At 73.8% G+C, this 57,671-nt stretch carries 3 protein-coding genes and 3 pseudogenes (2 of these 6 cut by a window edge); all 6 read left to right on the top strand.

Features of this window, described 5'->3' with window-relative positions:
• Nucleotides 1-5,933, top strand: partial view of a type I polyketide synthase gene (locus tag ABD371_RS19185; protein ID WP_344478580.1) — the final stretch only. The gene continues 10,330 nt to the left of window position 1, outside the view; only the last 5,933 of its 16,263 coding nucleotides appear in the window; its start codon lies off the left edge, out of view; its stop codon occupies nucleotides 5,931-5,933.
• A gap of 20 nt (nucleotides 5,934-5,953) precedes the next feature.
• The gene (locus ABD371_RS19180; RefSeq protein WP_344478578.1) at nucleotides 5,954-10,678 is read left to right on the top strand and encodes a type I polyketide synthase; all 4,725 of its coding nucleotides are present in this window, start codon (nucleotides 5,954-5,956) and stop codon (nucleotides 10,676-10,678) included.
• A gap of 107 nt (nucleotides 10,679-10,785) precedes the next feature.
• Nucleotides 10,786-21,345, top strand: a pseudogene (locus ABD371_RS19175) (SDR family NAD(P)-dependent oxidoreductase); the annotation flags it as partial.
• Between the two features lie 422 nt (nucleotides 21,346-21,767).
• The gene (locus ABD371_RS19165) at nucleotides 21,768-31,283 is read left to right on the top strand and encodes a type I polyketide synthase (protein WP_425575816.1); all 9,516 of its coding nucleotides are present in this window, start codon (nucleotides 21,768-21,770) and stop codon (nucleotides 31,281-31,283) included.
• Between the two features lie 77 nt (nucleotides 31,284-31,360).
• A pseudogene (locus ABD371_RS19160) lies at nucleotides 31,361-41,992 on the top strand (type I polyketide synthase); the annotation flags it as partial.
• A 34-nt stretch (nucleotides 41,993-42,026) separates the two neighbouring features.
• A pseudogene (locus ABD371_RS19155) lies at nucleotides 42,027-57,671 on the top strand (type I polyketide synthase); its annotated part runs 3,342 nt beyond the window's last position; the annotation flags it as partial.

Genomic DNA, 57,671 nt, shown 5'->3' with positions numbered 1-57,671 from the left:
GCTACACGGCGGCCCGCACCCGCCCGCTGATCATGGACATCCCCGAGGCCCGGGCCGCGCTCGAAACCTCCGACACCCCGCCCGGCCACCCCGGCGAGACCGACGAACTGTACGACCGGCTCGTCGAGCTGACCGGCCCGCAGCGGACCCAGCACCTGCTCGACCTCGTACGGGAGCACGCCGCCGCCACGCTCGGCTACGCCGACTCCACCGCGATCGAGGCCGGCCGTGCCTTCCGGGACCTGGGCTTCGACTCGCTGATGGCCGTCGACATGCGCAACCGCCTCCAGACCGCCACGGGCCGCAAACTGCCGCCCACCCTGGTGTTCGACCACCCCACCCCCGCCGATCTGGCGGACCACCTCCTCGCCGAGATCCTCGGCGAGCAGGACCCGGCCCAGGGCACTGCGGCCCGGGCCGCGGGCACCGCCGCGGACGAGCCGCTGGCCGTGATCGGCATGAGCTGCCGGTACGCCGGCGGTGTGGACTCGCCCGAGGACCTGTGGCGGCTCGTGCTGGAGGGCACCGACGCCATGGGCCCCTTCCCGCAGGACCGCGGCTGGGACACGGACAACCTCTACGACCCCGACCCCGACCACCCCGGCACCTCCTACGTCAAGGAGGGCGCGTTCCTCAGGGACGCCTCCCACTTCGACGCGTCCCTCTTCGGCATCAGCCCCCGCGAGGCGGTGGCCACCGACCCGCAGCAGCGGCTGCTGCTGGAGGCGACCTGGGAGGCCATGGAACGGGCCACGATCGACCCGTCGTCCCTGCGGGGCACCCAGACGGGCGTCTTCGTCGGCACCTCGTTCGTCGGCTACGGCATCGGGGCCCAGCAGCCGGGCAACGAGGCCGAAGGCTTCTTCCTCGCCGGCACCGGCACCGCGGCCGCGTCCGGCCGCATCTCCTACACCTTCGGCCTCGAAGGGCCCGCCGCCACCGTCGACACGGCCTGCTCGTCCTCCGCCGTCGCCATCCACCTCGCCTGCCAGGCGCTGCGGAACAACGAATGCGACCTGGCGGTCGCGGGCGGCGCCGCCGTCCTGGCCACCCCCGCCTCCTTCACCGAGTTCAGCCGACAGCGCGGCCTCGCCGCCGACGGCCGGTGCAAACCGTTCGCCGCGGCGGCCGACGGCACCGGCTGGGGCGAGGGGGTCGGCATGATCCTGGTGGAGCGCCTCTCGGACGCGCTGCGCAACGGACACCCGGTCCTCGCGCTGATCCGCGGCACCGCCGTCAACCAGGACGGCGCGTCCAACGGCCTCACGGCACCGAACGGCCGCGCCCAGCAGAAAGTCATCCGCCAGGCGCTGGCCAACTCCGGTCTGGAGGCCGCCGACGTCGACACCGTCGAGGCGCACGGCACGGGCACCACCCTCGGCGACCCCATCGAGGCACAGTCGATCCTGGCGACGTACGGCCAGAACCGCGCCGAGGACCGGCCGCTGTGGCTCGGCTCGGTGAAGTCCAACATCGGTCACACCCAGTCGGCGGCCGGCGTCGGCGGCGTCATCAAGACGGTCATGGCGCTGCGCGAGGGGGTCCTGCCCCGGACCCTGCACATCGACGCACCGACCCCGCACGTCGACTGGTCGACGGGCGCGGTCAAGCTGCTGACGGAGACCACCCCCTGGCCCGACACCGACGGGCGCCCCCGGCGGGCCGGCGTGTCCTCCTTCGGCGGCAGCGGCACCAACGCCCACCTGGTGCTGGAGCAGTACGTGGAACAGCCCGCGCCCGTCCAGGACCCCGAGCGCGCCCCCGAGGCCGACCGTACCCCCGAGCCCGAGCCCGACCGGTCTCCCGAACTCGCCGGCGTGGTGGCCCCCTGGACGCTGTCCGCCCGCGGCGCGGAAGCGCTCCGGGGCCAAGCCCTGCGGCTCCTCGAACACCTGGACACCGCACCCGCCGCCCACCCCGCCGACCTCGCCCACTCGCTGACCGCCACCCGTGCCCTGCTCGGACACCGCGCCGCCGTGGTCGCCGCCACCGACGACGACCGCCGGGCCGCCCTCCTCGCCCTCGCCCGCGGCGAGGCCGCACCACACCTGGTCCAGGGCGTCGAGCGACCCGGAAAGATCGCCTTCGTCTTCCCCGGGCAGGGCGGCCAGTGGGAAGGCATGGCCGTCGAACTGCTGGCGACCTCCGAAGTCTTCGCCGCCGAGCTGTACGCGTGCGGCGAGGAGTTCGCCCACCACCTGGACTGGTCGCCGATCGACGTGCTGCGCGGCACCGACGGCGCGCCGCCACTGGACCGGGTCGACGTGGCACCGGTCGTGCTGTTCGCCGTGACCGCGGCACTCGTCGCACTCTGGCGCGAGCACGGCGTCGAACCCGACATGGTCCTCGGCCACTCGCAGGGCGAGATCGCCGCCGCCTACGTCTCCGGCGCGCTCTCGCGCGCCGAGGCGGCCCGGGTCGTCGCCCTGCGCGGCAAGGCGCTCCTCCCGCTGGCCGGCATCGGCGGCATGGCATCCGTCGCCCTGCCGGCCGAGAAGACCCGCGAGCTGCTGAAGCCCTGGGACACCCGGCTCTCCCTGGCCGGGATCAACAGCCCGGCGTGGACCGTCGTCGCCGGGGAACGCGAGGCACTGGGCGAGTTCCTCGTTACCTGCGAGGAGGACGGCGTCCGCGCGAAACGCATCCGGGTGGACTTCTCCTCCCACTGTGCCCAGGTCGAGCCCGCGGCCCGGGAACTGGCGGAACTGCTCACCGGCCTCAGCCCCAGGACGGGCGGCATCCCGTTCCACTCCACGGTCACCGGAGAGCGGACGGACGGCGGACTCCTCGACGCCGCCTACTGGCAGCGAAACCTCTGCACCCCCGTCGACCTGGACCGGGGCGTGCGGGGACTGATCGAACAGGGGGCCCGGTTCCTGGTGGAGATCGGTCCGCACCCCGTCCTCGCGCCCTCGCTCGGCGAGATCCTCGACGACATCCCCGACCTCAGCCCGGGAGAGGTCACCGTGCTCGGCACGCTCCGCCGCGACCACGGAGGCATGGAACGCTTCCTCCTCTCCGTCGCCGAACTCCACACCCACGGGGGCGCGGCCGATCTCACCACGCCCCTCGCCGGGCTGCCGGTGCGGACCGTCCCGCTGCCGGTGTACGCCTTCCAGCGAGAGCGGTACTGGCTCGACACCGCGTCGCCGGGCGTCGGCGACCTCGGCGCGGCAGGCCTGAGCAGCACCGGGCACCCGCTGCTGACCGCCACACTGACGCTCGCCGACGGCGCGAGCACCGTCTTCACCGGGCGGCTGTCCCTGCGCACCCACCCCTGGTTGGCCGACCACGCCGTGCTCGGCACCGTCCTGCTGCCGGGCACCGCCTTCGCGGAGATGGCCCTGCACGCCGGGGCCCGGGTGGACGCCCCGCTGCTGGAGGAACTCGCCCTGGGCGCACCACTGGTGCTGGGCGAGAACCACGCCGTGGAGGTACAGCTCACGGTCGGCGCTCCCGGCGAGACAGGCCGCCGGGAGGTGTCCGTCCACGCCCGCGACGCCGACCTCGGGGACGCCCCCTGGGTCCGGCACGCCACCGGCACCCTCGCGCCCGCCCCCGCCGTGTCCGCCGCCCACTCGCTCACCGCCTGGCCACCGCCCGGTGCCGAACCGGTCGAACTCACCGGCTTCTACGAGGCCATCGCCGACGCGGGCTACAGCTACGGCCCCGCCTTCCGGGCCCTCACCGGAGCCTGGCACCGCGGTGACGAACTCTTCGCCGAGGTGCGCCTGCCCGACGAGGCGTCCGACAAGGGCTTCCTCCTGCACCCGGCGCTGTTCGACGCGGCTCTGCACGGCATCGGCCTGCTGCGCCGTCTGCGCGACGGTGCCGAAGCCGACGCGGGCCGTACCGCCGACCTCCCCTTCATGTGGCGGGAGGTGACACTGTCCGCCACCGGGGCCGTGACACTGCGCGTACGGCTCACCGAGTCCGGCGACGGCGTCGGCCTCGAACTCTTCGACGACACCGGAACCCCGGCCGGCGGAGTGGGAGCCCTGGTGGCACGGCCGGCGGGTGCCGAGCTGGCCGCTGTCCGCCATGGTCTGGCCGACACGCTCCTGCACGTGGACTGGGGGACCGAGGTACCGATCCCCGCCGCCGCTTCCGGCCGGCTCGCGCTGCTCGGGGACGGCACCTGGCTGGGCGGGGCGTTCGGGGACACGGAGCCCGAGGAGGCCGACATCGTCCTCGCGCCGTTCGTCGACCCAGGCACCGGCACCGGATCCGACACGGCCGACGCCGTGGAGAAGGCCGTCACCCGCGCTCTCGGCCTGATCCGTGACCGGATCGCCGACGAGCAGCACACCGCGCAGACCCTGGCAGTGGTCACCCGAGGCGCGGTCGCCACGGCCGACGACGACCTGACGGACCTGGTCAACGCGCCCGTACGCGGCCTGATGCGCTCCGGGCAGGCCGAGCACCCCGGCCGGTTCCTGCTGGTCGACCTCGACCCGGCGGCCGAGCCGGACCCCGCGCTGCTGCACCGGGCCGTCACCGCCGCACTGGAGGCGGGGGAGACCGAGGTCGCCGTACGCGGCGGGCTGGTCCTCGCGCCCCGGCTGGTCCGGATGCCCGTACCCGGAGGACGCGCCGACGCACCGGAACCGGCACCGCACACCGGCCTGGAGACCGCCGACGGCACCGTACTCGTCACCGGTGCCACCGGCACCCTCGGCAGCGCCCTCGCCCGGCACCTGGTGCGACACCACGGGGTGCGGCACCTGCTGCTGATCAGCCGCAGCGGCCCGGCCGCCCCCGGCGCCGACGAACTGGTCGCGGAACTGGCCGGCCTCGGAGCCCGGGCGACCGTGGCGGCCTGCGACGTCGCCGACCGCGAGGCACTCGCCGACACCCTGGCCCGGATCCCCGCGCGGCACCCGCTGACCGCCGTGGTGCACACCGCCGCCGTCCTGGACGACGGCGTACTCACCCACATGACGGACGAGAGCGTCGCGCGGGTACTCGGGCCCAAGGTACGAGGGGCGGTCAACCTGCACGAGCTGACCCGGGACGCGGAACTCACGGCGTTCGCGCTGTTCTCCTCCGCGGCCGGTGTCCTCGGCGGAGCGGGGCAGGCCAACTACGCGGCGGCCAACGTGTTCCTGGACGCCTTCGCCGCGCACCGCCGCCGGCTGGGGCTGCCCGCCGTGTCGCTCGCCTGGGGCCCCTGGGCCGAACGCACCGGACTGACCGGGACACTCACCGAGGCCGACGTACGCCGGGTGACACGCTCCGGCATGAGCACGCTCACCACGGAGGACGGCATGGCCGCCTTCTCGGCGGCCTGTGCCGCCGACCGGCCGCTGGTGGTCCCGATGGCGTTCCGGCCGGCGGCCCTGCGGGGGCGCGACCTGGTGCCCCCGCTGTTCAGGACGCTCGTTCCCCGTCCGAAGCGGCGGACGGAGGCCGGCTCGGCGGACCCCGCGGTCTTGCGGGCCGCGCTCTCCGGAGTGCCCGAGGCCGACCAGCGGCGCGTCGTGCTCGACCTGGTCCGCGGCCAGGTGGCCGCCGCCCTCGGCTTCGCCACCGCCGGGGCGATCGACATCGACCGGGGCTTCCTGGAACTCGGCCTTGACTCCCTGACCGGCGTCGAACTGCGCAACCGGCTGGCCGCGTCCACCGGACTGCGACTGCCTGCCACGCTGGTGTTCGACCACCCCAACTGCACCGAACTCGCCCGCTATCTCCGCGGCGAACTGGCTCCCGAACCGGTACGGGAGGTCGACAGACTGCTGGCCGAACTGGCCCGCCTGGAAGCCGGCCTGGCACGCATGGACGGCGACGAGGAGGGCCGGGCCCAAGTGGCGGCCCGGCTGCGGGCCCTGGCCGACCGATGCAAGAGCGAGCGGACCGGGCGGGAAGAGAACCTGGACTCCGCCTCGATCGATGAGGTCTTCGACCTGCTCGACACCGAGTTCGACACGCCGTGAGAGGACGCGAACAGCAGATCATGAGCGACACGGACCGGAACCAGCAGGACAAACTGGTCGCCTATCTGAAGCGAGCCACGACGGAACTGCGCGACGCCAACCGCCGCGTACGCGAACTGGAGGAGCAGCCGCGCGAACCCGTCGCGATCGTCGGCATGGCCTGCCGGTACCCCGGCGGCGTCCGCTCCCCGGAAGACCTGTGGAACCTGGTCGAGTCCGGCACCGACGCACTCGGCCCGCTGCCCGCGGACCGGGGCTGGGACCCGGCACGGACGTCAGCCGCGCCACGCGGCGGATTCGTCCACGACGTCGGCGACTTCGACGCCGGGCTGTTCGGCATCAGCCCGAGGGAAGCCGCCGCCACCGATCCGCAGCAGCGGCAGCTCCTCGAAGCGTCCTGGGAGGCGTTCGAACGGGCAGGCATCGACGTACGCACCCTGCGCGGCAGCCGCACCGGCGTCTTCGCCGGTGTGATGTACCACGACTATCCGTCGGTGGTCGATCCCCAAGCGCTCGACGGCTACCTGGGCACCGCCAACGCCGGCAGCGTCCTCTCCGGCCGTATCGCCTACACCTTCGGACTGCAGGGCCCGGCGGTCACCGTGGACACGGCCTGCTCCTCGTCCCTCGTGGCACTGCATCTCGCCGCCCGGTCGCTGCGCGACGGCGAGTGCGAACTCGCCCTGGTCGGCGGGGTCACGATCATGTCCGGGCCGATGATGTTCGCGGGATTCGGCCTGGAAGAGGGCAGTGCCGCCGACGGCCGCTGCAAGTCCTTCGCCGCCGCCGCCGACGGCACCGGCTGGGGCGAGGGCGTCGGGGTGCTCCTGGTGGAGCGGTTGTCGGACGCCCGGCGCAACGGGCATCGGGTGCTGGCCGTCGTGCGCGGCAGCGCGGTCAACTCCGACGGCGCGTCAAGCGGTCTCACCGCCCCCAACGGACCCGCCCAACAGCGGGTCATCCGCCAGGCTCTGGCGAGCGCGGCACTCGTACCCGCCGAGGTCGACGCGGTCGAGGCACACGGCACCGGTACGACCCTGGGTGATCCGATCGAGGCGCAGGCGCTGCTGGCCACCTACGGTCAGGAGCGTGCGGAACCCCTGTACCTGGGCTCGATCAAATCCAACATCGGCCACACCCAGGCCGCCGCCGGGGTGGCGGGTGTGATCAAGATGGTGGAGGCGATCCGCCGGGGCGTGCTCCCGGGGACGCTGCACATCGACGCGCCCACCCCTCAGGTGGACTGGTCGGCGGGTGCGGTGGAGCTGCTCACCGAGGCACGTCCCTGGCCGGAGACCGGCCGGCCCCGCCGGGCCGGGGTCTCCTCGTTCGGCGTCAGCGGCACCAACGCGCACGTTGTGCTGGAGGCGGTTCCGGCTGAGGTTTCCGAGGCCGGGGCTGGGGTCGGTGGGTTGGGTTGTTCGTCGTCTGTTGGGTTGTGGGTGCTTTCCGGTCGGGATGAGCGTTCTTTGCGTGCTCAGGCTGGGCGGTTGCGTGGGTTTCTTGTGGCGCGGCCGGGGTTGGTTCCGGTGGATGTGGGGTTGTCGCTGGCGACGACGCGGGCGGCGTTGGAGTGTCGTGCGGTGGTGGTGGGTTCTGGTCGTGACGAGTTGATCGCCGGGCTGGGGGCGCTGGCCGAGGGTGTGCCGGGTGTGGGTGTGGTGAGTGGGGAGGTTCGTCCGGGCGGGTCGGCGCTGTTGTTCTCGGGGCAGGGGTCGCAGCGGTTGGGGATGGGCCGGGAGTTGTACGGGGTGTTCCCGGTGTTCGCGGACGCGTTCGACGCGGTGTGTGCGCGGGTGGATCTCGGGCGTTCGCTGCGTGAGGTGGTGTTCGGGGACGATCCGGTGCTGTTGGGGCGGACGGTGTTCGCGCAGGCGGGGTTGTTCGCGTTGGAGGTGGCGCTGTTCCGGCTGGTGGAGTCGTGGGGTGTGGTCCCGGATGTGCTGGTGGGGCACTCCATTGGTGAGCTGGCGGCGGCGCATTGTGCGGGGGTGTTGTCGCTGGAGGACGCCTGCGTTCTGGTCTCGGCGCGCGGTCGGTTGATGGAGGCGCTGCCCGAGGGTGGCGCGATGCTGGCGGTGGAGGTGGCGGAGAAGGATCTGACACTGCCCGAGGGCGTGGACCTTGCCGCGGTGAATGGGCCTGCTTCGGTGACGGTGTCCGGTGGGGCGGAGGCGATCGCCGTACTGGAGGAGCGGTTGCGCGGCGAGGGTGTGCGGGTGAAGCGGCTGGCGGTTTCGCACGCGTTCCACTCGTTCCTGATGGAGCCGATGCTGCCCGAGTTCGCGGCGGTGGCGGAGTCGTTGACGTATCACGCTCCGCGGATCCCTGTACTGACGACCGCTCCGGGTGACATCGCCACCCCTGCCTACTGGGTGGGTCAGATCCGCGAGCCTGTCCGCTTTGCGGATGCGGTGCGCCGGGCTTTTGACGGTGGGGTGGGTCGGTTTGTGGAGCTGGGTCCGGACGGGGTGTTGTCGGCGCAGGTGGGGTTGTGTCTGGCTGGGCATTCCGAGGTGGTTGTTGTGCCTTTGCAGCGTTCGGGTGTTGATGGTGTGGGTGCTCTGTTCGCGGGGGTCGCGGGGGCGCATGTCGCCGGGGTGGGGTTCGACTGGGGCGAGGTCTTCGGCTGTCTCGGCGGTCAGGTCGTGGACCTGCCCACCTACGCCTTCCAGCACCAGAGGTACTGGCCACTGCCCGCGTCCGGCCCCGGCGGGGTCGACGGACAGGGCACCGATGACGCCTTCTGGGCCGCGGTGCGCGGCGGCGACGGGGACGCCGTCGCCGGACTGCTCGGTGTGGACCCCGGCGAGGACCGGGAGCGGCTCGACGACACGCTGTCGAAGCTCACGGGCTGGCACGACCTCTACTCCTCCCAAGGCCTGCGGTACCGGGAGGAGTGGCAGCCCGTCCCCGTCCCTGTGGACCCGGTCCTTGTCGGCGGCTGGCTGGTGCTGACACACCTCGAACACGAGGAGACCGCCGCCGAGTGCGCCGAGGCGATCCGCCGCAGCGGCGGAACCCCGCTCATCCAGGTGATCGACCAGGCCGACGCGGCGGCCGAACTCCGGCGACTGGTGGAGCGTTCCTCCTCCGACCGCCCCTGGGCGGGGGTGCTGTCACTGCTCGGCCTGGCCGAGGACACCGCCGTGGCCACCGGACTCGCCCTCGTCCAGACGCTGGCCGACACCGGCACACGCGTGTGGTGCGCCACCCGTGGTGCCGTGGCGCTACCGGGCGAGGAGCCCCCGGCGGCGGGTGCCCACGCCCTGTGGGCGCTGGGCCGGGTGGCCGCGCTGGAACATCCCTCGCTGTGGGGAGGGCTGATCGACCTGCCCATCACCGGGGTCGGCGACGCCCCACTGGTCGCGGTCCTCTCCGGGGTCACCGCCGAGGACCAGATCGCCCTCCGGGACGTACCCCTCGCACGGCGGCTGGTCAGCGCGCCTCCGGTCACCACCACGCCCTGGTGCCCCCGGGGCACGGTGCTGATCACCGGCGGAACGGGCGCGCTCGGCTCCCGTGTCGCCCGATGGGCGGCCCTCGGCGGTGCCACACGACTGGTGCTGGCCGGCCGGCGCGGTTCCGCCGCACCGGGTGCCGGCGAACTGGTCGCGGAGCTGACGGAGCTGGGGGCGGAGACCTCGGTGGTCTCCTGCGACTTCGCCGACCGGGACGCCGTCGCCGCGCTGCTGGCCCAGTACACGCCGAACGCCGTGGTGCACGCCGCGGGCGTCGGGGGCTTGGGAAGGCTGTCCGAACTCACCGAGGAGGACCTCGCGGCGGCTCAGTCGGGCAAGGCGGCCGGTGCCGAGAACCTGGACGAACTCTGCGGTGACCTGGACGCCTTCGTACTATTCGGGTCGGTCGCCGCCGTCTGGGGCGGTGCCGGACAGGCCGCCTACGCCGCCGCCAACGCCCGGCTGGAGAGCCTGGCCCTGCGGCGGGCGGCCCGTGGGGCACCCGCGACCTGCGTGGCCTTCGGCGCGTGGGCCGGAGAGGGCATGGCCGAGGGCGCGGACACCGAACTCGCCCGTCGGGGAGTCGGGGTGATGGATCCGGACCTGGCGCTTGCCGCCATGGCCGACGCGGTCGCGGACACGGCCCCCACGGTCACCGTCGCCGACGTCGACTGGCCGGTGTTCACGCAGACGTTCACCTCCTCCCGGCCCAGTTCCCTGCTGGCCCGGCTGGCGGGCGGCGCGGCCCCCGACGGGGCGGATGCGACCGGAGCCCCCGGCGACCTGCGCGCCGATGTTCTCGCCCTGCCCCGGTACGAGAGGTCCGACAGGGTCCTGGAACTGGTGCGGACACAGACCGCCCTGGTGCTCGGACACACCCACGGCGGCGACATCAAACCCGACCGCGCTTTCCGGGACCTCGGCTTCGACTCGCTCACCGCCGTGGAGATGCGCAACCGGCTCACCGCGGTCAGCGGCCTGTCGCTGACCGCCACGGTGGTCTTCGACTACCCGACGCCCGCCGAACTCGCCGAGCACCTCCTGGAGGAGTTGGGCATCGCCCCGGACAGCGACGAGGGCGAGGCCGACGAGGAAGAGCGCGTTCGCGCCGCCCTGGCCGCTGTGCCGACGGCCCGGCTCCGGGAGGCCGGACTGCTCGAACCCCTGCTGAGGCTGGCGGGGGAGAAGACCGACGGCAGGGAAGCACCGACCGCGCACGCGGTGGACGAACTGGACGGCGAGGCACTGCTGAAGCTCGTCGAAGCCAACGACGGGGAGCACTGACCATGGCCGCGTCCGCCGACGAACGTTACGTCGAAGCCCTGCGCACCCTGATCAAGGAGAACGAACGGCTCAAAACCCGCAACCAGGAGCTGGTCGTCGCCGGGCACGAGCCGATCGCCATCGTCGGGATGGCCTGCCGGCTGCCCGGGGGGATCGACTCGCCCGAGTCGCTCTGGGACCTGGTGTCCACCGGAGGCGACGGCATCAGCGAGTTCCCCGCCGACCGCGGCTGGGATCTCGGCTCGCTGTACGACCCGGACTCCCGGGGGCAGGGCACCTCGTACTCCCGACAGGGCGGCTTCGTCCACGACGCGGGACGCTTCGACGCGGACTTCTTCAACATCTCGCCCCGCGAGGCCGCCGCGATGGACCCGCAGCAGCGCCTGCTCCTGGAGGTCTCCTGGGAAGCGTTCGAGCGAGCCGGGATCGACCCGAAGGGAGCCAAGGGCAGTCCGGTCGGCGTGTACGTCGGAGCCGGGACCTCCGGCTACGGCATCGGCGTCCCCGTCGCCGAGGAGGCGGCGGGGTACGCGCTGACCGGTACCGCGACCAGTGTCCTCTGCGGCCGGGTGGCGTACAGCTTCGGCTTCGAGGGGCCGGCGGTCACCGTGGACACGGCATGCTCGTCGTCCCTGGTGGCGCTGCACCTGGCGGTACGCGCGCTACGGGCCGGCGAGTGCTCGATGGCGCTGGCGGGCGGGGTCACCGTCATGGCCACCCCGGCGGCCTTCGTCGAATTCAGCAGACAGCGCGGCCTGGCACGTGACGGTCGCTGCAAGGCGTTCGCCGCCGCCGCCGACGGCACCGGCTGGAGCGAAGGCGTCGGCATGCTCCTGGTGGAGCGGCTGTCGGACGCCCGGCGCAACGGGCACCGGGTGCTGGCCGTCGTACGCGGCAGCGCGGTCAACTCCGACGGCGCGTCCAACGGCCTCACCGCCCCCAACGGACCCGCCCAGCGACGCGTCATCCTGGACGCGCTGGCCGCTGCCCGGCTCTCCGCCGCCGAAGTGGACGCCGTGGAAGGCCACGGCACCGGTACGACCCTGGGTGATCCGATCGAGGCGCAGGCGCTGCTGGCCACCTACGGCCAGGAGCGTGCGGAGCCCCTGTACCTGGGCTCACTGAAGTCCAACATTGGCCACACGCAATCCGCCTCCGGTGTGGCCGGAGTGATCAAGATGGTTCAGGCCATGCGCCACGGCGTCCTCCCCAGGACCCTCCACGTCGACGCGCCCAGCCCGCACGTCGACTGGTCCTCCGGCAGGGTCGAACTGCTTACCGAGAACCGGCCGTGGCCCGACTCGGGGGAGCCTCGTCGGGCCGGGGTCTCGTCGTTCGGTGTGAGTGGTACCAACGCGCACGTTGTGCTGGAGGGGGTTCCGGCTGAGGTTTCCGAGGCCGGGGCTGGGGTTGGGGGGTTGGGTTGTTCGTCGTCTGTTGGGTTGTGGGTGCTTTCCGGTCGGGATGAGCGTTCTTTGCGTGCTCAGGCTGGGCGGTTGCGTGGGTTTCTTGTGGCGCGGCCGGGGTTGGTTCCGGTGGATGTGGGGTTGTCGCTGGCGACGACGCGGGCGGCGTTGGAGTGTCGTGCGGTGGTGGTGGGTTCTGGTCGTGACGAGTTGATCGCCGGGCTGGGGGCGCTGGCCGAGGGTGTGCCGGGTGTGGGTGTGGTGAGTGGGGAGGTTCGTCCGGGCGGGTCGGCGCTGTTGTTCTCGGGGCAGGGGTCGCAGCGGTTGGGGATGGGCCGGGAGTTGTACGGGGTGTTCCCGGCGTTCGCGGACGCGTTCGACGCGGTGTGTGCCCGGGTGGATCTCGGGCGTCCGCTGCGTGAGGTGGTGTTCGGCGAGGACGCGGTGCTGTTGGGGCGTACCGCGTATGCGCAGCCTGCTCTGTTCGCGTTGGAGGTGGCGCTGTTCCGGCTGGTGGAGTCGTGGGGTGTGGTCCCGGATGTGCTGGTGGGGCACTCCATTGGTGAGCTGGCGGCTGCGCATTGTGCGGGGGTGTTGTCGCTGGAGGACGCCTGTGTACTGGTCTCGGCTCGGGGCCGGTTGATGGACGCCCTGCCCGAGGGTGGCGCGATGCTGGCCGTGGAGATGGCCGAGGGGGAGTTGCACCTGCCTGAGGGCGTGGACCTGGCGGCGGTGAATGGGCCTGCTTCGGTGACGGTGTCCGGTGGGGCGGAGGCGATCGCCGCCCTGGAGGAACGCCTCCGGGCACAGGGTGTGCGGGTGAAGCGGCTGGCGGTCTCGCACGCGTTCCACTCCCGTCTGATGGAGCCGATGCTGGCGGAGTTCACGGCGGTGGCGCAGTCGTTGACGTATCACGCTCCGCGGATCCCCGTGCTGACGACCGCTCCGGGTGACATCGCCACCCCCGGCTACTGGGTGGGTCAGATCCGCGAGCCCGTCCGCTTTGCGGATGCGGTGCGCCGGGCTTTTGACGGTGGGGTGGGTCGGTTTGTGGAGCTGGGTCCGGACGGGGTGTTGTCGGCGCAGGTGGGGTTGTGTCTGGCTGGGCATTCCGAGGTGGCTGTCGTGCCTTTGCAGCGTTCGGGTGTTGATGGTGTGGGTGCTCTGTTCGCGGGGGTCGCGGGGGCGCATGTCGCCGGGGTGGGGTTCGACTGGAGCAAGGTCTTCGGCTGCCTCGGCGGTCAGGTCGTGGACCTGCCCACCTACGCCTTCCAGCGTGAGCACTTCTGGGCAGTACCGCCTTCCTCCGAAGGCACCGACCCAGCAGATTGGCGGTACGCGGTCACCTGGCAGCCTCTGCCGGAAGCCGAGCGGCCCGTACTGCGGGGGACCTGGCAGATATTGGCGGACCCCGACGCGCCGGGCCACGAAGTGGCCGCCTGGTGCGCCGAAGCGCTGGGCGCGCACGGAGCCACCGTCGTCGTCGGCCGCACACCCGTTCCGGATGTCGACGGGCTGATCCTCCCGCACGACCCCCGTCCGCACGCCGCCCACCCGGAGCTCTCCCTCGGGCTGGCCGCACTGCTCGACGCGGTGCGCGGGGAGGGTGCCCCGGTATGGGTGCTCACCCGAGGTGCGGTCACGACCGGTGCGGATGGGTACGCCACCGACCCGGGGGCGGCACAGCTGTGGGCGATGGGCCGGGCAGCCGCGCTGGAGAAGCCGCACCGCTGGGGCGGCGCGGTCGACCTCCCGGAAGAACTCGACGCGGACGCCGCACGGAGACTGGCGGCCGTGCTCGCCGGCACGGGCGAGGACCAGGTGGCCATCCGTGCCGAGGGCTCCTTCGGCCGGAGACTGGCTCCGGCACCCGTGAGTCCGGCCGAGCCCTGGAGGCCGCGCGGCACCACCCTGATCACCGGCGGCACCGGCGCGCTCGGAGCCCATGTCGCCCGATGGCTCGCGGCCCGCGGCGCCCCGCACCTGGTGCTGGCCGGCCGGCGCGGCCCCGAAGCCCCGGGCATGACCGACCTCGTCGCCGAACTCACCGCAGCGGGAACCGAGGTCACGGTCGCCGCCTGCGACGTCAGTGACCGCGCCGCCCTTGACGAACTGCTGGCAGCGCACCCGCCGAGCGCCGTGGTGCATGCCGCCGGAAGCGGCGAGTTCGCGACACTCGACGACGCGAGTGAGGCCGACGTCGCCACCGTCCTGGCCGCCAAAGTCACCGGAGCCCTCCACCTCGACGACGCGCTCCGGGACGTAGCTCTCGACGCCTTCGTGCTCTTCTCATCGGTCTCCGGCATCTGGGGCAGCGGCAGCCAGGCCGCCTACGGGGCGGCCAACGCCGCCCTGGACGCCATCGCCTCCCGTCGCGCCGCCCGGGGTCTGCCCGCCACCTCGGTGGCATGGGGCCCTTGGCACGGCAGCGGCATGGCCGGCGCGGAGGAGACCGCCGACTACCTGCGGCGTCGCGGACTGCGCACCATGGAACCGGCGAAGGCACTGGACGCTCTGGGCGCGGCGGTGGACGGCGGGGACGTCTCCGTGGTCGTGGCCGACGTGGAATGGGCACGCTTCATTCCCACCTTCACCACCGCGCGTCCGCAACGGCTCTTCGACGGGCTGCGTGGAGCCCTGCCGCAGGGCGGCGGAGACGAACCGGCCGGCACGGCCGGCGCGGAAGCGGGTTCCGCGTTCGCGGTCCGCCTCGCCGCGCTCGGGGCCAAGGAGAGGCGGCGTGAACTGGTCGAGTCGGTGCGTGCACGCGTCGCCGTCGTGCTCGGTCACCACGACGCCGATGCCGTCGATCCGCGCAGGGCCTTCAGGGACCTGGGTTTCGACTCGCTCACCGCCGTCGAACTGCGCAACCTCCTCGCCGAAGCGACCGGCTTCAGCCTGCCCGCCACCGTCGTCTTCGACCACCCCACCCCCGCCGCGCTCGCCGACCACCTCGACGACCTCATCCTCGACGTGGACGGCGACAGGGGCGCGGTGGCCTCCGCCGCCGCCGACGAACCCATCGCCATCGTCGGCATGGCCTGCCGCTACCCGGGAGGCATCACCTCGCCGGGCGAGTTGTGGCAGCTGGTCGCCGAGGGCCGCGACGGCATCACCGACTTCCCCGAGGACCGAGGCTGGGACACCGCCCGCCTCTACGAACCCAACGGCAGTCCGGGCACCTCCTACGTCCGCGAGGGCGGATTCCTCAGCGACATCGCCGAGTTCGACGCCCGCTTCTTCGGCATCTCCCCCCGCGAGGCGGTGGCCACCGACCCGCAGCAGCGCCTGATGCTTCAGGTCGCCTGGGAGGCCCTGGAGCACGCGGGCATCGATCCCGCCGCGCTGCGCGGCAGCGACACCGCCGTGTTCGCGGGCACCAACGGGCAGGACTACCCCGTACTGCTCGTCGGAGATCCCGAAGTCAGCGAGGGACACCAGGGCGCCGGTAACGCGGCCGCCGTCCTCTCCGGCCGCGTCGCCTACACCTTCGGCTTCGAGGGCCCCACCCTCACGGTGGACACGGCGTGCTCGTCGTCCCTGGTGGCGCTGCACCTGGCGGTACGCGCGCTACGGGCCGGCGAGTGCTCGATGGCGCTGGCGGGCGGGGTCACGGTGATGTCCACCCCGACCGCTTTCGTCGAATTCAGCCGACAGCTCGGACTGGCGGCCGACGGCCGCTGCAAGGCGTTCGCCGCCGCCGCCGACGGCACCGGCTGGGGCGAGGGTGTCGGCATGCTCCTGGTGGAGCGGTTGTCGGACGCCCGGCGCAACGGGCATCGGGTGCTGGCCGTCGTACGCGGCAGCGCGGTCAACTCCGACGGTGCCTCCAACGGCCTCACCGCCCCCAACGGACCCGCCCAGCGACGCGTCATCCGCAAGGCGCTGGCCGACGCGGACCTGCGGCCTTCCGACATCGACGTCGTGGAGGCGCACGGTACGGGCACGAAGCTGGGTGATCCGATCGAGGCGCAGGCGCTGCTGGCCACCTACGGCCAGGAGCGTGCGGAACCCCTGTACCTGGGCTCACTGAAGTCCAACATCGGGCACACCCAGGCCGCCGCCGGGGTGGCGGGTGTGATCAAGATGGTGGAGGCGATCCGCCGGGGCGTGCTCCCGGGGACGCTGCACATCGACGCGCCCACCCCTCAGGTGGACTGGTCGACGGGTGCGGTGGAGCTGCTCACCGAGGCACGTCCCTGGCCGGAGACCGGCCGGCCCCGCCGGGCCGGGGTCTCCTCGTTCGGCGTCAGCGGCACCAACGCGCACGTTGTGCTGGAGGCCGTTCCGGCAGCGGAGCACACGGAAACACAGGCACCGCCGAGCGACACCACCCCCCTGCTCCCACTGCTGCTCTCCGCCCGTACGGCAGACGCCCTTCCCGCGCAGGCGGAGAAGTTGCGAGCGGTCCTCGACGGGCACCGGATCGCTGACGTGGCCCACTCCTTGGCAACGACCAGAGGAGCCCTGGAGCACCGTGCGGTGGTGCTGGCGGCTGACGGCGAAACCGCGGACGCGGCACTGCGGAACCTCGGCGGCGCTGTCGTCGGCCGGGCCGAGGAGGACGGCTCGCTGGCGCTGTTGTTCTCGGGTCAGGGGTCGCAGCGGTTGGGGATGGGCCGGGAGTTGTACGGGGTGTTCCCGGTGTTCGCGGACGCGTTTGACGCGGTGTGTGCTCGGGTGGATCTCGGGCGTCCGCTGCGTGAGGTGGTGTTCGGCGAGGACGCGGGTTTGCTGGGGCGTACCGCGTATGCGCAGCCTGCTCTGTTCGCGTTGGAGGTGGCGCTGTTCCGGCTGGTGGAGTCGTGGGGTGTGGTCCCGGATGTTCTGGTGGGGCACTCCATTGGTGAGCTGGCGGCGGCGCATTGTGCGGGGGTGTTGTCGCTGGAGGACGCCTGCGTTCTGGTGTCGGCACGCGGTCGGTTGATGGACGCCCTGCCCGAGGGTGGCGCGATGCTGGCGGTGGAGGTGGCGGAGAAGGATCTGACACTGCCCGAGGGCGTGGACCTTGCCGCCGTGAATGGGCCCGCTTCGGTGACGGTGTCCGGTGAGGCGCAGGCGATCGCCGTACTGGAGGAGCGGTTCCGGGCACAGGGCGTACGGGTGAAGCGGCTGGCCGTTTCGCACGCGTTCCACTCCCGTCTGATGGAGCCGATGCTGCCCGAGTTCACGGCGGTCGCGGAGTCGTTGACGTACCACGCCCCGCGAATCCCCGTACGCGCCACCGCGCCCGGTGACATCGCCACCCCCGCTTACTGGGTGGGTCAGATCCGCGAACCCGTCCGCTTCGCCGACGCCCTCGCCACACTCACCGGCGTACGGACAGCTCTCGAACTGGGTCCCGACGGAGTGCTGTCGGCGGCTGCCTCGGCGCTTCTGGACCAGGCCGTGGCCGTACCGGCACTGCGGCCCAGGCGCGACGAGACCGAAACGCTGCTCCGTGCCGTGGGAACCCTGCATGTGCGGGGGCTCACGGTGGACTGGGCCCCCCTGCTCGCCCCCGCCGGCGGCCGGCGCATCGAGCTGCCCACCTACGCGTTCGCCCGCGAGCGCTACTGGCCCTCGGCCTCGGCGTCGGCACGCGCCGGTGACGTGGTCTCCGCCGGACTGGGGGAGACCGGTCACCCCGTCCTCGCCGCCGGTGTGGAACTCGCCGACGAAGGCGGCCTGCTGTTCACCGGACGCCTCTCCCTCCGTACACACCCGTGGCTCGCGGAACACCGTGTGCACGGCCGGATCGTCGTGCCCGGCACGGTCTTCGTCGACCTCGCGGTGCGCGCCGGCGACCAGACGGACTGCGACGTCGTGGACGAACTGGTGCTGCACACACCGCTGGTGCTGACCGCCGAGGAGTCCGTCCAGCTCCAGGTCACCGTAGGCGCTCCGGGCGAGGACGGTGGGCGGGAGATCACCGTCCACTCCCGTGCGTCCGATGGCACCGGCTGGTTCGGGCGGCCGTGGACGAGGCACGCTTCCGGCACACTGCGGGCCTCGGCCGCTGCCGAGGCCCCGGCCGCCGGGCCGGGGCCGACCTGGCCGCCGGCCGGCGCGCGGGCTGTGCCGATCGACGGGCTCTACCCCGAGCTGGCCGCGGCCGGCCTGGAGTACGGGCCCCTGTTCCAGGGCCTGCGCGCAGTCTGGCGAGCGGGTGAGGAACTCTGGGCCGAGGTCGAGCTGCCCGAGACGGCGCACGGCGACGCCGGACGTTATGGACTGCACCCGGCGCTGCTCGACGCCGCGCTCCACTCGCTCGCCGCAGGGGCGGTGGGGTCAGACGGCCCCGCCGGACCCCCCGGACTGCCGTTCTCCTGGTCGCGGATCGCGCTGACCGTCTCCGGGGCCACCACGCTCCGCGTCCGTGTCTCACCACGCGGTGCCGACGGGGTGGAGCTGCTGGCCGTCGACCCCGGCGGGCAGACCGTCGTCTCCGTCGGACGGGTGGTGCTGCGTCCCCTCGCCGAGGACGCCGCGACGGACGCCGCCCGGTCGCGGCCGGTGCACCGGGTGGACTGGCTTCCGCTCCCCGAAGCGCCACGCACCTCTGACACCTGGGCCGTCCTGGGCGACGACCCGTACGGCGCGGCCGAGGCGCTCTCGGCCCTGGGGGCCGACTGCGCGCGGGCCTCCGGCCTCGCCACGGCCTCGGCCGGCTTCCTGCTGGTCACCTCGGCACCGGACGGCGACCGGGACGACGCGGAGGCGCGGGTGACCGCGATGCTGGCCACCGTCCAGGACTTCCTGGCCCGTGAGGAGGCCGACGCCACACTCGTGGTGCTGACCCGGGGCGCTGTCGCCGCCGGCGCGGGCGACGATCTGTCCGACGTGGCGGGTGCCGCCGTGCGCGGCCTGCTGCGCAGCGTGCAGTCGGAGAACCCCGGCCGCGTGCTGCTGGTCGACGTCGACGCCGAGCCGTGGACCGCGCTGCTCAGCGTGCCCGGTGTGGACGAGCCGGAACTCGCCGTCCGCGACGGCCGGCTGTACGCCGCCCGTCTGACCTCGCTCGTGGAGCGCACCCTGCGGGCGCCCGAGGGCCCGTGGCGTGTGGGGGTGGTGTCGCGGGGTGCCGTCGAGGGTGTGGGGCTGGTGTCCGCGCCCGACGCGGAAGCCGCACTGCAGGAAGGACAGGTGCGGGTCGCGGTACGAGCGGCGGGGATGAACTTCCGCGACGTGCTGAACGCGCTGGGCATGTACCCCGGGGATGTCGAGCTGGGGGGCGAGGCCGCCGGAGTGGTGGTGGAGACCGGGCCCGGGGTGTCGAAACTCGCCGTGGGAGACCGGGTGCTGGGGTTCTTCAGCGGGGCGATGGGGCCGTTGGCGGTGGCGGACGAGCGCCTGGTGGCTCCGGTTCCGGCGGGATGGTCCTTCGCTCAGGGCGCCGCGGTTCCGATCGCGTTCGTGACGGCGTATTACGGGCTGCTGGACGTGGGCGGACTGGTGGCCGGGGAGTCGGTATTGGTGCACGCCGCCGCGGGCGGGGTCGGGATGGCGGCGGTGCAGATCGCGCGGCACGCGGGAGCCGAGGTGTACGGCACGGCCTCGCCCGGCAAGTGGGGCGCGACCGGGCTGGACGCGGGGCACCTCGCCTCCTCGCGGGATCTGGAATTCGAGAAGATCTTCGCGGAGCGCACGGGCGGGCGCGGAGTGGATGTGGTGCTGAACGCGCTGGCGGGTGAGTTCGTCGACGCCTCGGTCCGTCTGCTGACCGGGGGCGGACGGTTCGTGGAGATGGGGAAGGCGGACATCCGTGATCCGGACTCGGTGGAGGGCCGCACCTACCGCGCGTTCGACCTGAGCGAGGCGGGCCCCGAACGGATCGGGCAGATGCTGGATGAGGTGCTGGCTCTCTTCGCGCGGGGTGCGCTCACTCTGCCGCCGGTGCGGACCTTCGACGTACGGCGGGCACCGGACGCGTTCCGTTTCATGAGCCAGGCCCGGCACGTGGGCAAGGTCGTGCTGTCCGTACCGCGTCCGGTGGAGCCGGGCGGCACGGTGCTGATCACGGGCGGCACAGGTGCTCTGGGCGCGTTGGTCGCCCGGTATCTGGTGGAGCGGCGCGAGGTGGACAGGCTGCTGCTGCTCGGCCGCCGCGGCCCGGACGCCGAGGGCGCGGACACCCTGGCGGCGGACCTTGAGGCGGCCGGGGCGCGAGTCGAGATCGTGGCCTGCGACGTCACCGATCCCGAAGCCCTGGCCGAGGTCCTGAACGGGCGGCGCGTCAGCTCCGTTTTCCACCTCGCGGGTGTCCTCGACGACGGTGTGGCCACCGCCCTCACACCCGACCGCGTCGCCCCGGTGCTGGCGACCAAGATCACCGCGGCGCGCGCCCTGCACGAACTCCTCCCCGAAGTGGAGGAGTTCGTCCTCTTCTCCTCCGTCTCCGCCGCCCTGGGCAGTCCCGCCCAGGCGTCGTACGCCGCGGCCAACGCCTACCTCGACGCCCTGGCCCACCACCGTCACGCCTGTGGACTGCCGGCCCTGTCCCTGGCCTGGGGCCCGTGGGACGTCGGCGCGGGCATGCTCGGCGCGCTCACCGACGGCGACCGTCTGCGGGCCGCCCGCTCCGGTCTGCCCGTGCTCACCGCAGGCGAAGGCCTGGCCCTGCTCGACGAGGCTCTCACCGGGCCCGACCCCGCCGTGGTGCCCGGTGCCGTCGATGTCGCCGGACTCGCCGGCCGCTCCGACGTACCGCATCTGCTGCGCGGTCTGGTACGGGGCCGTCGGCGCACCGCCGCCGTGGCCCGGGAGGCGGGCTTCGCCGACCGGCTGCGGGCCCTGCCTCCCGCCGAGCGGGCGCAGGTGCTGCTGGACTGGGTGAGGTCGGAGGCGGCCACCGTGCTCGGCTTCGCCGGAGCGGACGCCATCGAACGGGACCGGGCGTTCAAGGACGTCGGTTTCGACTCGCTTACCGCCGTGGAACTGCGCAACCGACTCGGTGCCGCCACCGGCACCCGACTGCCCGCCACCCTCGTCTTCGACCACCCGACGCCCGAAGCGCTCGCGGAGCGGCTCGGGGCCGATCTGGTGCCGCCCGCCCGCGGTCCGGCGGAGGCCATGATGGCCGAACTGGACCGGCTGGAGTCCACATCGGGCGAGTTGTCCGACGGCGACCGTTCACGGCTGCGGGTCAGGATGAGCGCCCTGCTCGCCCGGTGGGCGGACGCATCCGACGACGGGAACACGGCCGAACGGGACGCCGATCTGCACTCCGCCACCGAGGAGAACATCTTCGCGCTCATCGACAACGAACTGGAGGGTCCGTGACCCGCCGCCGCTGAATCTTTTCCCGGCGTGGCTGTGCGGCCGCCCGCCCGCGGACATCGCGACAGGCAGGAATTAGCGCGGTGTGTTCCGTACGGAGGTATTCCGCGAACGGTTCCCGGAATACCTCCCGGGGTGGTCGGGCGATGACGCGGACCGGTCCGCGCCGTCCGAGTCGTGTGACGTATTCACACGGTACGAACCCCTCTTCGCGCCGGTCATTCCCGGTGGGCCGGCCCGCCCCCTCGGGGGCACCCGGAGCGGCCTCCCGGTTCCGCCCCCCTAGGGGTGCGCTCTAGGGGTTGTCTGCGGCTCGGGGTCGTTCCTAGCCTCAGTGAGGGTTTTTGCTGATGGTATTGGGGCGATTTCCGGGAGCCCAAAAAGGATTCGGGAACCCAGAAAACTCTGCGACACAGGCCCGTTTGATCCGCGCGGATTCCCCGCGCGAAAAAAGTGAACTGCCGGTCCGGAAAAGGTGGCATCGAGTGGCCGACAATCAGAAGTATCTCGACTACCTCAAGCGGCTCACCGCGGACCTGCGGCAGACCCGGCGTCAACTGCGGGAGGTCGAGGCGCGCGGGAGCGAGCCCGTGGCGATCGTCGGCATGGGCTGCCGCTATCCCGGAGGAGTGCACTCCCCGGAGGACCTCTGGCGACTGGTCTCCGAGGGCCGGGACGGCATCACCGGATTTCCCGTCGATCGCGGCTGGGACACCGCCGTGTACGACGACGACCCCGACGCCGCCGGCACGACCTACGTACGCGAGGGCGGATTCCTCCACGACGCGGGCGAGTTCGACGCCGACCTCTTCAACATCTCGCCCCACGAGGCGCTCGCGATGGACCCCCAGCAGCGGCTGATGCTGGAGACCTCCTGGGAAGCCCTGGAACGCGCCGGCATCGACCCGCTGTCTCTGCGCGGAACCCGCACCGGCGTCTTCATCGGTTCCTCGTCGTCCGCCTACGGCGCCGGCCTGCGCACCCTCCCGCAGGGCGTCGAGGGCCATCTGCTCACCGGCAGCGCGCCCAGCGTCGTCTCCGGCCGCGTCGCCTACGCCCTGGGCCTCGAAGGGCTCGCGGTCACCGTGGACACCGCCTGCTCCTCGTCCCTGGTCGCCACCCACCTCGCCGTGCAGGCACTGCGCAACGGCGAGTGCGACACGGCACTCGCGGGCGGCGTCACCGTCATGATCAGCCCGGGTATCTTCACCGAGTTCAGCAGACAGCGAGGCCTCGCGGCCGACGGCCGCTGCAAGCCGTTCTCCGCCGACGCCGACGGCACCGGCTGGGGCGAGGGCGCCGGTGTCCTCGTGCTGCGCCGCCTCTCGGACGCCCGCCGCCGCGGCGACCGGGTACTTGCCGTGATCAAGGGGTCCGCGGTCAACCAGGACGGCGCGTCCAACGGCCTGACCGCGCCGAACGGCCCCTCGCAGGAACGCGTGATCCGCGCCGCGCTGGAGAACGCCCAGCTCGCCGCCGCCGACATCGACGCGGTGGAGGCGCACGGCACCGGCACCAGGCTGGGTGACCCGATCGAGGCGCAGGCCCTGCTGGCCGCCTACGGTCAGGACCGGCCCGCCGACCGGCCGCTGTGGCTGGGGTCCGTCAAGTCCAACATAGGGCACACCCAGGCCGCGTCCGGTGTCGCCGGCCTCATCAAGATGGTGATGGCCCTGCGCGCCGAGGAGCTGCCGCCCACCCTCCACGTCACCGAGCCCACCCCGCACGTCGACTGGTCCCGGGGCAACGTCCGGCTGCTGACCGGCCCGACGGCCTGGCCGCGGGACCCCGAGCGGCCTCGCCATGCGGGCGTCTCCTCGTTCAGCATCAGCGGAACCAACGCTCACCTCCTCCTGGAGAGCGCTGACGCCACGGCCGCACCGGCCGAGGACAAGACCGACGGCACCGACGGCACCGACCGCACCGACCGCACCGACGAGCCCGCGTCGCCGCGCATCGCCGACACCGCGGTGCTGCCCTGGCTCCTGTCCGCCCGCACCCCTGAGGCGCTGCGGGGCCAGGCCGAGCGGCTGGCCGAGGTCGCCGACGGTCTTGACCCGGTGGGTGTCGCCCGCACCCTGGCGGTCTCCCGGGCGACGCTGGAGCACCGGGCCGTGGTGCTGGGGCCGGACCGTGCGGGTGCGCTGCGGGCGCTGGCGGAAGGTGTTCCGCATCCGGGCGCGGTGCGCGGCGCGGCTCGTTCCGGGGTCTCTCCGGTTTTCGTCTTTCCTGGTCAGGGTTCGCAGTGGGTGGGTATGGCGGGGGAGTTGCTGGAGTGGGAGCCGGTGTTCGCGGGGGCGATGGCGGAGTGTGATCGGGCGTTGGGGCCGTTCACTGATTTCTCGTTGTTGGAGGTGGTGCGGGGGGATGCTGCGGGGCTGGAGCGCGTTGAGGTGGTTCAGCCGGTGTTGTGGGCGGTGATGGTGTCGCTGGCGAGACTGTGGGCTTCGGTGGGAGTGGTGCCGTCGGCGGTGGTGGGGCATTCGCAGGGGGAGATCGCGGCCGCGGTGGTGGCGGGTGGTCTGTCGCTGGAGGACGGGGCGCGGGTGGTGGCGCTTCGGTCGCGTGCGATCGCGGGGGAGCTGGCGGGGCTGGGGGGGATGGTGTCCCTGGCGTTGTCGGCTCCGGTGGCGGGGGAGTTGGTGTCGCGGTGGCCGGGGTTGTCGGTGGCTGCGGTGAACGGGCCGGGTTCCACGGTGGTGTCGGGTGAGGCGGGTGCGGTCGGGGAGCTGTTGGCGCACTGTGCGGGGGAGGGTGTCAGGGCGCGGCGTATCCCCGTGGACTACGCCTCGCACTGTGCGCAGGTGGAGCGGATCCGCGAGCGGGTGCTGGAGGATCTGGCTCCGGTCGTGCCGGTTTCCTCGGCGGTGCCGTTCTATTCGACGGTGACGGGGGAGCGGAAGGACACGGCGGGGCTGGACGCTGAGTACTGGTACGGCAATTTGCGCAACACGGTGCGGTTCGAGGATGTCACCCGTGCGCTGCTGACCGAGGGACGCACCCTGTTCCTCGAAATCAGCCCCCACCCGGTACTGGCCGTCGGCGTCCAGGAGAGCATGGAGGCCACGGGCCGTGCCGGGGCGGTTCTGGGCACGCTGCGCCGGGGCGAGGGCGGAACCCGGCGCTGGGTGACCGCGCTGGCCGAGGCCCACGCCCACGGCGTCCCCGTCGACTGGGCGCGGGTGCTCCCGGAGGCCGACCCCGTCGACCTCCCCACCTACGCCTTCCAGCGCGCCCACTACTGGATGACCGACCCACCCGAGGCGGTACCCGCCCCCAGCGGCACCACGGACGCCGACCCGGTCGAGGCGGACTTCTGGGAAGCCGTCGACCGACTCGACCACGAGCAGGTCGCCGACACCCTGCGCCTGGACTCCGGCGACGGCCTGGAGACCGTCCTGCCCGCCCTCGCGGGGTGGCGCAGGGACCGCGCCGAACACTCCACCGTCAACTCCTGGCGCTACCGGGAAACCTGGCAGCCCGTCGACCGCGCCCCGGCCGGCACCCTCGACGGGCGCTGGCTCCTGCTGCACACCGAGGGCGTCGACACCGGCCACGCCGAACGCTGCGCCCAGGCGCTGCGGCAGGCGGGCGCGGAACCGGCCGTCGTCACGGTTCCCGACGATGCCCTCGACCGGTGGGGGCTCAGTGAACTCCTGCGCGAGGCCGCCGAAGGGGCCGAGGGGACGGAACCGGTCACCGGAGTCCTGTCGCTCCTCGCCGACGACCGCCGGGCACACCCCGAGGACGGGGCGGTGTCCGTCGGCCTCGGCGCGACCCTCACGGCCGTCCAGGCACTGGCCGACGCCGAGGTCACCGCCCCGCTGTGGTGCGTCACGACCGCAGCCGTCTCCACGAACCGCGCCGACCGGATCGTCGACCCCGCCGCCGCCCGCCTCTGGGGACTCGGCCGGGTGGCCGCGCTGGAGCACCCCGAGCGGTGGGGCGGACTGATCGACCTGCCCGTCGACCCCGAGCCCCGGGCGATGGCCCGACTCGCCGCGGTGCTCGCCGGCGCCGAGGAGGACCAGGTCGCCGTACGGGCCGAAGGCGTCTACGCACGCCGTCTGCTCCACGCGCCGCCCGCCGGCTCCCTGCCCGGGAAAGCGGCACCCGAGGCGGTGCTGATCACCGGTGGCACCGGCGCACTGGGCGCCGAGACCGCCCGTATGCTCGCCCGCCGGGGCACCCGGAAGCTGGTGCTGAGCAGCAGGAGGGGCCCCGAGGCCCCCGGCGCGGCCGAACTGGTCGCCGAACTCGCCGACCTGGGTGCCACCGCGGTCGCCCTCGCGTGCGACGTCGCCGACCGTGGCGCACTGGCCGCCCTGCTCGCCGAGCACCCGGTCACCGGAGTGGTGCACGCGGCCGGAACCGATCCGGCCCAGCCGCTCGACTCCACATCCGTACCCGTCCTGGCCGAGGGACTGCGGGCCAAGGCCGTCGGGGCCGAGCACCTCGACGCGCTCCTGCCCGACGCCGAACTGTTCGTGCTGTTCTCCTCGATCGCCGGAGTGTGGGGGAGCGGTGGTCAGGCCGCCTACGCCGCCGCCAACGCCCACCTCGACGCCCTCGCTGCGGCCCGCCGGGCGGCCGGCCGGGCCGGCACGGCTGTGGCCTGGGGCTCCTGGGCACAGATCGGCATGGCCGCCCGGGACGGTGCCGACGAGTACCTCAAGCGCCGGGGCCTGCGACCCATGCCGCCGGGCCTGTGCGTCACCGCGCTGGAGCGCGCGATCGACGCCGACGACACCCGCGTGGTCGTCGCCGACATCGACTGGGCACGCTTCACCCCCGCCTTCACCAGCCGCCGGCCCAGCCCGCTGCTCTCGGCCCTGCCCGAGGTCACCGAGGCCCTGGCCGGGGGACCGGCCGCCACCGAGGACGGAGCCTCGGCCGTGCGGACCCTGCTGGCCGGGCTGCCGGAGTCGGAGTGGGCCCGCACCGTCCTCGACCTGGTCCGCCGGGAGACCGCGGCGGTCCTCGGCTACTCCGAACCGGTCGACGCCGAGCGCCCGTTCAAGGACCTGGGCGTGGACTCCCTCACCGCCGTGACCGTCCGCAACCGGGTGGCCGGCGCTCTCGATCTCCGTCTGCCCACGACACTGGTCTTCGACCACCCGACCCCCTCGGACGTCTCCCGCCACGTCCTTTCGCTGGTCAGCGGCGACGACCGCGAGACGGTCACGACGGCCGAGGTCTCCGACGAGCCCCTGGCGATCGTCGGCATGGCATGCCGGTACCCGGGCGACGCCTCCTCGCCGGAGGAACTCTGGCGGCTGGTCACCGAGGGCGTCGACGCGGTCGGAGGCTTCCCGTCCGACCGGGGCTGGCCCACCGACGACGACACGGGGCCCGGCGCCCCCTACACCCGCGTCGGAGGCTTCGTACACAACGCCACCTCCTTCGACGCCGACCTGTTCGGCATCTCGCCGCGCGAGACCATGGCCATGGACCCGCAGCAGCGGCTGCTGCTGGAGACCTCCTGGGAGCTGTTCGAGCGTGCCGGACTGGGCCCGCACGCCGTGCGCTCGACTCCCACCGGAGTCTTCATCGGCGCATCACCGTCCGGGTACGGAGTGGGCGTCGCCGTCCCCGGCTCCGAGGGGCACTCGCTCACCGGGATGTCGGGCAGCGTCCTGTCCGGCCGGGTGGCCTACGTCTTCGGTCTGGAGGGCCCGACCCTGACCGTGGACACCGCCTGCTCGTCGTCCCTGGTCGCCCTGCACCTCGCGGCGCAGTCGCTGCGCGCCGGCGAGTGCACCATGGCCGTCGTCGGCGGTGTCGCGGTGATGACCAGCCCCGGAGTCTTCTCCGAGTTCGCCAAGCAGGACGGCCTGGCGTCCGACGGCCGGTGCAAGGCGTTCTCCGCCGACGCGGACGGCACCGGCTGGGGCGAGGGGGTCGGGCTGCTCCTGGTGGAGCGGCTCTCGGACGCCCGGCGCAACGGGCACGAGGTACTGGCGGTGGTACGTGGCTCGGCGGTCAACTCCGACGGGGCCTCCAACGGGCTGACCGCCCCCAACGGACCCTCCCAGCAGCGGGTCATCCGGGCGGCCCTCGCGGCGGCCGGTCTGGAACCCTCCGACGTGGACGTGGTGGAGGCGCACGGCACCGGCACCAGGCTGGGTGACCCGATCGAGGCGCAGGCGCTGCTGGCCGCCTACGGGCAGGACCGGCCCGCCGACCGGCCGCTGTGGCTGGGGTCGCTGAAGTCCAACATCGGCCACACCCAGGCCGCCGCCGGTGTCGCGGGCGTCATCAAGACGGTCATGGCCCTGCGGCACGGAGTGCTGCCCCGCACCCTGCACGTGACCGGGCCCACACCCGAGGTGGACTGGACGACGGGTGCGGTGGAACTGCTCGCCGAGGCCCGTCCGTGGCCGGAGCTGGACCGCCCGCGCCGTGCGGGGGTGTCCGCCTTCGGCATCAGCGGCACCAACGCACACGTGATCCTGGAGCACGCTCCCGCCCCGGCGAGCCCTCAAAGCCCCGTGCGCCGGGCGGCCCCACCCCTGATCCCGTGGGTGCTCTCGGCCCGCACCCCGCAGGCGCTGCGCGAGCAGGCCGTCCGGCTGGCCGAGCGGATCACACGGGACGACAGCCTCCACCCGGTCGACGTGGCGGTCTCCCTGGCGGACGGCCGGGCCCACCTGGAACACCGGGCCGTTGCCGTGGGGCACGACCGCGAGACCCTCCTCACCGGACTCTCCGACCTCGCGGACGCCGGCCACTCGACCGTCCGAGGCCTCGCCGAATCCGGCCGCCCCGCGCTGTTGTTCTCGGGTCAGGGGTCGCAGCGGTTGGGGATGGGCCGGGAGTTGTACGGGGTGTTCCCGGTGTTCGCGGACGCGTTCGACGCGGTGTGTGCCCGGGTGGATCTCGGGCGTCCGCTGCGGGAGGTGGTGTTCGGCGAGGACGCGGGTTTGCTGGGGCGTACCGCGTATGCGCAGCCTGCTCTGTTCGCGTTGGAGGTGGCGCTGTTCCGGCTGGTGGAGTCGTGGGGTGTGGTCCCGGATGTTCTGGTGGGGCACTCCATTGGTGAGCTGGCGGCGGCGCATTGTGCGGGGGTGTTGTCGCTGGAGGACGCCTGCGTTCTGGTCTCTGCACGCGGGCGGTTGATGGACGCCCTGCCCGACGGCGGCGCGATGCTCGCCGTGGAGGTGGCGGAGAAGGATCTGACACTGCCCGACGGTGTCGACCTTGCCGCCGTGAACGGGCCCGCTTCGGTGACGGTGTCCGGTGAGGCGCAGGCGATCGCCGTACTGGAGGAACGCCTCCGGGCACAGGGCGTACGGGTGAAGCGGCTGGCCGTTTCGCACGCGTTCCACTCCCGTCTGATGGAGCCGATGCTGCCCGAGTTCACGGCGGTGGCGGAGTCGTTGACGTACCACGCCCCGCGAATCCCCGTCCGCACGACCGCGCCCGGTGACATCGCCACCCCTGGCTACTGGGTGGGACAGATCTGCGAACCCGTCCGCTTCGCCGACGCCCTCGCCACACTCACCGGCGTACGGACAGCTCTCGAACTGGGGCCCGACGGAGTGCTCTCCGCGCTGGCCCAGGAACAGACCGACAGCCTGACGGCCGTCCCCGCACTGCGCCCGGGGCAGGGCGAGGCGCGGACACTGCTGCGCATGATCGCCCGGGCCCATGTACGGGGCGCGGAGGTCGACTGGCCGGCCGTGACCGGCGCGGGCGACCGGGTCGACCTGCCCACCTACCCCTTCCAGCGCGCCCGCTTCTGGCCCGACGTCCCGGCCCCGGACACGACCGTGGCACCGGCACCCGCCGCCTCACCGGCGGAGTCCCGCTTCTGGGCAGCCGTGAACGAGGGCGACGTCGAGTCCCTGGCCGCCACCGCCGGCCTCGACCCGGCCGCGCTGGAGCCCCTGCTGCCGGCCCTGTCGGCCTGGCACAGCGAAGCCCGCGAGCACGAGGCCGTCGGCGCATGGCGGTACCGGATCGGCTGGACGCCCTTGGCGGAGCCGTCCGCCGTGTCCTGCGCCGGACGGTGGCTCCTGGTGGCCCCTGACCACACCGACGCGACGGTTGACGCCTGCCGCGCGGCGCTCACCGAACGGCAGGGCGAGGTCGACCTGCTCCTTGTCGACCCCGCCGGCACCGACGCGGAGGAGTTCGCGGACCTGCTCCGCGACTACGTCGTCCCCGGCGAGCGACTCCGTGGCGTGATCTCCCTGCTCGCGCTGGACGAGACGCCGTATCCGGACCACCCGGTGATCACCGCCGGTCTGGCCGGCACCCTTCGTCTGCTGCACGCCGCCCTCGACGTCGACCCGGGCCCGCTGTGGACCCTCACCGCCGGAGCCGTCGGCACCGGCGAGGACGAGGCACCGGTCAGCCCGGCCCAGGCCGCGGTCTGGGGCCTGGGCAGGGTCGCGGCGCTGGAACACCCCCGCCACTGGGGCGGCCTGATCGACCTGCCCGCCGACGGCCTCGGCGACGACACACGCCTCGCCGCCCGGCTCGCGGCCACCCTGACCCGTACCGACGGCGAGGACCAGATGGCGGTCCGCGCCGAGGCCGCCCTCGGACGGCGGCTGCGCCACGCCGCCCCCGTCCCCCCGCGCTCCGGCACCGGGTGGACACCGGACGGCACGGTGCTGGTCACCGGCGGCACCGGTGCCATCGGCGGCCACGTCGCCCGCTGGCTGGCCACCGAGGGGGTCGAGCACCTCGTCCTGATGAGCCGGCGCGGCCCCGACGCCCCGGGCGTCCGCGAACTCACCGCGGAACTCACCGCCCTCGGCTCCCGCGTCACCACCGTCGCCTGCGACCTGCGGGACCGTGACGCCGTCGGCCGGGCGCTCGACGCGCTGACCGCCGACGGCGTCACCGTCCGGGCCGTCATGCACACCGCGGGCCTGGGCGTGCTGGCCCCGCTCGCCGACACCGGCGTCGCGGACCTCGCCCACCAGGTCGGCGGCAAGGTCGCCGGAGCCCGTCACCTCGACGAACTGCTCGACCCCACACGACTGGACGCCGTCGTCCACTTCTCCTCCATCTCCGCGATGTGGGGCGTGGGCCTGCACGGGGGCTACGCCGCCGGCAACGCCTACCTCGACGCGCTCGCCCAGCAGCGCAGCCGAGAGGGCGCGCCCGTCCTCTCCGTCGCCTGGGGACCGTGGGACGGCGGCGGCATGGTCGACCGGGCCGCCGTGGAACCGATGCTGCGCCGAGGCATCTCGCTCCTCCGGCCCGCCCCCGCCATGGTCGCGTTGCGTCAGGCGCTCGACGCCCGCGAACCGTCCACCGCCACCGCGGAGGTCGACTGGGAACGGTTCGCCCCCTCCTTCACCGCGCTGCGCCCCAGCCCGCTGCTCGCCGAACTGCCCGAGGTGAGCGCCCTCCGGCCCACCGCGGCCGAGGCCGCAGCCGTTCCCGACCCGGCCGAGGACGGGTTCCGCACCCGGCTGGCCGGGCTGTCCCCGGTGGAGCGCGAGCGCGCGGCGCTGGAACTGGTCCGTACCCACGCCGCCGTGGCGCTCGGCCACGCGGGGCCGGAGGACATCGAGCCGGAACGCACCTTCCGCGACCTGGGCACCGACTCGCTGACCGCTGTGGCGCTGCGCGACGGGCTGGCCTCCGAGAGCGGCCTGACACTGCCGGCCACGCTCGTCTTCGACCAGCCGACGCCCGTCGCGCTGGCGGAGCACCTGCTGGGCCTGCTGATGCCGGAGGACGTCGTCGACGACCTGCCGTCGACGGACGAACTCGACCGGCTCGAAGCGGCGCTCGCCCGCCGTGCCGGCGACGACCTCGACCGGGTCCGGATCGTGATGCGGCTGGAGTCGCTGCTCGCCACGACACGGAACGGGACCGGTACGGACTCCGCTGACGACAACGCCCTGGCCGACCGGCTGGGAGACGCCACGGACGACGAACTGTTCGATTTGGTCGAGAGGGATCTGGGACTCAAGTGACCGCCGCCGCTCCAAGAACCCCGCAGGAGAGCACGATGACGACCGAAGCGAGCAAGAGCCCCAACGAGCACAAGCTCCGTGACTACCTGGGCCGGGTGATCGCCGAACTGCACACCACGCGCAGGCGGTTGCGCGAGGCCGAGTCGCAGGAGCACGAGCCCATGGCCATCGTGTCGGTGGCCTGCGCCCTGCCCGGCGGTGTGCGTTCGCCCGAGGACCTCTGGCGGCTCCTCTCCTCCGGCACGGACGCCGTCACCCCGTTCCCCGGTGACCGGGGCTGGGACGTCAGTCCGCTGGTGGGCGCCGAGGGCGTCGCGGCCCCCGAAGCGGCCCAGGGCGGCTTCCTGCACGATGCGGGCATGTTCGACCCCGCGTTCTTCGGCATCAACCCGCGCGAGGCGCTGGCCATGGACCCGCAGCAGCGGCTGGTCCTGGAATCTGTCTGGGAGGCGATGGAGCGGGCCGGCATCCATCCCGAGACGCTGCGCGGCTCCCGCGCGGGCGTGTTCATCGGGGCCAGCGGACAGGGCTACGGCATCAACATGCAGGCGGGCATGGCCGGGACCGAGGGCTACCAGCTCACCGGCAGCGCCACCGCCGTACTCTCCGGCCGTATCGCCTACACACTGGGCCTGCGGGGGCCCGCGGTCAGTGTGGACACCGCGTGCTCCTCGTCGCTGACCGCCCTGCACCTGGCCGCCCAGGCCATCCGCGCCGGCGACTGCTCCATGGCCTTCGCCGGCGGGGTCACCGTCATGCCGCACCCGGTCGCCTTCCACGAGTTCAACCGTCAGGGCGGCCTGGCCTCCGACGGCCGGTGCAAGGCGTTCTCCGCCGACGCGGACGGCACCGGCTGGGGCGAGGGCGTCGGCGTACTGCTCATCGAGCGGCTCTCCGACGCCCGCCGCAACGGCCACCCGGTGCTCGCCGTGATACGCGGCAGCGCGATCAACCAGGACGGAGCCTCCAACGGCCTCACCGCCCCCAGCGGCCCCGCCCAGGAACGGGTCATCCGCGCCGCCCTCGACGACGCCCGCCTGACGCCCGACCAGGTCGACGCGGTCGAGGCGCACGGCACCGGAACCACGCTGGGCGACCCCATCGAGGCACAGGCGCTGCTGGCCACCTACGGCCGCGACCGGGACCGTCCGCTGTGGCTCGGCTCGCTGAAGTCCAACATCGGCCACACCCAGTCCGCCGCCGGGGCCGCCGGCGTGATCAAGATGGTGCTGGCGATGCACCACGGCGTGCTGCCCCGCACCCTGCACGCCGACGTGCCCACCCCGCACGTGGACTGGTCCTCCGGCCGTATCGAACTGCTCACCGGGGAGCAGCCCTGGGAACCCGGCGCACACCCCCGCAGGGCGGCCGTCTCCTCCTTCGGCATCAGCGGCACCAACGCCCACCTCATCCTGGAGGAAGCCCCCGCCGAAGCCCCCGCCGAGGGTCCCGCCACCCGCCGGCCCGCCCCCGGCACGCTGCCGCTGCCGGTGTCCGGCCGGAGCGCGCCCGCCCTGAGGGCGCAGGCCGAACGGCTGCGTACCTTCCTGGACGACGGGACGGGAAAGGCCGCCGAACTCGTCGACCTCGCCCACTCCCTCGGCGCGACCCGCCAGTCCCACGAGCACCGTGGCGTCGTCCTCGCCACCGACCCGGCGAACGCCCGGGCCGGCCTGCGGACCCTCGAAGAGGGGCGCACCGGGCCCGACGTGCTCACCGGCGCCGTACGGCCCGGCCTGACCGCCTTCCTGTTCACCGGGCAGGGCGCGCAGCACGTCGGCATGGCACGAGAGCTGTACGAGACCTTCCCGGTGTTCGCCGATGCCTTCGACACGGTGTGCCAGAAGGTCGGCGGCGACCGGCCGCTGAAGGAGATCGTCTTCGAGGACGGCGCGGCGCTGGACCGCACCGTCCACACCCAGCCGGCGCTGTTCGCCGTCGAGGTCGCGCTCTTCCGCCTGGCCGAGTCCTGGGGCCTGCGCCCCGACGTACTGGCGGGCCACTCGATCGGCGAGCTGGCCGCCGCCCATGTCGCGGGCATCCTGTCGCTGGACGACGCCTGCCGCCTGGTCGCGGCCCGCGGCCGGCTGATGGAGGAACTGCCCGAGGGCGGCGCGATGCTGGCCGTCGAGGCCGCCGAGGGCGAGATCGAGCTGCCCGACGGGGTCGACCTCGCGGCGGTCAACGGGCCCTCGTCCCTGACGGTCTCGGGTGACGCCGGCGCGATCGGCGCGCTGGAGGAACGGCTGCGCGCCCAGGGCCGCAAGGTCAAGCGGCTCGTGGTCTCCCACGCCTTCCACTCGTATCTGATGGAACCCATGCTCGACGAGTTCGCCGCGATCGCCCGCGACCTCACCTACCACCCGCCGGTGATCCCGATCGTCTCCACCGCCGGCCTCGACGGTGACCCGGCGACCTGGGAGCACTGGGTCGGACAGGTCCGCTCGACCGTCCGGTTCGCCGACGCCGCCGGGGAACTGGCGCGCCAGGGCGTCACCCGGTACGTCGAGGTGGGCCCCGACGGGGTCCTCTCCGCCCTGGTCGGGGCCGAGGACGACACCGCCGTCGCCGTCCCGCTGCAGCGCGACGGCCGCGACCAGACGGACACCCTGCTGCGGGCCGTGGCGCGCCTGCACGTCGCGGGGCTCGATCCCGACTGGGCGGCCGTCCTGGAACCGTGGAGTCCGCGCCGGGTGGACCTGCCCACCTATGCCTTCCGACGACAGCACTACTGGCCGGCCCTCAGCAGCCCGGCCGACCTCGGGGCGGTCGGGCTGAGCGGTGCCGGACACCCGCTGCTGGGCGCGCTCGTCTCGGTGGCCGGCGACGGGGGCCTCGTGCTCACCGGCCGGCTGTCCCGCACCACCCACCCCTGGCTCAACGACCACCGTGTGCTCGGCGCGGTCCTCGTCCCAGGCACCGCGCTCGTCGATCTCGCCCTGCACGCGGGCGGCCGGGTCGGCTGCGCCGTCGTGGACGAACTGACCCTGGGCACCCCGCTGGAACTGCCCGAGGCGGGCGGTCTCCGGATCCAGGCGGAGGTGGGCGCCCCGCTCGCGGACGGCTCCCGGGAGATCGCCCTCTACACCCGGCCCGACGGGGCCGACGGGACCGAGGGCACGGACGGCGGCTGGGTCCGGCACGCCACCGGCGTCCTGGCCCCCGCGCGCCCGACGGCGGGCGAATCCCTGGCCGAGTGGCCGCCGCGGGACGCCCAGCCCGTGGTGCTGGACGACTTCTACGCCGCCGCGGCGACCGCCGGCCTCGACTACGGGCCGGTCTTCCAGGGACTGCGCGCCGCCTGGCGCGCCGCCGACGGCGTGGTGTACGCCGACGTGGCGCTGCCCGTCGTGGCCGACGGCGCGGACTCCCCGGACGCCGGGGGCTTCGACCTGCACCCCGCCCTCTTCGACGCCGCCCTGCACTGCGCGGCCCTGAGCGGCCCCTCGCGGGACGATCCGGCCGTCCGGGTGCCGTTCAGCTGGTCCGGCGTCACCCTGCACGCCAAGGGTGCCACCGCCCTGCGCGTGCGCCTGACCCCGGCGGGCACGGACGCCGTCTCGCTGGAGTTCGCCGACCCGGCGGGACGCCCGGTCGCCTCCGTGGAGTCCCTGGTGCTGCGGCCGGCGACGCCGACGGACGGCCGGATCCCCTCCGACACGCTCTTCCGTGTCGAGTGGGCCGCCCTGCCCGCGTCCGGCCCGGCCACCCCGTGGACGGTCGTCACCGGAGCGAGGGGACTGGCGGCCCTGGCCGAGCCCCCCGCCCTGGTGGCCGTCCACGCCGACGCCGACACCGACCCCGAGGACTCCGACGGCCCGGTGACCCTCGACGGGCCCGCCGCGGTCCGCCGCGCGGCCCACCGTGCCCTGGAGTACGTACGGACCTGGCTCGCCGACGAGCGCTTCGCCGCCTCCCGTCTCGTACTGCTCACCCGAGGTGCCGTGCCCGCCGGGGACACCCCGGTCGACCCGGCCGCCGCCGCGGTGTGGGGGCTGGTGCGCAGCGCGCAGACCGAGCACCCGGGCCGCTTCGTCCTGCTCGACCTGGACCCGTCCGACGGCGGCACGCCGGTCACCGGCCTCGCCGACACCGATGAGCCGCAGCTCGCTCTGCGGGAGGGCCGGTTGTCCGCGCCCCGTCTCGTCCGGGCCGTCGTCCCCCCGGCCGCGCCGAGCCCGCCGGAGGCGCACGGCACGGTGCTCGTCACCGGCGGCACCGGAGTCCTCGGCGGCCGTGTCGCCCGGCATCTGGCCGCCGAACACGGTGTCCGTGACCTGCTGCTGGTGAGCCGGCGCGGCCCCGAAGCGCCCGGGGCGGACGAACTGATCGCCGAGCTGGCCTCCCTGGGGGCCCGCGCCCGCGCCCTCGCCTGCGATGTGGCCGACCGCGAGGCGCTGGCCGGGATACTCGCGGCCGTGCCCGCCGACCGGCCGCTGACCGGTGTGGTGCACGCCGCCGGGATCGTGGACGACGGCGTGGTCACCTCTCTGACCCCGGACAGGCTCGACGCGGTGCTGGACGCCAAGGCGGCCTCCGCGCTGCACCTGGACGACCTGGTCGGCGACGTCTCGCTGTTCGTGCTGTTCTCCTCGGCCTCGGCCACCTTCGGCTCCGCCGGCCAGGCCGGCTACGCGGCGGCGAACGCGGTCCTGGACGCCGTCGCCCGCCGCAGGCCGGGTGCCGTCTCCGTCGGCTGGGGCCTGTGGGCGGAGGCCTCCGGCATCTCCGCCGGGCTGGACGAGACGGGACGGGCCAGGATCCGGCGGGTGGGCTCCGCGCTCGCCACCGCCGAAGCCCTGGCCGTACTGGACGCCGTACGGACGGGCGACACCCCGCACCTGGTCGCCCTCCGGCTGAACCTCACCGAGCTGCGGGAGGCCGCGGACCGCGACCCCGCCGCGGTGGCCCCCCTGCTGCGGGGCCTGGTCACCCGCCGTGTCCTGCCCGAGGCGGCGCGTGCCGTGCGCGGTGCCGCCTCCCCGCTGGGCGAGCGCCTCGCCGGTCTCGGCGAGGCCGAACGGGTCGAGCTGCTCACCGAGTTGGTGCGGTCCGAGGCCGCCGGTGTGCTCGGGCACAGCGGCGCGGAATCGATCGAGGACCACAAGCCCTTCAAGGACCTGGGCTTCGACTCGTTGACCGCCGTGGAACTGCGCAACCGGCTCGGTGCCGTGACGGGCCTGCGGCTGTCCGCGGCCCTCGTCTTCGACCACCCCTCCCCGCAGGCCCTGGTCGCCCATCTGCTGCCCCGTCTGATCGGGGCGGACACCGCGACGCGCGCGCGGGCCAACCGGGCCGTCGGCGCCGACGAGCCCATCGCCATCGTCGCGATGAGCTGCCGCTACCCCGGTGGGGTCAACAGCCCCGAGGACCTGTGGAACCTGGTGGCGGCGGGCTCCGACGCCATCGGCCCCTTCCCGGACAACCGGGGCTGGGACACCGCGGCCCTCTACGACCCCGACCCCGACGCGGTCGGCAAGTCCTACGTCCTCCAGGGCGGATTCGTCCACGACGCGGACCGCTTCGACCCCGTGCCCTTCGGTATCTCGCCGCGCGAGGCGCTGGCGATGGACCCGCAGCAGCGGCTGATGCTGGAAGCCTCCTGGGAGGTCTTCGAGCGGGCCGGAATCGACCCGAGCTCGCTGCGCGGCAGCTCCACCGGCGTGTTCGCCGGACTCATGTACCACGACTACGGCGCGACCATGACCGTGCTGCCGGAGGGGGTCGAGGGCTACATCGGCACCGGCACCTCGGGCAGCGTGCTGGCCGGCCGGGTGTCCTACACCTTCGGACTCGAGGGTCCGGCCATGACCGTGGACACCGCCTGCTCCTCGTCCCTGGTCACCCTGCATCTGGCCTGCCAGGCGCTGCGCAACGGCGAGTGCGACATGGCGGTGGCGGGCGGTGTCACCGTGCTCTCCACCCCGGGCGTCTTCATCGACTTCAGCAGACAGCGCGGTCTGGCGTCCGACGGCCGCTGCCGCTCGTTCTCCGCGGACGCCGACGGCACCGGCTGGTCCGAGGGTGTGGGTGTGCTGCTGGTGGAGCGGCTCTCCGACGCCGTACGCAACGGGCACGAGGTGCTCGCGGTGGTGCGCGGCTCCGCCGTCAACCAGGACGGCGCGTCCAACGGGCTGACCGCCCCCCACGGCCCCTCCCAGGAGCGGGTCATCGGTACGGCGCTGGCCGCCGCCGGCCTGGAACCGCACCAGGTGGACGTGGTGGAGGCGCATGGGACGGGTACGACGCTGGGTGATCCGATCGAGGCGCAGGCGTTGCTCAACGCTTACGGTCAGGATCGGCCGGAGGGTCGGCCTTTGTGGTTGGGGTCGTTGAAGTCGAACATTGGTCATACGCAGGCCGCGGCGGGTGCGGGTGGTGTGATCAAGATGGTGCAGGCGTTGCGGCACGGGGTGATGCCGCGGACTTTGCACGCGGATGTGCGGACGCCGCATGTGGACTGGTCTTCGGGTGCGGTGGAGTTGTTGACGGAGGCGCGGGAGTGGCCGGGTGGGTCGCGTCCGCGTCGGGCGGGGGTGTCCTCGTTCGGGGTCAGTGGTACCAACGCGCATGTGGTGCTGGAGGAGTACCGCGCACCTCAGCCGGCCGTCGCGCCGGTGACGGGGAGTGTTCCGGCACGGCCCGCCCTCCCGGTCCTGCCCTGGATCCTGTCCGGCAAGAGCACGGCCGCCCTCCAGGAGTCCGCGGCCAGGCTCGCCGCCGTGGCGGACGACGCCGACCCCGGCGACGCCGCGTGGCGGCTGGCCACCGGACGGGCGGTGCTGGAGCACCGGGCGGTGGTGCTGGGGCCGGACCGTGCGGGTGCGCTGCGGGCGTTGGCGGAGGGCGTTCCGCATCCGGGCGTGGTGCGTGGCGTGGCGCGTTCCCGGGTGTCTCCGGTGTTCGTGTTCCCCGGCCACGGCGCGCAGTGGGCGGGGATGGGCGCGGAGCTGCTGGAGCGGGAGCCGGTGTTCGCCGAGGCGATGGCGGAGTGCCACCGGGCGCTGGAGCCGTTCACCGATTTCTCGCTGCTGGACGTCGTGCGGGACGGGGCGGGCCTGGAGCGGGCCGAGGTGGAGCAGCCGGTCCTGTGGGCGGTGATGGTGTCGCTGGCGAGACTGTGGGCTTCGGCGGGAGTGGTGCCGGCCGCGGTGGTGGGCCATTCCCTGGGGGAGATCGCGGCGGCTGTGGTCGCGGGCGGGCTGTCCTTGGAGGACGGGGCGCGAGTGGCGGCGCTCAGAGCCCGGGTGATCGCGGAAGAGCTGGTGGGACGGGGAGGGATGGCGTCGCTGGCGCTGCCCGCCCCGGCGGCTGAGGAACTCGCTTCGCGGTGGCCGGGGTTGTCGGTCGCGGCGGTCAACGGGCCCGGTTCCACGGTGGTCTCAGGCGATGTCGCCGATGTCGAAGGGCTGCTGGCGCACTGCGCGACCGCGGGAATCAGGGCGCGACGGGTGGCGATCGACTACGCGTCGCACGGCGTGCAGGTGGAGCGGGTCCGCGAGCGCCTGCTGAAGGTGCTGGATTCCGTCTCCCCGGTGTCTTCGGCGGTGCCGTTCCACTCGTCGGTGACGGGAGAGCGGAAGGACACCGCGGGCCTGGATGCGGACTATTGGTACGACAATCTGCGGAACGCCGTGCGGTTCGGGGACGCCACTGATGCCTTGCTGGCCGAGGGACGGACGGTGTTCCTGGAGGTCAGCGCCCATCCGGTGCTGACCGTTGGCGTGCAGGAGAGCATGGAGGCCGCGGGCCGTGCCGGGGCTGCCCTGGGCACGCTGCGCCGCGGTGAGGGCGGTCAGCGGCGTTGGACGACCGCATTGGCCGAGGCCCACGCACACGGCGTCCCCGTCGACTGGCGCACCGTTCTGGAGGACCGCACCGGCAGCGCCGTCCAGCTCCCCACCTACCCGTTCCAGCGGGAACGCTTCTGGCCCGAGAGCCGGGCGCTGCCCGCCGACGTCTCCGCCATGGGCCTCGACCGCGCCGACCACCCGATGCTCGGCGCGGCGGTGCCCGTGGCCGGCACGGACGGGGTGCTGCTCACCGGACGGATCGCCGCGGACACCCACCCGTGGATCGCCGATCACGTCCTGCTGGGCACCGTCCTGCTGCCCGGCACCGCCCTGGTCGAACTCGCCCTCCGGGCCGGCGCGTCGGCCGGCTGCCCCCACCTGGACGACCTCGCCCTGGAGGCCCCGCTCACCCTCCCCGAGGGACGGGCGGTCGTCCTCCAGGTCGTCGTCGCGGACAGCACCCCCACGGAGAGCACCCGCACCCTCACCGTCTACTCCCGCACCGAGGGGGACGACGGAGCCTGGACCCGGAACGCGAGGGGCACGGTGCGTGCCGCCGACCCGGCCGGATACGTCCCGGAGCCGGTCCCGTGGCCACCCGCGGACGCCGAACCGGTCGACCTGACCGGCTTCTACGAGCCCGCCGCCGACAGCGGCTACGGATACGGTCCCGCCTTCCGGGGCCTGCGCTCCGTCTGGCGGCGGGACGACGAGGTGTTCGCCGAGGTCACGCTTCCCCAGGAAGCCCGCGCCGGCGTCGAGGGCTTCGGTCTGCACCCCGCCCTGTTCGACGCCGCCCTGCACGCCATCGGCGCCGGAGGACTCCTCCCCGGAGCCGGCGGGGTGCGGATCCCCTTCGCCTGGCAGGGCGTCACCGCGCACACGGCGGGCAGCACCGAACTGCGGGTCCGGCTGAGCCGCTCCGCCGAACGGGAGTCCGTACGCCTGGAGGCCGTGACCACCACCGGCGCTCCGGTGGTCCACGTCGAGTCGCTGGAGCTCCGTCCCGTCTCCGCCGCCCAGCTGACCTCCGCGAACGGTCCCGGCGACGCGCTGTTCACCACCGACTGGACATCCGCCGCCCCCGGCCCGTTCCCCGCCTCGTGGGCCGTGGTCGGCGGCGACATCCTCGGCGCGGCCGACCATCTGGCCGAGGAGGACTTCGCCGTCGAGTGGCACGCCGACACCGCCGCGCTGATCGAATACGCCGACGCGGGCATGAACGTACCCGAGGTCGTCCTCCTCTCCGGGGCGGGAACACCGGACGACGAAGACGCGGAGGCGGTCCACCGCCGGGTGGCCGAGGTACTCGAATCGGCACAGACCCTCCTCGCGGACCGGCGCTTCGACGAGTCGCGCATCGTCCTGCTCACCTGCGGGTCCGTCGCCGTACGCGACGGTGAGGACATCACCGACCTGCCCGGTGCCGCCGCCCGGGGACTGCTCCGGTCGGCACACTCCGAACACCCCGGCCGGTTCGTGCTCGTCGACACCGACGGCGACCTCACCGGACTCGCCGAGGCACTCGTCCCCGACGAACCGGAGACCGCGCTGCGCGGCGGCTCCCCACTGGTGCCACGCCTCGTCCGGGCCCGCCCGGCGGGCGAGCCCGCGCTGCCCGCCGGAACCGTCCTGGTCACCGGCGGCACCGGCGGCCTCGGCGGCCTGGTGGCCCGGCACCTCGCCGCCGCCCACGGCGTCACCGAACTGCTCCTGCTCAGCCGCTCCGGCCCGAACGCCCCCGGAGCCGCCGATCTCACCGCCGACCTCGCCGCCCTCGGCGCACGGGCCGAGATCGTGGCCTGCGACACCGCCGACGAGAAACGCCTCGCCGAGGTGCTGACCGGCCGGCGGATCGCCACCGTGGTCCACGCGGCGGGCGTCCTCGACGACGGCGTCTTCTCGTCGATGACACCCCAGCGCGTCGCGGCCGTGCTGCGCCCCAAGACCGACGCGGCGCTCCACCTGAGCAGACTGGCCGGGGCCGAACTGTTCGTGTTCTTCTCCTCCACCACCGCCACCTTCGGAGCACCCGGCCAGGCCAACTACGCCGCCGCCAACGCCGCTCTGGACGCGCTGGCCACCAGGATCCGCACCCGGGGCCGGGACGCCCTCTCCATCGGCTGGGGCATGTGGGCCACCGGCACCGGCATGACCGGCCATCTCTCAGCGGCCGAACGCGAGGACGCGGCCGGCGGCGGAACCGCCCTGTCCGACGAGGACGGTCTCACCCTGCTCGACGCTGCCCTCACCGCAGGCCGCTCCCACCTGGTGGCGGCCCGCCTGGACCTGACCGCCCTGCGGGCCCACGCGCACAGCGTCCCGGTGCCCGCGCTGCTGCGCGCCCTCGTTCCACCCCCGATCCGGCGGACGGCCGAGGGGGAGAGGCCGGACACGGCGTCGCTCAGCGCCCGACTGGCTCCCCTCGACCCGTCCGAGCGGCGGCAGGTGGTGCTCGACCTGGTCCGCGGCCACGCCGCCGCGGTCCTCGGACACGCCTCCGCCGAGGCCGTCCACCCCGAGCTGGGCTTCACCGACCTGGGATTCAGCTCGCTCAGCGCGATCGAGATCCGCAACCAGCTCAGCGCCGTCACCGGCCTGCGGCTGCCGACCACGCTGGTCTTCGACCACCCGAACGCCGCCCGCCTCGCCGACCACCTGCTGGAACAACTGGTGGTCGAAAGCGCCGCCACCGGCCCCGCCGCGCTCCTGGCCGACCTGGACCGGCTCGACGCCGCCCTCGCCGAGACCAGCCCCGGGGACGAGAACCGAGGCCGCCTGGTCTCGCGGCTGCACGCACTGCTCGCCCGGCACGACACCGCGGACGACTCGGGCCTGGTCACCGCAGCCGGAAACCTCGACACGGCGGACGACGAGAACCTCTTCGCCTTCATCGACAACGAACTGGGAGCCTGAGGCGATGCCGGACGAGACAGTCGGCGCACGTGCCGTGTCCACCGAGGACAAGCTGCGGGACTACCTGAAGAGGGTCACCACGGACCTCGCCTCGGTGCGCCAGCGGCTCCGTGCCGCGGAGACCACCGAGCACGAGCCGATCGCCATCATCGGCATGTCCTGCCGGTTCCCCGGCGGAGTGGACTCCCCCGAGGCGCTGTGGCGACTGGTGCGGGACGGCGCCGACGCGATGGGCGACTTCCCCGCCGACCGCGGCTGGGACATGACCCCCTTCACCACCGGCATCGCCGCGGAGGTGGAGTTCTCCCAGGAGGGGGGCTTCCTCGACGGCGTCGCCGACTTCGACCCGTCGCTGTTCAACATCTCGCCCCACGAGGCGCTCGCGATGGACCCCCAGCAGCGGCTGATGCTGGAGACCTCCTGGGAGGCCGTGGAACGCGCGGGCATCGACCCGCTGTCCCTGCGCGGGAGCCGTACCGGCGTCTTCACCGGTGTCATGTACAACGAATACGCCTCACGCTTCATGTCCGTCCCGGACGAGGTCGCCGGGCACTTGGGCACCGGCAACAGCGGAAGCGTCGTCTCCGGCCGCGTCGCCTACACCCTGGGCCTGGAGGGCCCGGCCCTGACCGTGGACACCGCCTGCTCCTCGTCGCTGGTCGCGCTTCACCTCGCCATGCGGTCGCTGCGCAGCGGGGAGAGCTCGCTGGCACTGGCCGGCGGCGTCGCGATCATGGTCACTCCGAACACCTTCGTCGACTTCGCCCTGTCCGGCGGACTCGCCTCCGACGGCCGCTGCAAGGCCTTCTCCGCGGACGCCGACGGCACCGGCTGGTCCGAGGGTGTGGGCGTGCTGCTGGTGGAGCGGCTCTCCGACGCCGTACGCAACGGGCACGAGGTGCTCGCGGTGGTGCGCGGCTCCGCCGTCAACCAGGACGGCGCGTCCAGCGGACTGACCGCGCCGAACGGCCCCTCCCAGCAGCGCGTCATCCGCGCGGCGCTCGCCGCCGCCCGGCTGACCGCCGCCGACATCGACGTGGTGGAGGCGCATGGGACGGGTACGACGCTGGGTGATCCGATCGAGGCGCAGGCGTTGCTCAACGCTTACGGTCAGGATCGGCCGGAGGGTCGGCCTTTGTGGTTGGGGTCGTTGAAGTCGAACATTGGTCATACGCAGGCCGCGGCGGGTGCGGGTGGTGTGATCAAGATGGTGCAGGCGTTGCGGCACGGGGTGATGCCGCGGACTCTGCACGCGGACGTGCCGACGCCGCATGTGGACTGGTCTTCGGGTGCGGTGGAGTTGTTGACGGAGGCGCGGGAGTGGCCGGGTGGGTCGCGTCCGCGTCGGGCGGGGGTGTCCTCGTTCGGGGTCAGTGGTACCAACGCGCATGTGGTGCTGGAGGAGTACCGCGCACCTCAGCCGGCCGTCGCGCCGGTGACGGGGAGTGTTCCGGCACGGCCCGCCCTCCCGGTCCTGCCCTGGATCCTGTCCGGGCGCACCCCACAGGCACTGCGAGGCCAGGCCGGACAGCTGCTCAGCCACCTCCGGGAACTCGGGGAGCGGAACACCCCCGCACCCGTGGACATCGGTTTCTCCTGCGCCACCACCCGGGCGATCCTGGAACACCGCGCGGTGGTACTGGCCGAGGACCACGCCGGGTTCCGCCGCGGCCTGACCGCGCTGGCCGAGGGCCGGGAGACCGCGGAGGTGATCACCCGCACCCAGGACCCGGGGCAGGGCGGCACCGTCTTCGTCTTTCCTGGTCAGGGTTCGCAGTGGGTGGGTATGGCGGGGGAGTTGCTGGAGTGGGAGCCGGTGTTCGCGGGGGCGATGGCGGAGTGTGATCGGGCGTTGGGGCCGTTCACCGATTTCTCGTTGTTGGAGGTGGTGCGGGGGGATGGTGCCGGGCTGGAGCGCGTGGAGGTCGTCCAGCCGGTGTTGTGGGCGGTGATGGTGTCGCTGGCGAGGTTGTGGGCTTCGGTGGGGGTGGTGCCTGCGGCGGTGGTGGGGCATTCGCAGGGCGAGATCGCGGCTGCTGTCGTCGCGGGCGGGCTGTCGCTGGAGGACGGGGCGCGCGTGGTGGCGCTCAGGTCTCGTGCGATCGCCCGGGCGCTGACCGGGCGGGGAGGAATGGTGTCCCTGGCGCTGCCCGCCCCGGCGGTGGAGGAGCTGGTGGCGCGGTGGCCGGGGTTGTCGGTGGCGGTGGTCAACGGGCCCGGTTCCACGGTGGTCTCCGGCGATGTCGCTGATATCGACGGGCTGTTGGCGCACTGCGCGGAGGAGGGTGTCAGGGCGCGGCGTATCCCCGTGGACTACGCCTCGCACTGTGCGCAGGTGGAGCGGATCCGCGGGCGGGTGCTGGAGGATCTGGCTCCGGTCGTGCCGGTTTCCTCGGCGGTGCCGTTCTACTCGACGGTGACGGGGGAGCGGAAGGACACGGCGGGGCTGGACGCTGAGTACTGGTACGGCAATTTGCGCAACACGGTGCGGTTCGAGGAGGTCACCCGTGCGCTGCTGACCGAGGGACGCACCCTGTTCCTCGAAATCAGCCCCCACCCCGGCCTCAGCCTGGGCATCGGCGAGAGCGTCGAGGCCCTGGGACTGCGCGCCTCCGTACTGTGCACCCTGCGCCGGGGCGAGGGCGGAACCCGGCGCTGGCTCACCGCCGTCGCCGAGGCGGCCGTGCACGGCGTCCCCGTCGACTGGGCCGCCGTGTACGCCGGCCGTGGCGGCACCCGCGTCGACCTCCCCACCTACGCCTTCCAGCGCCGCCGCTACTGGCTGGACACCGTCGAACCCGAACCGCTCGCCGTGGACCGCTCCCAGGACTGGTTCTGGTCCGCCGTCGAGCAGGAGGACCTGCCCGCCCTCCAGCGCATGCTCGACGTCAGCGGCCGGACCCCGCTCGAGGAGGCGCTGTCCGCCCTCTCCTCATGGCACCGCCGAGACCGCGAGCGCGGCCGGATCGAGAGCTGGCACTACTGGACGGCCTGGACCCCCGCACAACTCCCCGCCGGGCGGCTCGACGGCCGCTGGGCGGTGGCCGTACCGCCGGAGCACCGAACACACCCGCTGGTCACCGCCGTCACCGAGACCCTCGCGGAGGCCGGTGCCGCCCCCGAACTCCTGCCCGTCTCCCCCGAGGACGAGCGCGGCACCCTCGCCGAGCGGCTGCGCGGCGCGAGCGGCGTACTGTCACTGCTCTTCCTCACCGACGGCCACGCCCCCGGACACCCCGCCACCCCGGCCGCCTTCGCCGCAGCCATCACCCTGCTCCACGCCGTGCACGACACCGGCGAACCACTGCGCCTGTGGTGCGCCACCTCCGGCGCCGTCGCCGCCGGCCCCGGGGACACGGTCACCCACCCGGACCAGGCTCTGACCTGGGGACTCGGCCGGGTCGCCGCCCACGAGTACACCCAGTGGGGCGGGCTGGTCGATCTGCCCGCCGAACCCGAACCGCGCGCGCTGGGCCGGCTCGCCGCCGTCCTCGCCGGCACCGACGAGGACCAGGCGGCGATACGCGCCACCGGGGTCTTCGTACCCCGCCTGCGCCGTGCCGAGCCCGCCCCGCCCCGCCGGGTGTGGCAGCCGTCCGGCACCGTGCTCGTCACCGGCGGCACCGGCGGTGTCGGCGCACACGTCGCCCGGTGGCTCGCCGCCTCGGGCGCGGAACACCTGCTGCTGCTCAGCCGGCGCGGCCCCGAGGCCCCCGGCGCGGCGGAACTCGCCGCCGAACTGCGCGAGTCGGGAACCGAGGTCACCGTCGCCGCGGTGGACGCGGCCGACCACGACGCGCTGACCGCCGTCCTCGCGGACCTGCCCGCCGATCGGCCGCTGACCGCCGTCTTCCACGCCGCCGGCGTCGTCGACTCGAGCATCGTGGACTCGCTCACACCGGACCGCGTCGAGACCGCGCTGCGGGCCAAGGCCGCCGGCGCCCTCAACCTGCACCGGGTCACCGCCGACCTGGACCTGTCGGCGTTCGTCCTCTTCTCCTCGCTCGCCGGCGTCTTCGGCTCGGCCGGAGAGGGCAACTACGCCCCCGGCAACGCCTTCCTGGACGCCTTCGCGCAGTACCGCCGCTCCCGGGGCCTGGTCGCGACCTCGGTGGCCTGGGGCTCGTGGGCGGGCGGCGGGATGGCGGAAGGCGGCTTCGGCGACGTCCTGGAGCGCCACGGCATCTTCCGGATGGAGCCCGAACTCGCCCTGGCGGGGCTCCGGGCCGCACTGGAGCGCGACGAGACCGCGCTCGCCCTCGCCGACATCCGCTGGGAGGTCTTCTCCTGGTTCTTCACCGCCACACACCCCAGCCGCCTGCTCGACGAACTCCCCGACGTGCGCACACTCCGGCAGACCGCCCGGCAGAGCCCTGCCCAGGACCCCGCCGCCGACCAGGAGAGCCTGTCGCCGGCCCAGCGGCTGGCGGGGGCCTCGGAGGCGGAGCGCAACCGGTTCCTGCTCGAACTGGTCCGTGACCAGGTGGCACTGGTACTCGGCTACGAGTCGGGCTCCGAGGTGGAGCCGGGCCGTGCGCTCGGCGAACTCGGCCTCACCTCGGCGGGTGCCGTCGAGCTCCGCAACCGCCTCACCTTCACCACCGGTCTGCGCATCTCCGCGACCGTCGTCTTCGACCACCCCAGCCCCCTGGCCCTCGCCCGCTTCCTGGCCACCGAGATCACCGGCGCGAGCGCCGACGGCGATCCCGAGGCCGCCGCTCCGGCGGCACCCGCCCCCGCCGGCGCCCCCGCCGCGGACGATCCGATCGTCATCGTCGGCATGTCCTGCCGCTTCCCCGGCGGCGTCCGCTCCCCGGAAGACCTGTGGAAGCTGGTCGAGTCCGGCACCGACGCGATGGGCCCCTTCCCCGCCGATCGCGGCTGGGACCTCGACGCGCCCCATGGCGACTACCCGCAGACGGGCGGTTTCCTCCCCGACGCCGCCGAGTTCGACGCCGAGCTGTTCGGCATCTCGCCACGCGAGGCGCTGGCCATGGACCCGCAGCAGCGACTGCTCCTCGAAGCCTCCTGGGAGGCGCTGGAGCGCGCGGGCATCCACCCCCGGTCGCTGACCGGTTCACGCACGGCGGTGTACGCGGGCACCGGCGGCCAGGACTATCTGACCGTGCTGGCGAGCGACCCCGTGGCCGGCGAAGGCTACCTGGTCACCGGCGGTTCCCCCAGCGTGCTGTCCGGCCGGGTCGCCTACGCCTTCGGGCTTGAGGGCCCGGCGGTCACCGTCGACACCGCCTGCTCCTCGTCCCTGGTCGCCCTGCACCTGGCCTGCCAGTCGCTGCGGTACCGGGAGAGCGACCTCGCCCTGGTCGGCGGAGTCACCGTGCTCTCCACCCCGGGCGTCTTCGCCGAGTTCAGCAAGCAGCGCGGCCAGGCGGCCGACGGCCGCTGCAAGGCCTTCTCCGCCTCCGCCGACGGCGCGGGATGGGGCGAGGGCGTCGGCGTGCTGCTCGTCGAGCGGCTCTCCGACGCCCGCAGACTCGGGCACGAGGTCCTGGCCGTCGTCCGCGGCAGCGCCGTCAACTCCGACGGTGCTTCCAACGGATTGACGGCACCGAACGGCCCATCGCAGCAGCGGGTCATCCGCGCCGCGCTCGCCTCGGCCGGACTGGAGGCGACCGACGTCGATCTGGTGGAGGCGCACGGCACGGGCACGCGCCTCGGCGACCCGATCGAGGCGGAGGCGCTGCTCGCCACGTACGGCAAGGACCGCTCGGAACCCCTCTACCTCGGATCGGTGAAGTCCAACATCGGACACACCCAGGCCGCCGCCGGTGTCGTGGGCGTGATCAAGGCCGTCATGGCGCTGCGGCACGGGATCCTCCCGGCGACGCTGCACGTGGACGAGCCGACCCCGGAGGTCGACTGGTCGTCCGGATCGGTGGAACTGCTCACCGAGAACCGCACCTGGCCGCAGACGGCCCGTCCGCGCCGGGCCGGCGTCTCCTCCTTCGGGATCAGCGGCACCAACGCGCACACCATCCTGGAACAGGCCCCGGAAACCGCGAAGACGCCCGACGACGCACGAGGCGAGCGCCCGGACATCCCCCTGCCCCTCCCGCTGTCCGGCGCCACGCCGGACGCACTCGCCCAGCAGGCCGCCCTGCTCGCCGGAGTGGACGCGGACCCCGCCGACCTGGCGCACTCCCTGACCACCACCCGTGCCGAACTGGCGCACCGCGCCGTGGTCTTCGCCCCCCACCCGGCCGCGCTGACGGCCCTCGCCTTCGGCGAGCACACCCAGGACGCGGTGCGTGACAAGGTCGTGCATGGCGGCTTGGCGCTGTTGTTCTCGGGTCAGGGGTCGCAGCGGTTGGGGATGGGCCGGGAGTTGTACGGGGTGTTCCCGGCGTTCGCGGATGCGTTCGACGCGGTGTGTGCTCGGGTGGATCTCGGGCGTCCGCTGCGTGAGGTGGTGTTCGGCGAGGACGCGGGTTTGCTGGGGCGGACCGCGTATGCGCAGCCTGCTCTGTTCGCGTTGGAGGTGGCGCTGTTCCGGCTGGTGGAGTCCTGGGGTGTGACCCCGGACGTGCTGGTGGGGCACTCCATTGGTGAGCTGGCGGCTGCGCATTGTGCGGGGGTGTTGTCGCTGGAGGATGCCTGTGTTCTGGTCTCGGCGCGCGGTCGGTTGATGGACGCGCTGCCCGAGGGTGGCGCGATGCTGGCCGTGGAGATGGCCGAGGGGGAGTTGCACCTGCCCGAGGGCGTGGACCTTGCCGCGGTGAATGGGCCCGCTTCGGTGACGGTGTCGGGTGCGGTGGAGGCGATCGCCGTACTGGAGGAGCGGTTGCGCGGTGAGGGTGTGCGGGTGAAGCGGCTGGCGGTCTCGCACGCGTTCCACTCGCGTTTGATGGAGCCGATGCTGCCCGAGTTCGCGGCGGTGGCGGAGTCGTTGACGTACCACGTTCCGCGAATCCCCGTCCGCGCCACCGCGCCCGGTGACATCGCCACCCCTGCCTACTGGGTGGGGCAGATACGCGAACCCGTCCGCTTCGCCGACGCCCTCGCCGCACTCACCGGCGTACGGACAGCTCTCGAACTGGGGCCCGACGGAGTGCTCTCCGCGCTGGCCCAGGAACAGACCGACAGCCTGACGGCCGTCCCCGCACTGCGCCCGGACCGACCCGAGGCCGACACGATCGCCCGCGGTCTCGCCCGCCTGCACACCCGGGGCGTCCCCGTGGACTGGCCCAGCTATCTCGCCCCCTTCAAGGGCACCCGCGTCGCGCTGCCCACGTACCCCTTCGCCCGTCAGCGGTACTGGCCCACGCCGGTGGCCGCCCCCCGCCCCGTCGCCGGGGAGAACCCGGCCGAGCGGGAGTTCTGGGCGGCCGTGGACTCGACCGACGCCGCTGCCGTCGCCGGAGCGCTGTGCCTGGACGACGAGCAGCGCGACGGCCTCGGTGCCGTCCTGCCCGCTCTCGCCGCCTGGCGGGAGCGGAGCCGCCACAAGGCCACCACCGACGCCTGGCGCTACCGCGCCGGCTGGAGCCCGGTCACCGCCCGGCAGGCACGGCTGACCGGCACCTGGCTCCTGGTCACCGGTGGCGAGATGCCCGGCGGGGTCGTGGACGGCCTGCGCGGCGCGGGGGCCGACATCGTCGAGACGGTGCAACTCGGCGCGGACCGCGCGGAGTGCGCGGACGCGATGGCCGGGCTGGCCTCGGCCGCCGCCGAGCGTGACCGTCCCGTCGCCGGTGTCCTCGCCCGAGTGGACACCGCAGCGGAGCTGCTGCGGCTCGTCCAGGCCCAGGGCGACGCCGGACTCGCCGCACCGCTGTGGTGCCTCACCTCCGGAGCGGTCGCGGTGGCACCCGGTGACGTGTGCGACCCGTCAGCGGCCCAGCTGTGGGGCCTCGGCCGGGTCGCCGCCCTCGAACACCCCGACCGCTGGGGCGGTCTGGTCGATGTGCCGGACCACCTCGACCGGCGTGCGGCCGACCGACTGGTCCAGCTGCTGGCCGGAGAATCGGGCGAGGACCAGGCGGCCATCCGGCCGACGGGCCTCCACGCCCGCCGGCTGCGGCGCGCACCCACCGGCGCGGCCGGGCGGACGCGGCCCGCCGAGTGGTACGCCGACGGTCCGGTCCTGGTCACCGGCGGCACCGGCGCGCTGGGCGGCAAGGTCGCCCGGCTGCTGGCCGAGCGCGGTGCCACCCGCCTCGTCGTGGCGAGCCGGCGCGGCCCCGCCGCCCCCGGTGCGTCCGAGCTGGTCGCCGACCTTTCGGAGCGTGGCTGCGACGCCGTCGTCGTCTCCTGCGACCTGAGCGACCGCGGCGCGGTGGCCGAGCTGCTGGAGCGCCATTCCGTGACCGCCGTCGTACACGCCGCGGGGATCGTCGACGACGGAGTGCTCGACGCGCTGACACCGGAGCGGCTCGCCGCGGTCCTCGACGCCAAGGCCCACTCCGCCGACATACTGGACGAACTCACCGGCGAGCTGACCGACTTCGTCGTCTTCTCCTCGGTCGCGGGCGTCATCGGCAGTGCCGGACAGGGCCCCTACGCGGCCGCCAACGCGCACCTGGACGCCCTGGTGGAACGCCGCCGTGCCCGTGGCGTGCCCGGCACCGCCCTCGCCTGGGGGGCCTGGGCCGGAGCCGGCATGGCAGCCGAACCGGCCGCCGCCGCCCGCTTGGCGCGCGGCGGGCTGCCCGCCATGGAGGAGGGCCGGGCACTGGAGGCACTGGCCACCGCTCTGACCGAGAGGGACGGCGCGCTGGTCGTCGCCGACATCGACTGGGAACGATTTGTTCCGGGCTTCACCGCGGTACGGCCGAGCAAGCTGTTCACGGAACTCCCCGAGGCCGTCCCGGTCGTCCGGGGAGCCCCGGCCGCCGGTCCCGTCGCACTCGCCGCGCCGGGCGCGGACGCCGCCGAGCGGGCCCGCGACGTGGAGCACCTCGTCCTGGAGACCGTCGCAGGCGTCCTCGGCCACGGTTCGCCCACGGACGTGGACCGCGAACGCGCCTTCCACGACATGGGCTTCGACTCCCTCACGGCCCTGGAGCTGCGCAACCTCCTGGCGTCCCGGACCGGGCTGACCCTGCACGCCGGCCTCGTCTTCGACTTCCCGACCCCCGGCGCGCTCGCCGAACACCTGCTCACCCTGCTGTCCGAGGAAGCGGCCGCCCCCGGCGCGCCCTCCGCCGAGGACGGACGCCGGGCGGCGGACGACGAACCCATCGCCATCATCGGCATGTCCTGCCGCTTCCCCGGCGGAGTCGACTCGCCCGAGGCGCTGTGGCGTCTGGTGCGGGACGGCGTCGACGCGATGGGCGACTTCCCCGCCGACCGAGGCTGGGACCTCGACTCCCTGCTCGGCCACGACGGCCCCTCACGCACCCGCTCGGGCGGTTTCCTCGACGACATCGCCGCCTTCGACGCGGGCCTGTTCGGCATCTCCCCGCACGAGGCCCTCTCCATGGACCCGCAGCAGCGGATGCTGCTGGAGACCGCCTGGGAGGCGTTCGAACGTGCGGGCATCGACCCCACCTCGGTGCGCCAGAGCGAGACCGGAGTGTTCGCGGGCACCAACGGCCAGGACTACCTGGCGCTGCTGCTCGGCTCCGAGGCCGCCACCGAGGGACACCTGGGCACCGGCAACTCCGCCAGTGTTCTCTCCGGCCGGATCTCCTACACGTTCGGTCTGCGCGGACCCGCCCTCAGCGTGGACACCGCCTGCTCCTCGTCCCTGGTGGCGCTGCATCTCGCCGCCCGGTCCCTGCGGGCGGGGGAGTGCTCGATGGCCCTGGCCGGCGGTGTCACCGCGATGCCGCTGCCCGGCACTTTCATCGAGTTCAGCACCCAGGGCGCGCTCTCGCCCGACGGCCGCTGCAAGGCCTTCTCCGCCGACGCCGACGGCACCGGCTGGGGAGAGGGCGTCGGCCTGCTCCTGCTGGAGCGGCTCTCGGACGCGGAGCGCAACGGACACCGCGTACTGGCGGTGGTGCGGGGCAGCGCCGTCAACCAGGACGGAGCCTCCAACGGCCTCACCGCGCCCAACGGACCGTCGCAGGAGCGGGTGATCCGGGCGGCGCTGGCCGACGCGCGGCTGACCGCCGCCGACGTGGACGCCGTGGAGGCGCACGGCACGGGTACCAGGCTCGGTGACCCGATCGAGGCGCGGGCGCTGCTGGCGACGTACGGACAGGACCGTGAAGAGCCCCTCTACCTGGGGTCGTTGAAGTCGAACATCGGGCACACCCAGGCGGCCGCGGGTGTCGCGGGCGTCATCAAGATGGTGGAGGCGCTGCGGCACGGGGTGCTGCCCGCCACCTTGCACGTACGAGAGCCGTCCTCGCAGGTGGACTGGTCGGCGGGGGCTGTGGAGCTGCTGACCGACGCGCGGCGGTGGCCCGAGACGGACCGGCCGCGCCGGGCGGGCGTGTCCTCGTTCGGGATGAGCGGCACCAACGCGCACGTGATTCTGGAGGCCGCGCCACAGGCCGCCGGCGCGGTCGTCGGCGCGCTCGTCGGCGAGACCGGCGTCGCGACCGGCGTCGAGCCGGAGGAACCGTCGTACGCCGGTGAAATGGTGCCATGGGTGCTGTCGGGCCGGAGCGGGGACGCGCTGCGGGGGCAGGCGGAGCGTCTGCTGTCGGCCGGTGGTGCCGATCCCGCGGACGTGGGCTGGTCGCTGGCGACCGGGCGCGCCGTGCTGGATCAGCGCGCGGTGCTGCTGGGTCCCGACCACGCGGCCCAGCTGCGGGCGCTGGCCGCCGACGAGGAGGCGGCCGGTGTGGTGCGCGGCGGCGCCGTACGGGGCGGCACGGTGTTCGTCTTCCCGGGACAGGGGTCCCAGTGGGCGGGGATGGCCGCTGAACTGCTCGACGCGGAGCCGGTGTTCGCCGCGCGGATGGAGCAGTGCCATCGGGCGCTGGAGCCGTTCACCGACTTCTCGCTGCTGGATGTGGTGCGGGGCCGGGGAGCCGACCCGGAGCGGGTCGAGGTCGTGCAGCCGGTGCTGTGGGCGGTGATGGTGTCGCTGGCCGAGCTGTGGGCTTCGGCGGGTGTCCTCCCGTCCGCCGTGGTGGGGCATTCGCAGGGAGAGATCGCCGCCGCGGTGGTCGCGGGGGCGCTCTCGACGGAGGACGGGGCCAGGGTGGTGGCGCTGCGGGCGCGTGCCATCGCCGATGAGCTGGCCGGGTTCGGAGGAATGGTGTCGCTGGCTGTTTCCCGTGAAGCGGCGCGGGAACTGGCCGGCCGTTGGGAAGGGCTCTCCGTCGCGGCGGTCAACGGTCCCGGCTCGACGGTCGTCTCGGGCGATGTGGCGGGGCTGGAGGAACTGATCGCCCACTGCGCGGCGGCCGGGATCCGGGCACGCCGCGTGCCGGTGGACTACGCGTCGCACTCGGTGCATGTGGAGCGGCTGAGGACACGGCTCCTGGCCGACCTCGGGGGCGTGGACCCGGTGCCCTCCGCCGTGCCGTTCTACTCGGCGCTCACCGGCGGCCGGATCGACACCTCCGCCCTGGGGGCCGAGTACTGGTACGACAACCTGCGCGCCACCGTCCGCTTCGAGGACGCCACCCGCGCCCTGCTGAACGACGGGCACCGGCTGCTGATCGAGGTCAGCCCCCACCCGGTGCTCACCGTGGGCCTGAGGGAGACCCTGGACGACACGGACCTCCCCGCCGCCGTCCTGAGCACCCTGCGGCGCGGCGAGGGCGGCCGTGAACGCTGGCTCACCGCGCTCGCGGAAGCCCATGTACGCGGTGCCGCGGTCGACTGGGAACACCTCCTCCTCGGGGGCCGCCCGGTCGATCTGCCCACCTACGCCTTCGACCGCGACCGCTACTGGCCCGCCCGCGCCGAGCACCCCGCCGCCGCCCCCGCCGACGGCCCCGGCGGAACCGACCGGGCCGAGCAGGCGTTCTGGGACGACGTCGAACGCGGTGACACCACCGCCGTCGCCAGAGCCCTGGGGATCGACGCACCGGGCCTCGACCAGGTGATGCCCGCGCTCGCCGGCTGGCGGCGGACACGCCGCCAGGAGTCCGCCGTGGACTCCCGGCGCTACGAGGTGACCTGGCGTCCCCTGGTCGGCCTGCCGTCCACCGCGCCCACGGGACGATGGGTGCTCGCCCTCCCGCGGACCGGCGGGGAGACGGACACGGAGGCCGTACGCACCGCACTGGCCCACGCCGATGTCACCGAGGTCCTCGTCCCCGCCGGTGCCGGACGGGACGAACTGACGGCCGCGCTCACGCGGCTGCCCGATCCGGACGGGTTCACGGGGGTCGTCTCCCTGCTGGCGCTCGCCGACCGGTCGCACCCCGGCGACGAGGTCCTCGCCGCCGGCACCGGCGACACCGTCACCCTGCTGCAGGCGCTCGGCGACGCCGGGATCGGCGCACCCCTGTGGTGCCTCACCCGCGGCGCGGTCACCGTGGGCCGCTTCGACGCGGCGGTGAACGGCGACCGGGCCATGCTGTGGGGTCTGGGCCGGGTCGCCGCGCTGGAGCACCCCGAGCGGTGGGGCGGACTGATCGACCTGAGCGAGATCGCGGACACCCGCTCCGCCGCCCGGCTCGGCGCGCTCCTGGCGGGCGCCGCAGAGGACGAGGACCAGTTGGCCGTACGGCCCTCCGGAGTCTTCGCCCGCCGGGTACGGCGCGCCGCGCCGGACCCCGTCACGGCCCCGTGGACCCCCGGCGGCCCGGTTCTGGTCACCGGCGGCACCGGCGCGCTCGGCCGCGAGGTCGCCCGCTGGCTCGCCCGGCGCGGCGTCACCGACCTGCTCCTCGTCAGCCGGTCGGGCCCCGAGGCCCACGGCGTCGGCGAACTGCTCGCCGAACTGGCCGGGCTCGGAGCGACCGCGACCGTCGCCGCTTGCGACGTCACGGACCGTGCGGCACTCGCCGCCCTGCTGGAACGCCACCCGGTGACTGGCGTCGTCCACACCGCGGGCGTCTCGACCACCGTGCCGCTGGCCGCCACCTCACCGGCCGGGATCGCCGAGGACGCCCGCGCCAAGGTGCTCGGCGCGGTCCACCTGGACGCCCTGCTGGGCGACCGGGCCGACCTCTTCGTGCTGTTCTCCTCGATCGCCGGCATCTGGGGCGGGGGAGGGCAGGCCGCGTACGCCGCCGCCAACGCCCGCCTCGACGCGCTCGCCGAGCACCGCCGGGCACTCGGCCGGGCGGCCACCGCCGTGGCCTGGGGAGCCTGGGACGGCGGCGGCATGGTCGCCGACCGGGACGCCGGCGACTACCTGCGGGACCGGGGCATCGCCCCCATGCCGCCGGAGCTGTGCCTGGCCGCCCTCGCCTCCGCCGTCGACTCCGGCCGCGCCACCGGCGTGTTCGCCGATGTCGACTGGGACCGCTTCGTCCCCACGTTCACCGCCCGCCGGCCCAGCCCGCTGGTGGGCGACCTGCCGCGGACGGCCACCGAGCGGCCCGACGCGTCCCGGGCCACGGCCGGGACCGACGACGGCGTCGAGGGCCACGAGCTGCGCGCCGGGCTCAAGGCGGCCGACGCCGCCGACCGGAACCGTCTCCTGCTCGACCTGGTGCGCACCGTGGTCGCCACCGTGCTCGGCCACGCCGGTCCCCGGGCCGTCGACCCCGACCGGGTCTTCACCGAGCTGGGCATCGACTCGCTGACCGCGCTCCGGGTCCGCGACGGCCTGGCCGGGGCCACCGGTCTCCGGCTCCCGGGCACCCTGGTCTTCGACCACCCCACCGCCCGCGCGGCCGCCGCCGAACTCCTCGCTCTGCTCGGCGTCGCGGAGCCGGCCGCCACGGCGGGGCCCACACCCCCCGCCGCACGGGCCGAGGTGGACGACCCGGTCGTCATCGTCTCCATGAGCTGCCGCTACCCCGGCGGCGCCGACTCTCCGGAGAACCTCTGGGAGGTGGTCGCGGCCGGGACCGACGCCATGTCGCCGTTCCCCGCGGACCGGGGCTGGGACCTGTCCGACACGGGCGATTTCACCGCCGAGGGCGGATTCCTGCACGACGCGACGGAGTTCGACGCCGACCTGTTCGGCATCTCGCCCCGCGAGGCCGTCGCCATGGACCCCCACCAGCGGCTGCTGCTGGAGAGCGCCTGGGAGCTGCTGGAACGCGGAGGCATCGCGCCGACCGCCGTACGGGGCACGCGCACCGGCGTCTTCGTCGGAGCCTCCGCCGGGGGCTACGCCATGGCCGGCGTCCTCCCGGAGGGCTCCGAGAGCCATGTCATGACCGGCTCCTCCAACAGTGTGCTGTCCGGCCGCATCTCCTACCTCTTCGGCCTGGAGGGTCCGGCGGTCACCGTCGACACGGCGTGCTCCTCGTCCCTGGTGGCCCTGCACCTGGCGGCGCAGTCGCTGCGCAACGGCGAGTGCTCCATGGCGCTCGCGGGCGGTGTCACCGTGATGCACTCGCCCGTCGTGTTCGCCGAGTTCGGCCGTCAGGGCGGCCTCGCCTCCGACGGCCGCTGCCGCTCCTTCGCCGCCGCCGCCGACGGCACGGGCTGGGGCGAGGGCGTGGGCATGGTGCTGCTGGAGCGCCTCTCGGACGCGCGCCGCAACGGGCACCGGGTGCTCGGGGTGCTGCGCGGCTCGGCCGTCAACCAGGACGGTGCGTCCAACGGTCTGACCGCGCCGAACGGCCCCGCGCAGCAGCGGGTGATCCGCGCCGCGCTGGCCGCCGCCGGTCTGGAGGCCGACGAGGTCGACGCGGTCGAGGCGCACGGCACGGGCACCAGGCTCGGTGACCCGATCGAGGCGCAGGCGCTCCTGGCCACCTACGGTCAGAACCGCGAGGAACCCCTCTACCTGGGATCGGTGAAGTCCAACATCGGCCACACCCAGGCTGCTTCGGGCATGGCGGGCGTCATCAAGACCGTCGAGGCGATCCGCCGGGGCGTGCTGCCCAGGACACTGCACGTGGACGAGCCGACGCCGGAGGTGGACTGGTCGGCCGGCGCGGTCGAGCTGCTCACCGAGGACCGGCCCTGGCCGGTGACGGGCCGTGCCCGCAGAGCGGGCGTGTCCTCGTTCGGGATCAGCGGCACCAACGCCCACGTCCTCATCGAGGAGGCTCCGCAGGAGCCCGTGCCCGTGCCCGTGCCCGTGCCCGTGCCCGTGCCCGTGCCCGTGCCCGTTCCCGAGACCGCACCGCCGCCCGCCGACGAGCCGGCCCCCGCCGCCCCGCTCCTGCTCTGGCCGGTCTCCGGCCGGTCCGAGGCCGCTCTGCGGGCCCAGGCCGACCGGCTCCGCTCGCACCTCGACCGCACCGGCGCGGCGCTCGACCCGCGTGCCGCCGCCCGTCAGCTGGCCACGGCCAGGGCCGTCCTGGAACACCGTGCCGTCGTGCTGGCACCCGACGCCGAAGGGCTCCGCCGAGGGCTCGCCGGGCTCGCCGGGGCGACCGGCACCGGCACCGGCACTGGAGCCGGAGCCGGGATCGTCCGTGGCGTGGCCGTCCGCGGCGACCTCGCCCTCGTCTTCTCCGGCCAGGGCGCGCAGCGCGTCGGCATGGGCCGCGAACTGTACGAGACCTACCCGGTGTTCGCCGACGCCTTCGACGCGGTCTGCGCCCACCTCGACCCGGAGCTGGACCGCCCGCTGCGCGAGGTCGTCCTCCACGACGCCGACGCGCTGGGCCGCACCGCCTGGACACAACTCGGCCTCTTCGCCTTCGAGGTCGCGCTCTTCCGGCTGCTGGAGTCC

This window comes from Streptomyces amakusaensis (genome assembly GCF_039532665.1).
Classification (GTDB): Bacteria; Actinomycetota; Actinomycetes; order Streptomycetales; family Streptomycetaceae; genus Streptomyces; species Streptomyces amakusaensis.
The sequence above is the reverse complement of the archived record's forward strand: the minus strand, read 5'-3'. Positions and strand labels throughout refer to the sequence as shown.

Excerpts from the sequence above, each read along its gene's own strand:
- ABD371_RS19180 (WP_344478578.1), top strand. The coding sequence starts at position 5,954 with ATGAGCGACACGGACCGGAACCAGCAGGACAAACTGGTCGCCTATCTG.